Genomic DNA, 56,357 nt, shown 5'->3' on the forward strand with positions numbered 1-56,357 from the left:
CGTGAAGTACGATCACGGCAAGCATTTCTCGTCGGTGCTGCAGCGGTTCGGCCTGCCGGCCGAGCGGATCGTGATCGAGTTGCCGGCGGCCGCGGTCGCGCACAAGACCTTCCTCGGCTACCTGACGCGCAGTTATCAGCATCACGGTTTCAAGGTCGCGGACAAGCTGCCCGACCCGGGCCGGATCCTCGCGGTCGAATCGGAGATGGCGCGGCCCGATTACATCAAGATGGATGCGGGCATCGCGCTGCGCGACGGGATGGTGAAGGCGCTGGTCGCGTATGCGCAGCGCGTGCGGATTCCGCTGATATTCGATGGCGTGGTCGACGAGACGCAGTGCGAGCTGCTGCGTCAGCACGACGTGCGCTTCATGCAGGGGCCGGTGTTCGCGAAGGTCGTGACGGCCTGAGGGGCGCTGCGCGTGTGGGTGCGGTCAGCGCTGTGCTGGGGGCTGGGGGTCTTGGGGCGGGTGGGACGTGCTGCCGTCGTGCCGCGTCGTATGCGTCCGTCGTCAAACGGCGGGCGGCAGGCGGTCGGTCGATGCAGGGCTAGCGGCTTGCGGCATCGCGCCGTGCTTATGCAGTCGGTGCGAGTGCGCTGGGTCGACGCCTAATCCGGCCCGCCGTCGTCGTATTTCGGCAGATCGTCGGCACAGTCGATTTCCGAGAAACGATCCGCGCACCGCACGCGCCATGTCGGCCAGCTCGCGCCGCGCTCATGCAGCCGAGTCGAACGCGCGTGCTGGCTCGCTGACGCACTCGTCGCCGGCATCGCGACGCCCATCCCGGTCCGCCGTCGCCGTATTTCGGCAGATCGTCGACGCACCAGTTGCCTGCGCAACGATCCACGTGTCGCGACGGCCGACTCTTGCCGCGTTCACGCCGCCTGATCGAACACGCGTGCTGGCGCGCTCGTCGCCGTCACCCCTACGCCTAGTCCGACCGCCGTCGTCGTATTTCGGTAGTTGCCTGAGCAACGATCCACGTGCCGCGCCGGCCGACTCTCGCCGCGTTCGCGCAACCCGATCGAACACGCGTGCTGGCGCGCTCGTCGCCGCCACCTCGACGCCTACTGCGGTCCGTCGTCGTCGTATTTCGGCAGATCCTCGGCACAGTCGATCCCCGGAAAACGATCCGCATACCACACGTGCCACACCGGACGCAGCCGCGCCGGCTCGTCGAGCGTCGCGTAGTTGATTTCGACGGTGGTCGGCGCGTCGCGCAGCCGATATTCGAGCTGCGCGCCGCAACGGCCGCAAAAGCGCCGCTCACCCCACGCGCTCGACGCATAGACCGTCGGCTCGCCCTGCAGATACTCGAACGCGCCGATCGGCACCGATGCCGCTGCCACGACCGCCGCACCGGTCGTGCGCTGACAGAGCCGGCAATGGCAAAAGCCCGCGTCGGTCGGAATGCCGGCGATCCGGTAACGGATCGCTCCGCATGCGCAACCGCCTTCCATCGTCTCGGGGACAGACATCGCGAACCTCGTCATCGTCGGAAAGTCAGGGAACGATGATGAGCGTGGCGCCCGCGCGTTGCAACAGGCACGGCATCCGCGGCTGCGCCCGCGGCAACGCCGGCGACGCGCCCCAAGCGCCACCCATTTCAGACCGTCTGGCCGAGCCGCTGCGCGAGCGCCTTCAGTTTCGGCCCGACGTCGGTACGGAACGCCTGTTCGTCCATCGACGATGCCGGCCCGCTGCAGCTGAGGATCAGCCAGCGTCCGTCGCGCGGCTCGCGAAACGGCACGGCGGCCGCGTTCACGTCCGTGTGCCACGCGCGGAACGAATAACAGCAGCCGCCCGTCGAGAATTCGGCTACCGCCTGCTGCGCGGCCGCGACGAGCGCATCGGCGTCGGCGCCGCCGCCCGCCGCACGATGCAGGTCGGCATAGAGCGCGCGGCGCACGTCCTCCGGCTGCACGGCCAGATACGCACGCCCCATCGAACTCGTCAGCATCGACAGGCGCGAGCCGGGAGCGAGCCCGAGCGTCAGCGCCGTTTCGCTGCGGATCGTCTCCAGATAAATCATATCGAGCCCGTCGCGGCAGCCGAGCGACACGGCCGCGCCGATCTCGCGCGCGAGCGCCTGCATGTGCGGCCGCGCAAGATCGAGCGTCCCCGACCCGGACAGCAGCGCGTAGCCGAGCGACAGCACCGCGGCATCCAGCGCGTATTTCCCGAGCGTCTCGTCGTAGCGCAGGTAGCCGAGCACGGTCAGCGTGTAAGCGAGCCGGTTCACGGTCGCCTTCGGCAGCCCGGTGCGCTCCGCGAAATCGCGATTGCCGAGCATCGTTTCGCCGGGCCGGAACGCGCGCAGCAGGTCGAGCCCGCGCGCAAGCGCAACGACGAACTTGCGTTCGTCGATCGCGGTTTCGTCGATGGTTGAAAGTGTCATCTGGTGCTACACTGGGTTCGTTTTGCAAAACATTGTTCCGCACAGCGGAACGCAAGTCAAGCAGACCATAGATATCGGAACAGGTAGCGAAGCGCCGCCGACGACCGACAGGAGATGACACGATGAGCGTTGCAACTTTTCATTGGGACGATCCGCTGTTGCTCGACCAGCAACTGACCGAAGAGGAGCGGATGGTGCGCGATGCCGCGCGCGCGTACGCGCAGGACAAGCTCGCGCCGCGCGTCACGGAGGCGTTCCGCCACGAGCGCACCGACGCGGCGATATTCCGCGAAATGGGCGAACTGGGCCTGCTCGGCCCGACGATCCCTGACGAATACGGCGGCCCCGGCCTCAACTACGTCAGCTACGGCCTGATCGCGCGCGAAGTCGAGCGCGTCGACTCCGGCTACCGGTCGATGATGTCCGTGCAGTCGTCGCTCGTGATGGTGCCGATCTTCGAATTCGGCTCGGACGCGCAGAAGCAGAAATATCTGCCGAAGCTCGCGACCGGCGAATGGATCGGCTGCTTCGGGCTGACCGAACCGAACCACGGCTCGGACCCGGGCAGCATGGTCACGCGCGCGAAGAAAGTGCCGGGCGGCTATTCGCTGTCCGGCTCGAAGATGTGGATCACCAACTCGCCGATCGCCGACGTGTTCGTCGTGTGGGCGAAGCTCGAAGAAAACGGCGCGGACGCGATCCGCGGCTTCATCCTCGAGAAGGGCTGGAAGGGGCTGTCGGCGCCGGCCATCCACGGCAAGGTCGGGCTGCGCGCGTCGATCACCGGCGAGATCGTGCTCGACGAGGTGTTCGTGCCCGACGAAAACCTGATGCCGAACGTGAGCGGCCTGCGCGGCCCGTTCACGTGCCTGAACTCGGCCCGCTACGGGATCGCGTGGGGCGCGCTGGGCGCGGCCGAATCGTGCTGGCACACCGCGCGCCAGTACGTGCTCGACCGCAAGCAGTTCGGCCGGCCGCTCGCCGCGAACCAGCTGATCCAGAAAAAGCTCGCCGACATGCAGACCGAAATCACGCTCGGCCTGCAAGGCGTGCTGCGGCTGGGCCGGATGAAGGACGAAGGCACGGCGGCCGTCGAGATCACGTCGATCATGAAGCGCAACTCGTGCGGCAAGGCGCTCGACATCGCGCGGCTCGCGCGCGACATGCTGGGCGGCAACGGCATCTCGGACGAATTCGGCGTCGCGCGCCACCTCGTGAACCTCGAAGTGGTCAATACGTACGAAGGAACGCACGACATCCATGCGCTGATCCTCGGCCGCGCACAGACGGGCATCCAGGCATTCTTCTGACCGTTTGCGCAGGCGACGCGGCGCCGGTCGCGCTGCGTCGTGCGCTGAAACGACACGGCCCGCCCGGCATCGCTGCCGGGCGGGCCGTTTTCATGGGCGCGCGGCGATCGCGCGCAGCCGCTGCTTACTTGTTCGGCTGCGGCGTCAGACGCAGATACGGACGCACCGCGTTGAAGCCCTTCGGGAAGCGCTTCTTCAACTCATCGGGATCCTGCAGCGACGGTACGATCACGACGTCGTCGCCGTCCTTCCAGTTCCCCGGCGTCGCGACTTTGTAATTATCGGTCAGTTGCAGCGAATCGATCACGCGCAGCACTTCGTCGAAATTGCGGCCGGTGCTGGCCGGATAGGTGATGATGAGACGCACCTTCTTGTTCGGATCGATCACGAACAGCGAGCGCACCGTCAGCGTTTCGTTCGCGTTCGGGTGGATCATGTCGTACAGCTGCGAGACCTTGCGATCGGCGTCGGCGATGATCGGGAAGCCGACGACCGTCGACTGCGTTTCGTTGATGTCGTTGATCCAGCCCTTGTGCGATTCGACGCCATCGACCGACAGCGCGATCACCTTCACGTTGCGTTTGTCGAATTCGCCCTTCAGCTTCGCGGTGAGCCCGAGCTCCGTCGTGCATACCGGCGTGTAGTCGGCCGGATGGGAGAACAGGATGCCCCAGCTGTTGCCAAGCCACTCATGAAACTTGATCGTGCCCAGGCTCGATTCCTGCTCGAAATCCGGTGCGATGTCACCAAGACGCAGACCCATGATGTTCCCTCCTCGAACGATGCTGGTTGAAACCGCGCGCTGTCGGCGCGGGATAGTCACTCAGCTTACGGGAAGCAATGGGCCATGCGAACGATTATTACGTTTGATATTCATACTTTTTTGTCATTTTTGCCCAGGCGCAGAGCGCGGTGGACAGCGGCGAAAGGCACTTTTCACGCCGTCGGCGGCTCTGTTTTTGTTTACGTTTCGTTTACCATGCGGTCTTGCAATGTCGCCGTGCGTCTTCCCGGCTCGCCAGCAGGCAGGCGTTTCGCTACGATGTGAACCTGCAGCATGACAGCATGAAGGGAGTTGCAATGTCGGAAATCAACAAGGAGAAACTGATGTCGGATATCAAAACCGTTCTGGCGGACGCCGAGGACCTGCTGAAGCAGGCTGCGAGCAGCACGGGCGACCGGGCTACCGAGCTGCGCGAAAAGGCCATGTCGCGCCTGAAGCAGGCCAAGGAAAAGGCAACCGACGTCCAGGTCGTGGTGGTCGAGAAAGGCAAGAAGGCCGCGCGCGCAACCGACGACTACGTGCACGAGCATCCGTGGACGTCGATCGGCGTCGCTGCCGGCGTCGGCGTGCTGATCGGCCTGCTGATCAACCGCAAGTAACGCGCGCTGCGCCGTTTCGCCCCGCGCGCCGCTCGCTGCGGCACGCGGGAGTCGCGGCAGGCCGGCGGCTCGCCGCCGGCCTGGCTTGACCTTGCTGCTCACTGCGCGTGCAAGCGCCTCATCCATGACGACAGACACCCACCCGCAGCCATCCGGCCCAGGGCCGCTGCGCCGCCTCGTCGGTTCCGCGATCGGCCTACTGCAAACGCGTCTCGAACTCGTTGGCATCGAACTGGCCGAGGAGAAGGAACGCCTGATGGGCGTGCTGTTTCTCGGCCTCGCCGCGATGATGCTCGCGACGATGGCGCTCATCAGTCTGACCGTCCTGATCGCGATCGCGTTCTGGGACACCTATCGCTGGCAGTCGCTCGCGGTGGTCACCGCGTTGTACGCGGTCGCCGGCATCGTGTGCGTGCTGAAGGCGCGCGCGGGCCTGCGCAACGCGCCGACCGTGTTCGAGGCGACGCTCGCCGAGCTCGAAAAGGACCGCGAGATGTTCCGCGGCAAGCCGTGAACGCCGTCGCGTTCACCCGTTCCACCCATTTCGCCGACGCGCCATGAGCCAGAACGTCACGGGCCATTCGCCCAGTCACCATTCGTCGCGCTCGAACTGGAGCGCGTCGCAGCATCGCGCACTCCGCAAGGAGTTGCTGATCCTGCGATCCGAAGTCGAGCGGCTCGAGCTCGCCGAAGCCGCCGCCGACATGCGTCACGCCGTCACGCGCTTCAGCTGGCTGAAGGTGTTCATCCCCGGCCTGTCGACCTCGAAATTCGGTCAATCCGCGAAAAGCCTGAACGCGAGCATCGGCCAGATCGTGAACCAGTATCCGATGCTGAGCTCGCTTGCGTCGCTCGTGCTCGCGAAACCCGTTCGCTCGCTGTTGCGTGCAACCGGCGGGCCGGCGCTGAAGTGGGGAACGCTGGGCTTCGCCGCATGGGAGATCTACCAGATCTGGAAGCAATCGCGCGACGAGCGCGACAGCACCGCGAGCAACGACTGACGCTCCACGGGGCGCGCGCGATGCGGTTGAGCCGCGCGCGTCACGCGCGGGCTCAATGCACGCCCCAGCACACGCGAGACGGTTCGTCCATCTGGCCGGTATCCGCCATTGCATTGCCCTTCGTCCCGTCCGAACGCAGCGTGAATGCACCGCATGGGTCGTCACGCATCGGCCCGGCGTCGAGCGGGCTGGCAACGAGTTCGTATGCCACCGGCGCATCGCCGTCGGCCGGTCGCCGCAGCGTAAGCCGATAGACCGGCTGCCCGTCCGGTGGTGCCTGTGTGTACGCATCCGGCAACGTCTGCGACGGCGGGCCATCGAGCGTTTCGAGATACTGGGCGGCCCGGTACAGCGCACTTACCGCAGCGGTGCGATGCATGCGCGCGACGTGCGCGCGATATGACGGGACACCCCAGCTCGCCAACGCAGCGACGATTGCGAGCACGATCATCAATTCGATCAACGTGAAGGCCGCCAGCCGGCGCATCGCAGCAGCGGCTCGCATCATTGCACCGTCACGACACGACGCCAGCGCTGCGCCACGATGCGCCCGTCGCGCAACGCGAGCTGGCTCTGCAGCCAGACCACGCTCGAGGCATCGCCGCCGACGCCGCGAGCGGTGACGAGGTACGCGCGGCTGCCGGCCGGACCGGCACCTCGCCACGCTTCGATCAGACAACGCGGCGGCTGCGCCGCCAGCGGCCACGATGCAAACGGCTCGAACGCGTCGGCGACGCGCAGCGCGGGCGTCCGCCGCCACGCGCGTGGTTCACCATGCGATGCCGGTTCGTCGAGGTATGGCGCTGCGCCGCCGCGCAAACGCACGATGCATGCGGCCAACGCCGCATCGGCGGCATGAAACGCGATCATCCGATCGGACAACGCGCGCGTGCGACGCGATTCCGTCAACGCCGACTCGAACCATGTGCCTGCCAGCGCCACGACCGCCGCGGCAACGGCCATCACGGCAGGCAGCGCAAGGCCGGCATTGCGAAGCCGACGCCGAAGCCGAGGCCGACGTGCGGGCGCAACGCGTAATGTCGCGCGGTTCGGCAACGCGGGGCCGTCACCTGCGCCGCGCCGGCCCGCAGCACGGCGCGCCGACGCATCGGCTGTCGCGATCCGCGTCGCACAACGTCGGACGGACCGGGTCGCGCGGATCATCGGAATGCCTCACCGTCACGCACACCGCCCACGACACGATCGGCCAACGCGATCGATGAATTCCGCAACGCGACGATGCGATGCAGCGTGAGGCGCGCGCGGCCATCGTCGGATACGGCTACGCGACCATCGCAATCGACATGACGCGTCGGCGCGCGCATCGGTTCACCGCGCGCCCGCACACACAGATGTACCGCGACGATGTCGCGCCACCCGTCAGCGCCGATCGCCGCCGCGTCGGCGAATCGCACGGTTCCGCGACGCAAATAGCGCACACGCAACTGGTCGATGCCGGACACCACCGGCTGCGGCGTGCCGGGGCGACCGCTGCCTTCGCAGTACAGCTCGGGCTCACCGGTCGACGGGCTGACATGCGCATCGAAGTGGTTTTCCACCAGCGGCCGCTCGCCGGGGGCACCGATACCCTGCCCGAGACAGTCGGATACCTGGTCGCCAATGGTTGGCCAGGTCGACACACCGTCGCCGACATAACGGACCAGCACGGCATCGGATGCGTCGCGGGCAGCTTCGCAGCGCACCTGTGCGCCATCGCCGCGCACCCGCGCCGCGGAGCAACCGAACAACGGCGGCAGCGGCAACGCGTCGTCGTCGTCGAGCGAACGAAATCCGGCCATCTGAATCTGCTGTCCGATCAGCATCAGGGCCGTCGTGGCCGCATCGCGCATCGCGAACGCGTCCTCGGCCCGCCCGTGCGCGACACGCTTTGCGTGGTAAAGCGCGCCGGCGGCCGCGAGCACGAGCAGACCGACGACCATCGCAATCAGGACTTCCAGCAGCGTATGTGCGCGGCTGCGGCGATCAGCGTTCATCGGCGTCGAACTCCCGAAACGGAATGCGCACACACGACGGCGGCTTCGTCATCGTCCGCGCCGCATCGCACCGCGCGGACGCCGAGGCCGACTGCGCAGTGTCGGCGTCGCGCCAGCCGACGATCGCATAGCTGACACCGGCCGCCCCACGGTCGAGCATCATTGCGCCGTCGGGCAACGATGCCGCCGCAAGCGCCGCGAGGCCGCCGTCATCGCCTGGTGCCGCATGACGGCGCTCGATGCGTGCGTCGGCCAGCCAGAGCGCACGTTCGCGCCAGATCGTCGCCCGCTGCATGCGGGTCATCGCGAACTGGCTGCCGACCACCGTCAGCATCACGGCCGCGAGCAGCGCAACGGCCAGCACCGCTTCGAGCAGCGACGTGCCGTGCGTTCGTCGGCGCGAGCACTTCATGCCGCGTCACACCGGCCGGCCACGATGCGCGCGCGACCGCCCGCCGAAATCCGGATACAACGCGACGTGCGCGCCTCGTCGCCAGGCCGCTCGCGCTGCGCACGCAATTCGAAGCGCCGGATCCCGCCGATCACCTGTCCGGCCGGCGGCGCGAACGCCAGATCGTGCGTGGCGCCCGTCACGGCAATGTCGGGATCGCGCGGATAACGCCTCAACACCCGCGACTGCCCGTCGAACTGCCCGCTGACGATCCAGCCGCACGACCATGCGGCCGGATCGCATGGTTCGTCGGCGCGCACGCAATCGCCGGCGGGCCCGGCGCGGCACAGCGTGACGCGCACGCCGAGCCGAGCCGCCTCGGTGCGGGCGAACGACACCGCACCGAGCAGTGTGCGCGAGCGCGCATCGACGCGTTCGCGCATGCGCCACTGATCGAATGCCGGAGCGGCGTAGAGCGCCGTCGCGGCCGCCAGCGCGATTGCGACCATCAGCTCGACGAGCGTGAATCCGTCGCAGCGCCGCAGGTGCGCGCCGACAATCTTTCGGTGCAGTCCCATCGCCATTGCCCTCCGTCAACGTGATGCAACGACTGTAGCGACGCGAGCGAACCCGCGCCATTGGCCAAACGGCCAACTGGCGACATGCGGCCGAGACCGACACAATCGGGACGAACTGGATCACTCGGCCCAATCGGGCCTGCGGAGAAGACGATGAACGAACGCGGCGCGTCAGCGCTTACGCGGAGGCTTGGAGGGGGACGCGCGACGGAACTCTTCGATCACGTCGGCAAATTCGGAAACGTCCTCGAACCGGCGGTAAACCGATGCGAAACGGACATAGGCGATCGTATCGAGGCCGCGCAACTCGTTCATCACGAGTTCGCCGAGCTTCTCGCTACGCACTTCCCGCTCGCCCGTGGCGAGCAGCTGATATTCGATACGGGCGACCGCCGCGTCGATCGCATCGGCTGCAACCGGCCGCTTGCGCAGCGCGAGTTGCATGCTGGCGACGATCTTGCGACGGTCGAATTCCGTGCGGCTGCCGTCCTTCTTCACGACGGCCGGCAGGTTCAGCTCGACCCGCTCGTACGTCGTGAAGCGCTTGTCGCAAGCCGAGCAGCGACGGCGCCGGCGAATCGCGGCGCCATCTTCGGACACGCGCGAGTCGACGACCTGCGTGTCTTCATGCCGGCAGAACGGGCAGCGCATGCCGGATCAGCGATAGACCGGGAAACGCTTGGTCAGCTCGGCCACTTGCGCGCGCACGCGCTCGAGCGTCGCCGCATCTTCCGGGTTCTCCAGCACGTCCGCGATCAGGTTGCCCACCTGCTCCGCTTCCGCCGGCCCGAAGCCGCGCGTCGTCATCGCCGGCGAGCCCAGCCGCACGCCGCTCGTCACGAACGGCTTTTCCGGATCGTTCGGAATCGCGTTCTTGTTCACCGTGATGTGCGCCGCACCCAGCGCCGCTTCCGCCGCCTTGCCCGTGATGTGCTTCGCTCGCAGGTCCACCAGCATCACGTGGCTTTCCGTGCGGCCCGACACGATCCGCAGCCCGCGCTTCACCAGCGTCTCGGCCAGCACCCGCGCGTTCTCCACCACCTTTTGCTGATACGCCTTGAACTCCGGCGACAGCGCTTCCTTGAACGCCACCGCCTTCGCCGCGATCACGTGCATCAGCGGGCCGCCCTGGATGCCCGGGAAGATCGCCGAGTTGATCTGCTTCTCGTACTCCGCCTTCATCAGGATCACGCCGCCGCGCGGGCCGCGCAGGCTCTTGTGCGTGGTCGTCGTCACGAAGTCAGCGTGCGGCACCGGGTTCGGATACACGCCCGCCGCGATCAGCCCAGCGTAGTGCGCCATGTCCACCATCAGGTACGCGCCGACCGACTTCGCGATCTGCGCCATACGCGCGAAGTCGATCTTCAGCGCGAACGCCGAGGCGCCCGCGACGATCAGCTTCGGCTTGTGCTCCTGCGCGAGCTTTTCCGCCGCGTCGTAATCGATGTCTTCGTTTTCGTTCAGCCCGTAGCTCACCACGTTGAACCACTTGCCCGACATGTTCACCGGCGAGCCGTGCGTCAGGTGCCCGCCGTGCGCGAGGCTCATCCCCATGATCGTGTCGCCCGGCTTGAGCATCGCGAAGAACACGCCCTGGTTCGCCTGCGAGCCCGAGTTCGGCTGCACGTTCGCCGCTTCCGCGCCGAACAGCTGCTTCACGCGATCGATCGCCAGCTGCTCGACCACGTCGACGTACTCGCAGCCGCCGTAGTAGCGCTTGCCCGGATAACCTTCCGCGTACTTGTTCGTGAGCTGCGAGCCCTGCGCGGCCATCACGGCCGGGCTCGTGTAGTTTTCCGAGGCGATCAGCTCGATGTGGTCTTCCTGGCGGCGGTTTTCCTGCTCGATCGCAGCAAAGATCTCGGGATCGACGTTCGCGATGGTGCTTTGGGCTCTGTCAAACATACGGTTTCCGTTAAGTGTGTACAGGTTGACCGGTGCGGCCGAGTACATTGCGTTGCTGGTGGAACCAGCTCGACGTGGCGGAAGAATCCGTATGACGCGAGACAGGACAGCCACCGGCGATGCACGCGACGGCGCACAACGGCTGCCCAGGCGAACGGCAAAAACGGCGCCCCGCGCTTCACGGTGGGATGCTCCACCTTGAACCCGAAGGGTTCTATCGCCAGTCACGCAGGGGTGATGAGCGCGTTAGTTTATTGGATGCGTCATGAATAGGCAACCGCGCCTCCCCCGCCGAATCAATGAGGGCCGGATTCCGCGCGCCGGGCCCGCGCGCTTCCGCGCCTTGCCGCGGTGCGGCAATCTCAGTAGGCTTGCGCGATACTATTGGCCACTTCGTCATCGACCAGGAGCAGCAGCAATGATCGTGTTCGTCACAGGCGCGTCCGCCGGCTTCGGCGCAGCCATCTCCCGTGCCTTCGTCAAGGGCGGCCACCGCGTCGTCGCCACCGCGCGCCGCAAGGATCGCCTCGATGCGCTCGCCGCGGAACTGGGCGACGCGCTGCTGCCGTTCGAACTCGACGTGCGCGACCGCGCCGCCGTCGAAGCGGTGCCGGCCGCCCTTCCCGCCGAATTCGCGGCGCTCGACGTGCTGGTCAACAACGCCGGCCTCGCGCTCGGTGTCGAGCCGGCCCAGAACGCCAGCCTCGACGAATGGCACACGATGATCGACACGAACTGCACCGGTCTCGTGACGGTCACGCACACGCTGCTGCCCGGGATGATCGCGCGCGGCCGCGGCCACATCTTCAACCTCGGTTCGGTCGCCGGCACCTACCCGTATCCCGGCGGAAACGTATACGGCGCAACCAAGGCTTTCGTCAGACAATTCAGCCTGAATCTGCGCGCCGACCTCGTCGGCACGCCGCTGCGCGTCACCGACATCGAGCCCGGCCTCTGCGGCGGCACGGAGTTCTCGAACGTGCGCTACCGCGGCGACGACGCGAAAGCAGCGAACGTCTATCAAAACGTCCAGCCGCTCACAGCCGAGGATATTGCCGACACCATCTACTGGATCGCGACGCGCCCCGCGCACGTCAACATCAATACGATCGAGATGATGCCGGTCGCGCAAGCGCCGGCCGGTCTGACGGTCCATCGCGGCTGACGCCTGGCACCGCGCGCCGCGGGCCCGCCACGGGCGACCCGCGTCGTGCCGTGCGGCACTACATTCCGTTACCAAACCGTAACGAATCGGGCCCCGGCCTTCCGGTAGAATGCGCGCCATGACTCAGCCTACCCGCTCTCCGGACACCTTGCGCGGCTTCATCTGGCCGGTGCGCGTGTACTACGAGGATACCGATGCAGGCGGCATCGTCTTCTATGCCAACTACCTGAAGTTCTTCGAGCGCGCCCGCACCGAGTGGCTGCGCGCGTGCGGCATCGATCAGCGCCAGATCGCCGACGACACGGGCGCGATCTTCATCGTTCGCAGCACGTCGGTCGACTACCGCGCGCCGGCGCGACTCGACGACGCACTCGCGATCACGAGCCGCCCGGCACGCATCGGCCGCGCGTCGGTGGAGTTCACGCAGGAAGCGTGGCGTGGCGACACGCTGCTGGTCGCCGGGCATATCCGCCTCGGCTGCGTCGACCGTTCCGGCATCCGTCCCGCGGCGATCCCGCCGGTCGTCCTCGATGCACTGCAACGCGGGCCCGTCATCGACGCCGGGCACACTGTCCCGTCAACGAAGCTCGAATGAGCCCCGTTTAGACAAAGGCCATGAACTTGCCTTCCTGAATCGATACTAAGCAAGGTTCCGCGCCAGGGCTGCGTCGGCGCGCCGTACCGCACGCACCCGTGCGCCCTTGCCGGGCACCCCCGAAGGGACGTTACTCAAATCTCTATGAACACATCTCAAGACCTGTCGATCATTTCCCTCGTCCTCAACGCGAGCGTGCTCGCCCAGGCCGTGATGGGGCTGCTGTTGCTGCTGTCGCTGATGTCGTGGACCTTCATCTTCCGCAAGTGGTTCGCGATCCGCCGCGCACGCGCGCAGACCGAGCGCTTCGAAAAGGATTTCTGGTCGGGCGGCGACCTGCAGGCGCTGTACCAGAGCGCAGCCAATAACCGCCACACGATCGGCGCGCTCGAGCGCATCTTCGAAGCCGGCATGCGTGAATTCCTGAAGGCGAAGGAAAAGCGCCTGAGCGATCCGGGGCTCGTGCTCGACGGCGCACGCCGCGCGATGCGCGCGGCGTTCCAGCGCGAAATGGACGTGCTCGAAGCGAATCTCGCGTTCCTCGCGTCGGTCGGCTCGGTCAGCCCGTACATCGGTCTGTTCGGCACCGTGTGGGGCATCATGAATTCGTTCCGCGGCCTCGCGAATGTGCAGCAGGCCACCCTCGCGAACGTCGCGCCGGGCATCGCCGAGGCGCTCGTCGCCACGGCGATCGGCCTGTTCGCCGCGATTCCGGCCGTGGTCGCGTACAACCGCTACGCGCACGACATCGACCGCCTCGCGATCCGCTTCGAGACCTTCATCGAAGAATTCTCGAACATCCTGCAGCGTCAGGCCCAGTAAGGAGCTCGCCATGGCAGGAAGTCCCATTCGATCCAGCATGCGCGGCGGCCGCTCGCGCCGCGCGATGGCCGACATCAACGTCGTGCCGTATATCGACGTGATGCTCGTGCTGCTGGTGATCTTCATGGTGACGGCGCCGCTCGTCGCCCCGTCGATCATCAATCTGCCGACCGTCGGCAATGCCGCGCCGCAGGAGCAGACGCCGCCCGTCGTCGTCAACATCAACGCCGACCGCACGATGAGCGTCAAGTACAAGGGCGACTCCGGCGCGACGCAGGAAGACACGATGACCAAGGCCGAGCTCGACAGCTTCATCGTGGCCCGGCAGGCCGACCATCCGGACCAGCCGGTGGTGATCGCGGCCGACAAGACCGTGCAGTACGATGCGGTCATGACCGTGATGTCGGATCTGAAGGCGCGCGGCGTCAAGCGCGTCGGCCTCCTCGTCAAATCGCAATGAACCGGCAGCAACCCACGCGCGGCAACACCTACCCGTCGCAACCGCCGCGCGAGCGCGGCACCTGGCGCGCGTTCGCGCTCGCCGCGCTGATGCACGTCCTGCTTGCGCTGTTCCTGTACCACGGCGTGCAGTGGCAGAACAGCACGCCGGCCGGCGCCGAAGCCGAACTGTGGACCGAGGTCCCCGACGTTCCCGCACCGCGGCCCGTCGTCGCACCGACGCCGCCCGTGAAGGTCGCGCCGCCCCCTCCCCCGGTGAGAGACGAACAGGCGGACATCGCGTTGCAGCAGAAGAAGCGCCAGCAACAAGAGGCGGCCGCACGCGAAGCGCAGCTCGAGCAGCAGCGCCGCGAGCAGCAGCTGAAGCAGCAGGAAGAGGAAGCGCGGCGCGCCCAGCTGGCGGCCCGGCAAGCGGCGGCGCTCGCCGCGGAAAAGGCCGCCGAACGCGAAAAGCAGAAGCAGAAGCAGGCGGCGAAGCTCAAGCAGCAACTCGCCGAGCAGCAAAAGCTCGAACAGCAGAAACTGGAGCAGCAAAAGCTCCAGCAGCAGAAGCAGGCGCAGCTCGAGGCCCAGCAGGCAGCCAAGGCGAAGGCCGACGCAGCCGCAAAGGAAAAGGCGGACGCGCAGGCCAAGGCAAAGGCCGAAGCGGCCGCGCGCGCGAAGGCCGACGCGGCGGCCAAGGCCAAGCTCGACCGGGAACGAAATGCGCGCCTCGCGCAGTTGCAGGGTCTCGCGGGCGCGGGCGACGGCGGCGGCCAGGGGCTCGCGAAAAGCGGCACCGGCACGGGCTCCGGCGGCAACGCGGCCTCGCCCGGCTATGCGGACAAGGTGCGCCGTCGCGTGAAGCCGAACATCGTCTGGGGCGGCGAGCGCGCCGGATTGACGACCGTCGTGAAGATTCGCTGCACGCCGTCGGGCGACCTGCTGAGCGTATCGGTCGCGCGGCCGAGCGGCAATTCGGGGTGGGATCAGGCGGTGGTCAGCGCGATCCAGGCGTCGGTGCCGTTGCCGCCCGATACTGACGGTCGTACCCCATCGAGCATTACGATTACCTTCAAGGCGGCGGAGTGAACGGAAATGCGCTTACACTCCGGGCTTCGCTGCGAAACGGGAACGAACAGGGTATTTTTACTGTCTCTGCGCTTGCGCAGCGATCCAAGTCACATGGGAAGCAAGAAGCATGAGTTTGATGACGAAACTAGGTTTCAGGGCACTCGTGGCATCGTGTCTGATTGCGGCCGGCGGCGCCGCTAACGCGCAGGTCAACGTGCTGATCACCGGCGTCGGATCGACCCAGTTCCCCATCGCGACCGCGAATTTCGCGAACGAGGCGGGCCTGCCGCAGCAGGTCACGTCGATCGTGCGCGCCGACCTCGCCCGCAGCGGCAAATTCACCAACATCGACGCCGGCAGCACGCCCGTGCCCGAGACCGCCTCGGTCGATCTCGGCGCCTGGAAGGCCAAGGGCGCGAACGCGTTCGTCGCCGGCAGCGTGAACCGCGAAGCGAACGGTCAGTACAAGGTGAACTTCATCCTGTACGACACCGTCAAGCAGCAGAGCCTCGGCGGCCTGTCGCTGACCGCGAACGACACCACGCTGCGCACCGCCGGCCACAAGATCGCCGACTACATCTACCAGAAACTGCTCGGCGTGCGCGGCGTATTCGCCACGCGTCTGTCGTACGTGATCAAGACGGGCAACCGCTACCAGCTGCAGATCTCGGATTCGGACGGCCAGAACGCGCGCATCGCGCTGTCGAGCACCGAGCCGATCATCTCGCCGGCGTGGTCGCCGAGCGGCACGAAGGTTGCCTACGTGTCGTTCGAGCGCAAGAAGCCGATCGTCTACATCCACGACCTGCCGACCGGCCGCCGCTATATGGTCTCCGACCAGAAGGGCAACAACAGCGCACCGGCGTGGTCGCCGGACGGCAACACGCTGGCCGTCGCGCTGTCGCTGACGGGCAATACGCAGATCTATACGGTCAACGCCAACGGCGGCGGGCTGCGCCGGCTCACGCAGAGCAGCTCGATCGACACCGAGCCGTTCTATTCGCCGGACGGCCACTGGATCTACTTCACGAGCGACCGCGGCGGCGCGCCGCAGATCTACCGGATGCCCGCGCAAGGCGAAAGCGCCGGCGCGGCCCAGCGCGTGACCTTCACGGGCAGCTACAACACGAGCCCGCGCGTGAGCCCGGACGGCAAGCTGCTCGCCTACATCTCCCGTACCGGCGGGGGGTTCAAGCTGTACGTCCAGGATTTGCAGACCGGCGCGGCGAACGCCATCACGAACACCAATCGCGACGAATCGCCGAGCTTCGCGGCTAACGGCCAGTACATTCTCTACGCGACCCAGTCGGGCGGCCGCAACGTGCTGGCAGCAGTGCCCACCGACGGCAGCGCGCCGCCGCAGATTCTGTCCGTCCAGGGCGGCTCCGTTCGTGAGCCGTCGTGGGGACCCTTCATGCAATGACCACACAAGGAGAGTAACCATGATGTCGAATAAAGCTCGTCTGGCTCTGGCCGTGATGATGATCAGCGCGCTCGCAGCGTGCAAATCGGGCGTGAAGCTCGACGACAAGGCCAACAACGCCGGCGCGGTCAGCACGCAGCCGAGCGCGGACAACGTCGCGCAAGTGAACGTCGATCCGCTGAACGATCCGAACAGCCCGCTCGCGAAGCGCAGCATCTACTTCGACTTCGACAGCTATTCGGTGAAGGACGAGTACCAGCCGCTGCTGCAGCAACACGCTCAGTACCTGAAGAGCCACCCGCAGCGTCACGTGCTGATCCAGGGCAACACCGACGAACGCGGCACCAGCGAGTACAACCTCGCGCTGGGCCAGAAGCGTGCGGAAGCCGTCCGCCGCGCGATGGCGCTGCTCGGCGTGAACGACTCGCAGATGGAAGCCGTGAGCCTCGGCAAGGAAAAGCCGCAGGCAACGGGCCACGACGAAGCATCGTGGGCGCAGAACCGTCGCGCCGACCTCGTCTACCAACAGTAAGTAACGGAAGAATTGCCGTATGACGCACCGTGTATCCTGGCTGCGCGTTGCCGCAGCGTTCTGCGTCGTCGGCGCGGCGTGGTCGGCCGCGCCGGCGCACGCCGGCATGTTCGACGACAACGAGGCGCGCCGCGCCGTGCTCGATCTGCGCAGCAAGAGCGACAACCTGGCCAGCCAGTTGTCGGCAGCCCAGCGTACGATCCTCGATCAATCCGGCCGTATCGACCAGCTGAACCAGCAGGTCGCAACGCTACGCGGCGAGAACGAGGACCTGACGAACCGGCTGACGACGCTCGAACGGCAGCAGAAGGAGTACTACCAGGATCTCGACACGCGGCTCAAGAAGTTCGAGCCGCAACAGGCGACGATCGATGGTGTCGAAGGCACCGTTCAGCCCGGTGAAACGGATGCGCTCAGCGCGGCGCAGCAGCAGTTCCGCAACGGCAATTTCAAGGCTGCCGCGGCGTCGTTCCGCAGCTTCATCGCGAAGTATCCGCAAAGCCCGTACCAGCCGACCGCGCAATACTGGCTCGGCAATGCGCAATACGCGCTGCGCGACTACCGCGGGTCGACGGCGACTTGGCAGGCGATCGTGAGCAAGTATCCGCAGCATCCGCGCGCGGCCGATGCGCTCGTCGCGATCGGCACGAACCAGCTCGAACAAGGCCAGAAGGCGGCCGCGAAGAAGACGTTCGAGCAGGTCGTATCGCAGTACGCCGGGTCGAACGCGGCGCAGACGGCGCAGGGCAAGATCGAGAGCATCAAGTAAATCGTCGTGACGGGTCGTTGACAGGTATACCACCCGCCGCTATAATCTTTTGCTCTTTGGGTCGTTAGCTCAGTTGGTAGAGCAGCGGACTTTTAATCCGTTGGTCGCGTGTTCGAGTCACGCACGGCCTACCAAGGATGTAAAAAAGGGGCTTCCGGGAAACCGGAAGCCCCTTTTTCATTGGTGCTCGCCGGTTGAGTCTCCGGGCTGCCGCGGCTGCATCTCCATCGCCCTACCCGTTCTCCGACATCCTCGCCGCGACGATCACGCGCGTTCGCGTCATCCCCACGCTGCGTGCGCAGCCACCGCCGCAGCGTCGCACCGAGCACCGCACGGAACGCCTGCTCCGAGTGCGAGCCGAGCGCTAACCCGATCGCCGCTTCGCCCGCGCCGCGTCTGCTGCAGCAACGCGCACGCCCGCATCGCCCGGCTCCGCACGACGAACAAACCAATATCCCTTCACTGAAATGTCGCGCCCCGATCGACAGGCAACAGATGAAACGCGACCATGCGGCATCGCGAGCGAGCCGTCGACGCCGGGCCATGCAAGGCGCCGCACGCGCCCGTCACCGCGCCGCGAATTCCTGCCCGACGACAACCATCGACGCCACGCGTCCATGAGACGTTTACGCCAAAAATGTCGCTATCGGCTATCGAAACCCTCATCCGTAACGCCCAGAATAGCCATGCATCGCCCGAGATCGCGGCACCAGCCGCTCAACCCACCAAAGGACGCATCATGCTGAACTGGAACGAATACCGGAAGGAACTGACGACTCGCATCGGCGACATCGCGAAGCTCTCGCCCGACACGTTGGCCGGCTACAAGGCGCTGTCGGGCGCCGGCGCGAAGACGGGCCATCTCGACGCGAAGACGCGCGAGCTGATCGCCCTCGCGGTGGCCGTCACGACACGCTGCGACGGCTGTATCGCGGTGCACACTGCCGAAGCCGCGAAGCACGGCGCGACCAAGGAGGAAGTGGCCGAGGCGCTCGGCGTCGCGATCGCGCTGAATGCGGGCGCGGCGCTCGTCTACTCGGCACGCGTGATGGACGCGCTCGGCGACTGACGCGCGCGCCGCGTAGCCGCCGAATCGTCACCCGACGATCGCGGCGGCCAGTCCAGCGGGCCGGCCGCCGCGAACTCCGCTACCATGCGCGACAGTTCATCGCGAAGGAGCGCTCCATGTGCCGCTGGCTCGCCTACACCGGCAATCCGATCCCGCTCGAGACCGTGCTGTTTCGCGCGAAGCATTCGCTGATCGACCAGAGCCTGCATTCGGAACTCGGCGTGACGACGACCAACGGCGACGGCTTCGGGATCGGCTGGTACGGCCATCCCGATGAACTGCCGTTCCGCTACCGCTCCGTGCATCCCGCCTGGAACGACCGCAATCTGCGCGAAGCGGCCCGCGCGATCCACTCGCGCATGTTCGTCGCGCATATCCGCGCGGCGACCGATGCGCCCGTGCAGGAAACCAACTGCCATCCGTTCCGCCACGGCCGCTGGCTGTTCGCGCACAATGGGCTGATCCGCGATTTCCACAAGCTGCGCCGCGACCTGACGATGAAGGTCGACCCCGCGCTGTTCTCGACGCTGGAAGGCTCGACCGACTCCGAATTGATGTTTCGTCTCGCGCTGACCTACGGCCTGGAGCAAGCCCCGCTGCCCGCGCTCGAGCGCATGGTCGGCGTGATCGAGGAAACCGCGGCGCGGTATCGCGTCGCCGAGCCGCTCAACATGACGGTCTGCGCGACCGACGGCGAGCGGATCGTCGCGGCGCGCTATTCGAGCGAACGGCAATCGCGATCGCTGTTCCACAGCACGTCGTTCAGGCATTTGCACGAACTGTATCCGCACAATCCGCGTATCGCGGAAGTGGGCAACGATGCGTTCATGGTCGTATCCGAGCCGCTCGTCGACCTGCGCGGCGCATGGGAAGAAGTGCCCGAAAGCACGGCAATCGTCGCGCATGGGGCCGATGTACAGCAGCGGCCATTCAATCCAAGGCACAAGTGACGCGCTTTTCCCGGAATATCAGTCACTTGCCGAGGGCGCGGCATTGCGCCCGGGGATATTTATCCGCGGAAATTCGCGGCGTAAAACCTCGCGCAAAAAATATGATTCTAAAATCCTCTAGATTGACAGCCGATTAACGAACCATCTTGCGGCCCCATTTTAATCTGGCAATTCTATTTAAAACGGAAATACTCGCCACCGCATTATCCGTGCCGAAATGGAAAGTCACGCCATCACGCGCGCGATACGCTGATGCGATGTCAGGCCATACCGAGCAAGGCGGCGGCAATAATGCCTGGGTTCGTTTCAATTCGATTACCACCCTTATTTCAAATTGTTACGCAGTCCGTGGAAATTGCCAGTCGCGCACTCTCCGCTGCAATATTTCGTAATAAGATAGGAAATTTACGAGACATCGAAAAGCACGTTACAATCGGCCGACATTGCGATCGACAGATCGACTCAAAACAAAATTGCCCCTCGATTTTCGGCATATCGGCTCTGAAATGAATCATCCTGCCAATCCTTCTCCGCCCGATCCACTGTCAGGCGGCCGCAGCGCATTTTCGGGCGCGAACCCGCGCCCGTTCGTCGTGTGGCTGACGGGCGTGTCGGGCGCCGGCAAGTCCACGCTCGCCAGCTTGCTGAAGCTGCAGCTGGACGCGCTCGGGCATCGAACTTATCTGCTCGACGGCGACACGCTGCGCGAAGGGTTGAACCGGGATCTCGGCTTCAGCGATGCCGACCGGCGCGAGAACATCCGACGCACGGCCGAAGTGGCGCGGCTGATGACGGATGCGGGCTTCATCGTGATCGCCGCGCTGATCTCGCCGTTCGCGGACGCACGCGCCCAAGCGCGTGCGCGCTTCGCGCCCGGCACGTTCGTCGAGGTATTCGTCGACGTGGCGCTGGAGGTTGCCGAGGCACGCGATCCGAAGGGGCTGTACGTGTTGGCGCGACGCGGAACCATCCAGCAATTCACCGGCATCGGCTCGCCGTACGAGCAACCGGAGTCGCCCGAAGTACACGTGAGGACGGCGGAGGCGAGCCCCGACGCCTGCGTGGCCGAGATCATGCGGCAATTGCCGTTGTAGGCCGCGCTCGCACGGCAAACATCGACTCACCACCATTGCGGCGAGCACGCACAACACATCGACTGCGGCGCGACCCGCATCCGGGTCGTCCGTCATCCACGGCAGCCGCTACACGCCGATTCCTTCGTCGAGCGCCGCATGCGCCGCCTGCGCACCCGCAACGCAACCAACGCACAAAAAAGCGGGGCAACTCACATCGAGCTGCCCCGCTTTTTACTGCAACCGACAGAAACCGCGCCGGCTCAGCGTCCGCCCGTCTTCTGCGTGCTGCCCGACTGCCGCCCGCGCACCAGCTTCCACAGCGCACCGAGCGCAACCGGCACGACGGCAGCGCCGATCCCCGCCAGCACGATCACGTTCAGGTACTGCCGGATGAACGGAATATTGCCGAAGAAGTAACCGAGCAGCACCAGCAGCAGCACCCACAGGAGCGCCCCGATCACGTTGAACAACTGGAAGCGCGTGAAGCTCATCGCCGATGCACCGGCGACGAACGGCGCGAACGTGCGCACCACCGGGATGAACCGCGCGAGCACGATCGTCTTGCCGCCATGCTTGTCGTAGAACGAATGCGTCTTCTGCAGCGCCGCGCGATCGAGGAAGCGCTCGAGCACCGGGATATGCGTATTGAACACCTTCGGCCCGATCCAGCGGCCGATCAGGTAGTTGACGGTATTGCCGGCCGTCGCCGCGACGAGCAGCAGCGCGATCAACGCGCCGACGTTCATGTCGCCGGTTGCCGCGAACGCACCGCCGATGAACAGCAGCGAATCGCCGGGCAGGAACGGCAGCACGACGAGCCCCGTCTCGCAGAACACGATCAGGAACAACACCAGATACACCCATGCGCCGTACTGCCGGATGAAGTCGCCGAGGAACGCGTCGATGTGCAGGACCAGGTTGACGAAATGAAGCAGCGTATCCAAATGCGATTCCTCGAAGGCGAAGGGCCGGACCGGCCGGAACAAGCGTGAACGCCCGCCGGACAAGGCGGCGCGCGCAACGGAGCCCCATGATACCGAAACTACCTCAAGGCTCCGTGAAAAAACGTAACGGCCGGCGGCTCCGGCACGCCGCCGCCGCGTCGCTATAATTCGGCCATGTCCGAAATCACCCAAACGGTCGCGGGCGACGCGTCCGCCCCTGCCCCGCGCCGCCTGCGCGCGATCCTGCCGCTGCCCGACCAACTGATCAGCCAGATCGCGGCCGGCGAGGTCGTTGAGCGCCCGGCGTCGGTCGTCAAGGAATTGCTCGAGAACGCGATGGATGCCGGCGCGCGCTCGCTGCGCATCGTGCTCGAGGAAGGCGGCGTCAAGCGCATCTCGATCACCGACGACGGCTGCGGCATTCCGCCCGACGAGCTGCCGCTCGCGCTGATGCGCCACGCGACCAGCAAGATCCGCTCGCTCGAAGAGCTCGAGGCCGTGGCGACGCTCGGTTTTCGCGGCGAAGCGCTGGCGTCGATCGCGTCGGTCGCCGAGCTGGCGATCACCAGCCGCACGGCCGACGTCGCGCATGCGACGAAGATCGACGCGACGACCGGCGCGCTGTCGCCGGCCGCCGGCGCGGTCGGCACGACGATCGAGGTGCGCGAGCTGTACTTCAACACGCCCGCGCGCCGCAAATTCCTGAAAAGCGAGCAGACCGAGTTCGGCCACTGCATCGAAATGATCCGCCGCGCGGCGCTCGCACGCCCGGACGTCGCGATCTCGGTGCTGCACAACGGCAAGGCCGTCGAGCACTGGAACGCGAGCGAACCGGCGCAGCGCGTCGCGAAGATCCTCGGCGACGGCTTCGCGACCGCCCATCTGCCGCTCGACGAACGGGCCGGGCCGCTGGCCGTATACGGCTGCGCCGGCCTGCCGACCGCGAGCCGCGGCCGCGCGGACCAGCAATACTTCTTCGTGAACGGCCGCTTCGTGCGCGACAAGCTGCTCACGCACGCGGTGCGCGCCGCGTATGAGGACGTGCTGCACGGCGACCGCTATCCGTCCTACGTGCTGTTCCTCGACCTGCCGCCGGAAGCCGTCGACGTGAACGTGCATCCGTCGAAGATCGAAGTGCGCTTCCGCGATTCGCGCTCGATCCACCAATACGTGTTCCACGCGGTGCAGCGCGCGCTCGCGCGCCATGCGGGCGCGTCGCCGGACACGACCGCCGGCGGCCACGCCGCGCACCTCGAAGCCCCGCCACGCGAGCCCGCCTCGTTCGGCGATACGCCGCTCGGTCAGCGCAGCGCGGCGGGCACGGGCGCGACGGGCTTTTCGCCGGCGGCTTCGTTCGGTGCTTCGTCGAGCTCCTCGTCCACTTCGTCCGCCTCGTCGCCCGGCAGCACGTGGATGCGTCAGGCGCGCATGACGCAGGGCACGCTGCCGGTCGCACAGCCGCTCGCGCTCTACGACGCGCTGTTCGGCCGCAAGGACACGGCCGACGGCACGCCGCTCGTCGCACGCGATTCCGCCGATCCAGCCGACCCGTCGCGCACTCCGCTGCCCGGCTTCGCCGCCATGCCGCTCGCGGCCGCCGCGCACGACGAGCAGCCGCTCGGCTTCGCACTCGGCCAGATCCACGGGATCTATGTGCTCGCTCAAAACGCGCACGGCCTCGTGATCGTCGACATGCACGCGGCCCACGAACGAATTCTCTACGAGCAGTTCAAGAACGCGCTCGCCGATCGCACGGTCGCCGTGCAGTCGCTGCTGCTGCCGATATCGATGACGGCGACGCCGGTCGAGATCGGCACCGTCGAGGAAGAGCGCGACACGCTCGAATCGCTCGGCTTCGATCTCGCGGTGCTGTCGCCGACGACGCTCGCGATCCGCGCGGTGCCCGCGCTGCTGAAGGATGCCGACCTGCAGTCGCTCGCCCGCGCGGTGCTGGCCGATCTGCATGCGTTCGGCGGCTCGCGCGTGCTCACCGAGCGCCAGCACGAGCTGCTCGGCACGCTCGCGTGTCACCACGCGGTGCGCGCGAACCGGCGCCTGACGCTCGACGAGATGAACGCGCTGCTGCGGCAGATGGAAGCGACCGAGCGCGCCGATCAATGCAATCACGGCCGACCGACGTGGTATCAGCTGACGCTGAACGACCTCGACCGCCTGTTCATGCGCGGCCAATGAGCGTTTCGTTGCAGTCCCGTCCGACGACGATCGCATGCCTGCTCGGCCCCACCGCGTCCGGCAAGACGGCCGCCGCGCTCGCGCTGGCCGCGCGCCGGCCGATCGAGATCGTCAGCGTCGATTCGGCGCTGGTGTACCGCGACATGGATATCGGCACCGCGAAACCGACGCGCGACGAACGCGCGCGCGTGCCGCACCATCTGATCGACATCATCGACCCGGCCGATTCGTACTCGGCCGCGAGCTTTCGCGCGGACACGCTGCGGCTGATCGCCGAGATCGCCGCGCGCGGCAACACGCCGCTGCTCGCCGGCGGCACGATGCTGTACTACAAGGCGCTGACGCAGGGGCTCAACGACCTGCCGGGCGCCGACCCGGCGCTACGCGCGGAACTCGATGCCGACGCCGCACGCGACGGCTGGCCCGCGCTTCATGCGCGGCTGGCGCGGATCGATCCGGCGACCGCCGCGCGGCTCGCGCCGAACGATGCGCAGCGCATCCAGCGCGCGCTCGAGGTGTGCATGCTGAGCGGGCAACCGATGTCCGCGCTGCTCGCCGCGCCGCGCGCCGCGGACGATGCGGCCGCCGCCTACCGCTTCGTGCCGGTCGCGCTCGAGCCGTCGGACCGCGCGGTGCTGCATGCGCGCATCGCGCAGCGCTTCGACGCGATGCTCGAGGCGGGCTTCATCGACGAAGTCGAACGACTGCGCCGCCGCGAGGATCTTCATCTGGGGCTGCCGTCGATGCGCTGCGTCGGCTACCGGCAGGCGTGGGAGTACCTCGACGGCGCCATCGACTACCGGACGATGCGCGACAAGGGCATCTTCGCGACGCGCCAGCTGTGCAAACGGCAGATCACGTGGCTACGCGCGATGCCCGAACGGATCGTGGTCGACTGCATCGCACGCGATTCGACCGCGCAGGCGCTCGATGCGCTCGAGCGCGTGCTCGACGGCCGCGCCGCGCGCTGACGCGCCCGCGTCGCGAGCCGCCGCACTTACTGCGCGAGCGTCACGAGATTGGCGTCGCGCACCAGCTGCCAGCGGCCGTCGCGCTTGCGGAAGATCGTCAGCGTGTGGCCCGAGCGCCGCACGGTGTCGCCGCCCGGCGGCGTCGCGTCGATCTCGATGAAATTGCGCAGATACGCCCAGTCGCCCATCACGCGCAGCTCGTCGATCCGGTAACGGCCGTCGACGGCCGCCGCGTGCGCGCCGCGCGATGCGGCTGCGAACGCCGCCTTGTCGAACGGCGGCTGGCCGGCGACCATGAAGATCGCATCGTCGGCGATCAGGTCGAGCACGGTCGCCAGATCGCCGCGGCGGCTCGACACGAACCAGGTTTCCACCAGCGTGCGAATCGCGTGTTCGTCTTCGGTCATCGTCGTCCCTCCTTCAATGCCGCATCGGCACGCCCGCGCCGAGCGCGAAAAAAAACCGCCCGGATCGTCTCCGGGCGGCTTTCGTCACTGCATGCTGCGGCGGCGCGTCAGACCACGACCGTCTGCGCCTCGCCTTCGCGGCTCGCACGCACGGTGCCGATCTTCCACACCTGCTCGCCGGCGGCCGTCAGGTCGGCGATCGCCGCGTCCGCATCGGCTGCCGCGACGATCACGGCCATCCCGATCCCGCAGTTGAACACGCGGTGCATTTCGGCGTCCGCAACGCCGCCGTGCTCCTGCAGCCACTTGAACAGCGGCGGCAGCGGCCAGGCGTTCTGGTCGAGCTCGGCGGTGAGGCCTTCGCGCAGCACGCGCGGAATGTTCTCGACGAGACCGCCGCCGGTGATGTGCGCCATGCCCTTCACCGTCAGCTTCTGCATCAGCGCGAGCAACGGCTTCACGTAGATGCGGGTGGGCGCCATCAGCGTGTCCGCCAGCGAGCGGCCGTGGAAATCGGCCGACAGGTCGGGGTTCGCGCGCTCGATGATCTTGCGCACCAGCGAGAAGCCGTTCGAATGGATGCCGCTCGATGCGAGGCCGAGCACCACGTCGCCCGCGCCGATCGTGCTGCCGTCGATGATCTTGCTCTTCTCGACCGCGCCGACCGCAAAACCGGCCAGGTCGTATTCGCCGTCCGGGTACATGCCCGGCATCTCGGCCGTTTCGCCGCCGATCAGCGCGCAGCCCGACAGCTCGCAGCCATGGGCGATGCCCTTGACGACGGTCGCGGCCGTGTCGACGTCGAGCTTGCCGCAGGCGAAGTAGTCGAGGAAGAACAGCGGCTCGGCGCCTTGCACGAGGATGTCGTTCACGCTCATCGCGACCAGATCCTGGCCGACCGTGTCGTGTTTGTTCAGATGAAATGCGAGCTTCAGCTTGGTGCCCACGCCGTCGGTGCCCGACACGAGCACGGGCTCCCGGTACTTCTTCGGCACTTCGAACAGCGCGCCGAAGCCGCCGATGCCGCCGAGCACGCCGTCGCGCAGCGTTTTCTTCGCAAAAGGCTTGATCTTGTCGATGAGCGCGTCGCCCGCGTCGATGTCGACGCCTGCGTCGCGGTAGGACAGACCCTGAGCGTCGGGAGCGGATTTCGGAGGATTCATGGGGGAATGCGAGAAGGTCGGTAAAATGCGATTTTACCCGAAGCCGGCCCGTTGGCCGGAATTCCCAGCACCGATTCGTCAGGGATTGCATCTTGGTCGACACGTCCCCGTTTTTCCCGCTCCGCGAGCCGTGCGCCACGCTGCGCACGCGGATGCGCGCGGCCACGCGGGCGGCCGGTGTCGGCGCGATCCCCGGTGCGTGCCCCGCGTACGGCACGCGTTTCGTCAACCGCCTCGCATTGTGACCGTCGTGACCCGTCAACTGACGCTCGATCTCGGCACGCCGCCGCCCGCCACGTTCGACAACTTCATCATGAACGAGGAGAACGACGAGCTCGTGTCGCGGCTCCAGAAGCTCGACCTCGCGCTCGCGGCGGGCCCCGTGCCGGACCGGTCGTTCTACATCTGGGGCGAGCCGGGCAGCGGCCGCACCCACCTGCTGCAGGCGCTCGTGAGCGACGCGTCGTACGGCTATGCGCGCTACCTGACGCCGCAGAGCCCGCTCGGCGCGTTCACGTTCGACCCGCGCATCGGCATCTACGCGATCGACGACTGCGACAAGATGAGCGACACGCAGCAGGTCGCGCTGTTCAACCTGTTCAACGAAGTCCGTGCGCATCCGTCGAGCGCGTTCGTGGCCGCGGGCCCCGCGGCGCCGCTCGCGCTCGACGTGCGCGAAGATCTGCGCACGCGGCTCGGCTGGGGGCTGGTGTTCCACCTGTCGCCGCCGTCCGACGCCGGCAAGATCGCCGTGCTGAAGCTCGCGGCGAAGGAGCGCGGCATCGCGCTCACCGATGACATCGCCGCGTACCTGCTGACCCATTTCCGCCGTGACATGCCGAGCCTGATGGCGCTGCTCGACGCGCTCGACCGCTTCTCGCTCGAGCAGAAGCGCGCGGTCACGCTGCCGCTGCTGCGCCGGATGCTGGCGCGCCCGGGCGACGACATCGCGCCGCCCGGCACAGGCCCGAACCGCTTCGAGTAAAATGCCCTTCCATGACTAATCTGGCACTCTTTGACCTCGATCACACGCTGATCCCGACCGATAGCGACCACGAATGGGGTCGCTTCATGGTGAAGCTCGGCATCGTCGACGCGGAAAGCTTCTCGCGTCAGAACGATCAGTTCTTCGCCGACTACAAGGCCGGCAAGCTCGACATCCACGCGTACCTGTGCGCGATGCTCACGCCGCTCGCGAAGTATTCGCGCGCGCAGCTGGCCGAATGGCACGAGCAGTACATGCACGAGGTGATCCGCCCCGCGATGACGCCCGCCGCGCTCGAGCTGGTGCGCAAGCACCTCGACGCCGGCGACCTGTGCTGCGTCGTGACGGCGACCAACGAATTCATCACGCGCCCGATTGCGACCGCGTTCGGCGTCGAGACGCTGATCGCGTGCGAAGTCGAAACGACCGACGGGCATCCCGACTCGCCGTACACGGGCCGGCCGACCGGCACGCCGAGCTATCGCGAAGGCAAGATCGTGCGCACCGAAGCATGGCTCGCGTCGCTCGGCAAGCACTGGGACGACTTCGAGCACAGCTACTTCTACAGCGACTCGCACAACGACATCCCGTTGCTCGAGAAAGTCACCGACCCGATCGCGACCAACCCCGACGACACGCTGCGCGCGCATGCAAGCAACCGCGGCTGGCGCATCCTGGACCTCTTCTGAACGTCGTGATCAAAAAATTCATTCGCAAGCTGCTCGGCCAGGACGGCACCGAGCAAGCGGCCCCGGCCGCAGCAGCCTCAGCTTCGGCCTCTGCCTCGGCCGAACCGCCCGCCACTTCGCCGCGCGCCGCCAAGGGCAGCCGCAGCACCGCCGCGGCGAAGAAGCCGCGCAGCAACCACGAACCGACCGTCGTGCCGGCCAGCGTGCACCGGATCGATCCGTCGCTGATCTCGAAGAACGCGGTGCGCGTGACCGACACGCTGCAGCAGGCGGGCTTCCGTGCGTTCATCGTCGGCGGCGCGGTGCGCGACCTGCTGTTCGGGATCGCGCCGAAGGACTTCGACGTCGCGACCGACGCGACGCCGACCGAGGTGCAGCGCCTGTTCCGCCGCGCCCGCCTGATCGGCCGCCGCTTCCAGATCGTGCACGTGCAGTTCGGTCAGGAGCTGATCGAGGTGTCGACGTTCCGCGCGCTGGTCGATGCGCCGCCCGAGGCCGCGCCGGCCGAGCCGCCGAAGCGCCTGAAGCGCGACGAGCTCGATCGCCGTACGCATGCGGTCGACGCGAGCGGCCGCGTGCTGCGCGACAACGTCTGGGGCGAGCAGCACGAAGACGCGGCGCGCCGCGACTTCACGATCAACGCGATGTACTACGACCCGTCGACGCAGACGGTGCTCGATTACCACGACGGGATGGCCGACATGCGCGCCCGTCTGCTGCGGATGATCGGCGATCCGGCCACCCGCTATCGCGAGGATCCGGTGCGGATGCTGCGCGTGGTGCGCTTCGCGGCGAAGCTCGGCTTCGAGATCGAGCCGCACACGCGCGAGCCGATCAAGCCGCTGGCCGACCTGATCAACAACGTGCCGGCCGCGCGCCTGTTCGACGAGATGCTGAAGCTGCTGCTGTCGGGCCACGCGCTCGCGTGCCTGAAGCAGCTGCGCGAGCAGGGGCTGCACCACGGGCTGCTGCCGCTGCTCGACGTCGTGCTCGAACAGCCGCAGGGCGAGAAGTTCATCACGCTCGCGCTGAACAACACCGACGCGCGCGTGCGCGCCGGCAAGCCGGTGTCGCCCGGCTTCCTGTTTGCGACGCTGCTGTGGCACGACATGCGCCAGCGCTTCGAGCAATACTCGGCCGACGGCGAATTCCCGGTGCCGGCCCTCCATCGCGCGATGGACGACGTGCTCGACATGCAGACCGAGAAGCTCGCGATCCACAAGCGCTACTCGGCCGACATGCGCGAGATCTGGGGCCTGCAGCTGCGCCTCGAGAAGCGCTCGGGCCGCAGCGCGATGCGGCTGCTGGAACACCAAAGATTTAGAGCGGGGTATGATTTCCTCCTGTTACGCTGCGAATCCGGCGAGCTCGATGCAGAGGTCGGCCAGTGGTGGACGGATTTCATCGAAGGCGATGCAGCCGCGCGTGAGGCCCTCCTCACGCAGGGCGGCTCGAAGGAAAAATCGCCGCGCAAGCGGCGCCGCCGCGGCGGCGCGCGAAACCGCCAGCCGGGCGAAGGTGCAGCCGAGCAGTCGCGGGACACCAAGGGCGGTTCGGGCGACTGACGCTCGCTGGCGAACGACGTAGGAAGTGATGCCATGACGGTTGCATATATCGGACTGGGGGCGAATCTCGGCGATGCGCGCCAGACTCTGAAGGACGCGGTGGTGTGCCTGGCACAGCAGCGCGCCATCTCGGTCCTCGGCAAATCGAGCCTGTATCGCACGGCGCCGTTCGAAGCGAGCGGCGACGATTACTACAACTGCGTCGTCAAGCTCGACACGACGCTGTCGGCCCGCGAGCTGCTCGCGCTCTGCCAGAAGATCGAACATCACTTCGGGCGCGAGCGCCCGTATCGCAACGCACCGCGCACGCTCGACCTCGACATCCTGCTGTTCGGCACCGATGCGATCGACGAGCCCGACCTGATCGTCCCGCATCCCCGCCTCACCGATCGTGCCTTCGCGCTCGTGCCGCTCATCGAAATCGACCCGGCGCTCGACATCCCGCTGCGCGGCCGCGCCGACGCATTTCTCGCGGCCGTCGCCGATCAGCGCGTCGAGAAGGTGCAGACCTGCCAATGCCTGATGCAGAAGGCCCTCGCCGCCGGCGCAGACGCCGACAAGAACCGCTGCCGATGAACAATGCTCCGCTGACCGTCACCGCGCCCGATCTGCGCGCCCCGCACCGCTACCTGGTGATCGAAGGCCCGATCGGCGTCGGCAAGACGACGCTCGCGCGCCTGCTCGCCGAACGCTGGTCGATGCAGGCGCTGCTCGAGCGCCCGCAGGACAACCCGTTTCTCGAACGCTTCTACCGCGACACCGCGCGCTACGCGCTGCCCGCGCAGCTCGCGTTCGCGCTGCAGCGCGCGCAGCAGGCGCGCGAGCTGCTCGGCGCGCTCGACACCGGCCGGCCGGTGGTCGCCGATTTCATGCCGCAGAAGAACGACATCTTCGCGCGGCTGAACCTGCCGGAAGACGAATGGCAGCTGTACCGCGCGATCGCCGCGCACGTCGACGTACCGCAGGCGCCCGCGCCCGATCTGGTCGTCTATCTGCAGGCGAGCCCCGAGGTGCTGTTCTCGCGCATCCAGAAGCGCGGGCTGCCGATGGAGCTGCAGATCAGCGACGCGTACCTGCGCGCGCTGGTCGACGCCTACAACGAATTCTTCTATCACTACGACCGCACGCCGGTACTGACGGTCGCGGCCGAACATCTGAACCCGCTGGATTCCCCCGAAGACCTCGCGCTGCTGATCGAGCGCATCGACACGATGCGCGGCCGCAAGGAATTCTTCGTCAAGGGCGAGACGACGCGCTGACGCGCGCACCGCCCGCCGTTCCTCCCCCATTCGAACCGGATTTCCCCATGACCTATCTCCAGGAATCGAGCCGGCCTGCGATCACTGTGCCGAAGCTGCAGGCAATGCGCGAAGCCGGCGAGAAGATCGCGATGCTGACCTGCTACGACGCGAGCTTCGCCGCGCTGCTCGATCGCGCCGGCACCGACGTGCTGCTGATCGGCGACTCGCTCGGCAACGTGCTGCAAGGCCACACGACCACGCTGCCCGTGTCGCTCGACGACATCGCGTACCACACCGCGTGCGTCGCGCGCGTGCAGCCGCGCGCGCTGGTCGTCGCCGATCTGCCGTTCGGCACCTACGGCACGCCCGCAGAAGCGTTCGCCCATTCGGTCGCGCTGATGCGCGCGGGCGCGCAGATGGTCAAGCTCGAAGGCGGCGAATGGCTCGCCGACACGATCCGCTTTCTCGTCGAACGCTCGGTGCCGGTGTGCGCGCATCTCGGCCTCACGCCGCAGTCGGTGCATGCGTTCGGCGGCTTCAAGGTTCAGGGCCGCACCGAAGCCGGCGCCGCGCAGTTGCTGCGCGACGCGCGCGCGATCGAGGACGCCGGCGCGCAGCTCGTCGTGCTCGAAGCGGTGCCGACGCTCGTCGCCGCCGAAGTCACGCACATGCTGAAGATCCCGACGATCGGGATCGGCGCGGGGCTCGATTGCTCGGGCCAGGTGCTGGTGCTGCACGACATGCTGGGCATCTTCCCCGGCAAGCGGCCGCGCTTCGTGAAGGATTTCATGCAAGGCCAGCCGAGCATCCAGGCCGCCGTCGAAGCGTACGTCAGCGCGGTGAAGGAGCGCACGTTCCCCGGCCCCGAGCATTCGTTCTGATACACGGGCCGGCCGCTCGCTCGCCGGGCGCGCGGCCCGGACAAAAGAAGCGCGGCGTCCTGTACGGGACGCCGCGCGGGCCGTCAGTGCATCATTTCAACACGGCGTCGAGCGCGCCGCGCAGCGCGTTGGTCAGCAGCAGCGCATCCGCGCGCGCGACGTCGTCGCGCGTGACGATCCGCTCGAGCGCGTCGAACGCCGGATCGTCGAGCAGCACGCCGCGCATCACGCCCGGCAGCACGCCGCTCGCCAGCGGCGGCGTGACCCAGCGCCCGTCGAGCTTCACGAACAGGTTCGAGCGACCGCCTTCGGTCACCTCGCCGCGCTCGTTGACGAACAGCATGTCGAAGCCGCCGAGCGCCTCGGCCGCCTGCCATGCGCGGTCGTATTCGGCACGGTGGGTCGTCTTGTGCAGCAGCAGCGCGTCGTCGCTGCGCGTCGGCGCGAAGCCGTGCGCAGACGCAAGCATCACACCGACCGGCCCCGCCGGCAGCGGCTGCAGCGCCGCGACGGTGATCTCGAGCGTTCCGTCCTTCGCGAGCGCGAGCTTCATCCGGTACGGGCCGTCGCCGTCGAGCGCCGCGCAGCGCGCGTCGATCGCGCGGCGCAACGCGGCGGCGTCGAAGCGAAAGCCGAACGCGTCGGCGCTGCGTTGCAGCCGGGCGAGATGGCGCTCGACGTGGCGGATGCCGGCCGCGCGCGTCGCGGCGGTGGTTTCGAACAAGCGGAAGCCGGGATCGGCGTCGGTCAGGAAACGCGCTTTCAATTCGCACTCCGCGTATTCGTCGGCGGCCACGCTGTCGAGGACGATGCCCGCGCCCACGCCCATCGTGCCGCGCCAACGGCCGGTAGAGGCGGCGGCGCGCGCTCCGTGCGGCGCGGCGGCGGCTGTGGCAGGAGAACCCACCGGGGGGATCGCGGTGGGTGCTTCGGGTGCTTCGGGTGCTTCGGGTGCTTCGGGTGCTTCGGGTGCTTCGGGTGCTTGAGGTGCTTGAGGTGCTTGAGGTGCTTGGGATGCTCTGTGTGCTTCAGGTACTTCCAACGCCGCGACTGCTTCAGCCGCCTCGATCATCAGCGTCCGGATCGCGACCGACAGGCAGAAGTCGCCGCAACCGGCCGCGCCGCTCGACGCCCCGTGCGGCGCATCGAGCCAGCCGATCGCACCCGTGTAGAGCCCGCGCGGCGTCGCCTCGATCGCATCGATCAGCTCCATCGTCTTGTGCTTCGGCGCGCCGGTGATCGACCCGCACGGAAACAGCGCGCGCAGCATCTGCGCGAACGTGGTGCCGTCGCGCCAGCCGGCCTCGACGGTCGACGTCATCTGCCACACCGACGCATACGGCTCGACCGAGAACAGCGCCGGCACCTTCACCGAGCCCGTGCGGGCGATGCGCGACACGTCGTTGCGCAGCAGGTCGACGATCATCACGTTTTCGGCGCGGTTCTTCGGATCGTTCGCGAGGAACGCGGCCGCCGCGGCATCTTCGTGCGGATCGGCCGAGCGCGGCGCGGTGCCCTTCATCGGCCGCGCGCGCAGCACGTCGCCGTGCTTCTCGACGAACAGCTCCGGCGAACACGATACGACCCACGCGCCGTCGGGCAGCGCGATCAGTGCGCCGTACCGCACCGGCTGACGCGCGCGCAGCCGCCGGTACAGCGCGAGCGGCGTGCCGAACATGTCGAAATTCAGCCGATACGTGTAGTTGATCTGGTACGAATCGCCCGCGCGCAGCGCGTCGTGCACGGCCGCTATCGCCGCGTCGAATGCGTCGCGCGACACGCTCTTGGCGACATGCGCGACGCCCGCGATCGACGGCGGGCCGCCGCCGTCCTGCTGCGCGAGCCATGCGTCGGCTTCGTCGCGCGACAGGCGCTCGCAGCGCGCATACAGCAAAAAGCGCAGCGGGGCGTCGCCCGGCTGCGCTCGTTGCAGATTGCGCCCGAATTCGTAATCGCCGACGACGACCGCATGTAGCCCGTCGCGCAGATCCTGCGCGAGCGCCGCGTCGACCTCGTCGAGCCGTGCCGGATCCGTGCAGACGCGTTCGTGCACGAAACCGGAATACAAACGACTCGACCGTGCGGACGCGGTCGAGTCGCAATCGTCCAAGAGCGCGAACGACGCGCTCTCGCAGCCTTCAGTCATGCGTTCACTCGAAGAAGCTCTTCATGCGGTCGAACCAGCTCTTGCTCTGCGGGCTGTGACGCGCACCGCCCTCGGCCAGCGACTTCTCGAACTGCTTGAGCAGGTCGCGCTGCTGGTCGGTCAGCTTCACCGGCGTCTCGACCTGCACGTGCACGTACAGATCGCCGGCGATGCTCGAGCGCAGCCCCTTGATACCCTTGCCGCGCAGCCGGAACGTCTTGCCGGACTGCGTGCCTTCCGGCACCGGGAACGACGCGCGGCCGGCCAGCGTCGGCACCTCGATCTCGCCGCCGAGCGCGGCGGTCGTGAACGGGATCGGCATCTGGCAGTGCAGATCGTCGCCGTCGCGCTCGAACACTGCGTGCGGCTTGATGTGGATCTCGACGTACAGGTCGCCCGGCGGCCCGCCGTTGATGCCCGGCTCGCCGTTGCCGGCCGAGCGGATCCGCATCCCGTCGTCGATGCCGGCCGGGATCTTCACCTCGAGCGTCTTGGTTTCCTTCACCTTGCCCGAGCCATGGCAGTGCGCGCACGGTTCGGGGATGTAGGTGCCGGTGCCGTGACACTTCGGGCAGGTCTGCTGGATGCTGAAGAAGCCCTGCGACATGCGCACCGTGCCCTGGCCGTGACAGGTCGGGCAGGTTTCCGGCTTCGTGCCGGGCTTCGCGCCCGAGCCGTGACAGACTTCGCACGACACCCAGCTCGGCACGCGGATCTGCGTATCGTAGCCGTGCGCGGCCTGCTCCAGCGTGATCTCCATGCTGTAGCGCAGGTCCGCGCCGCGATACACCTGCGGGCCGCCGCGGCCGCCGCGGGCGGCGCCGCCCGCGGCCTGACCGAAGATGTCGCCGAAGATGTCGCCGAACGCATCCGCGAAGCCGCCGAAGCCCTGACCGCCCGCGCCGGCCATGTTCGGATCGACGCCCGCGTGGCCGTACTGGTCGTACGCTGCACGCTTCTGGCCGTCCGACAGCATTTCATAGGCTTCCTTCGCCTCCTTGAAATGCTCTTCCGCATCCTTGTTGTCCGGATTGCGGTCGGGGTGGTACTTCATCGCAAGCTTGCGATATGCCTTCTTGATTTCGTCGTCGCTCGCATTCTTCGCGACGCCCAGAACCTCGTAGTAATCCCGTTTCGCCATATCGATTCACTGTGCCGCCACGCATCGCGCACGCGGCGGCTCCTTTCGCCCGCAGTAAAGTCTCTCGACTCGTCTGGCGCTGCACCGTCCGCGGACGGCTCACGCAGCACCCGCCAAAAAACAAATGTGCCCGGAGGGCCGCGAGGCCCGCCAGGCGTGGAGTCGATCCGGCCATCCGGAAGGAAAGACAGACCGCTGTTCAGCCGCACCGCACACCGCGCGTCGCGCGCGGCGTGCGGTGCCATGGCAACCCGGCTTAGTCCTTCTTCACTTCCTTGAACTCGGCGTCGACGACGTCGTCAGCTGCCTGCTGCGCGCCGCCCGCGTGGGCCGCACCTTCCGCTGCACCTGCCGCGCCCGCCGCACCGGCCTGCTGCGCCTGCATGTCGGCGTACATCTTTTCGCCGAGCTTCTGCGAAGCCTTGCCGAGCTCCTCGACCTTCGCGTCGATCGCCGCCTTGTCGGCCGACGTATCCTTCAGGACGTCCTCGAGCGACTTCAGCGCCGCTTCGATCTTTTCCTTCTCGCCCGCGTCCAGCTTGTCGCCGTACTCGGTGAGCGCCTTCTTCGTGCTGTGGACGAGCGCGTCGCCCTGGTTGCGCGAATCGGCCAGCTCACGCAGCTTGTGGTCTTCCGCCGCGTTCGCTTCCGCGTCCTTGATCATCTGGTCGATTTCGGCGTCGGACAGGCCCGAGTTCGCCTTGATCGTGATCTTGTTTTCCTTGCCGGTCGCCTTGTCCTTCGCGCCGACGTGCAGGATGCCGTTCGCGTCGATGTCGAAGGTCACTTCGATCTGCGGCACGCCGCGCGGTGCGGGCGGGATGCCTTCGAGGTTGAACTCGCCGAGCAGCTTGTTGCCCGCGGCCATCTCGCGTTCGCCCTGGAACACCTTGATCGTCACGGCCGACTGGTTGTCGTCCGCCGTCGAATACACCTGCGAGTGCTTCGTCGGGATCGTCGTGTTCTTGGTGATCATCTTCGTCATCACGCCGCCGAGCGTCTCGATGCCGAGCGACAGCGGGGTCACGTCGAGCAGCAGCACGTCCTTGCGGTCGCCCGACAGAACCTGGCCCTGGATCGCCGCGCCAACCGCGACGGCTTCGTCCGGGTTCACGTCACGGCGCGGTTCCTTGCCGAAGAACTCCTTCACCTTCTCCTGCACCTTCGGCATGCGGGTCTGGCCGCCGACCAGGATCACGTCGTCGATGTCCGACACCTTGACGCCGGCGTCCTTGATCGCGATACGGCACGGTTCGATCGTGCGCTCGACGAGGTCTTCCACCAGCGCTTCCAGCTTCGCGCGGGTGATCTTCAGGTTCAAGTGCTTCGGACCCGATGCGTCCGCCGTGATGTACGGCAGGTTGATTTCGGTCTGCTGGCTCGACGACAGCTCGATCTTCGCCTTTTCGGCCGCTTCCTTCAGGCGCTGCAGCGCGAGCACGTCCTTCGACAGGTCGACGCCCTGCTCCTTCTTGAACTCGCCGATGATGTAATCGATGATGCGCTGGTCGAAGTCTTCGCCGCCGAGGAACGTGTCGCCGTTGGTCGACAGCACTTCGAACTGCATTTCGCCGTCGACGTCCGCGATTTCGATGATCGACACGTCGAACGTACCGCCGCCGAGGTCGTACACGGCGATCTTGCGGTCACCCTTCTCTGCCTTGTCGAGGCCGAACGCGAGCGCCGCGGCGGTCGGCTCGTTGATGATCCGCTTGACTTCGAGGCCCGCGATGCGGCCGGCGTCCTTGGTCGCCTGACGCTGGCTGTCGTTGAAGTACGCCGGCACCGTGATCACGGCTTCCGTGACCGGCTCGCCGAGGTAGTCTTCGGCCGTCTTCTTCATCTTGCGCAGCACTTCAGCCGAAATCTGCGGCGGCGCGAGCTTCTCGCCGTGCGCTTCGACCCATGCGTCGCCGTTGTCGGCCTTGATGATCGCGTACGGCATCAGGCCGATGTCCTTCTGGACTTCCTTCTCTTCGAAGCGACGGCCGATCAGGCGCTTCACCGCGAACAGCGTGTTCTTCGGGTTGGTCACGGACTGACGCTTGGCCGGTGCGCCGACGAGCACTTCGTTATCGTCCATGTAGGCGATGATCGACGGCGTCGTGCGCGCGCCTTCCGAGTTCTCGATGACCTTGACCTGATTGCCTTCCATGATGGCGACGCACGAGTTCGTGGTGCCGAGGTCAATACCGATGATCTTTCCCATTTTTCCTAATCTCCAGAAATGCCTGTTTGCTGCGCGAAACCCCGCGTTTTTGGGCGGTTTCGCACGCCAGAATTCAACTCTGTTCCCGAAATGCGTCCGGCCGATCCGTTTTCAAGACCCGCCAAGCGATGCGGATATTAAATTTTTTCAATCGCCGCCGGTAGCCGGATCGTGCGGGGTGCCGCGGCCGTCGCCGGACGCCGCGGCGATCTTCGCGCGCGCCGCGGCCACCGCCGCCTCGAACTGCGCGAGCCCATGCCAGCCGGTCGCGCGGCCGAGCCGCTTGCCGCCGTGGAAGAAGAACCACGTCGGCACGCCGTGCAGGCCGAAGCGGCGCCCCAGCTCATGATGTTCGTAGACGTTGCAATGGAACCACTTCAGGCCCAGCGCGCGGATCGCGTCGGGTTGCGCGAGCATCGCCTTCTTCGCGATCTCGCAGTTGAAGCAGTCGACGCCCCAGAAGAACACGACGGCCAGCGCGTCGCCGGCGCCGGCGAGTTCGGCATCGAACGTGTCGGCCGCCAGCGCCTGCATGTCGAACGCCTCGAACGCAGCCGGATCGACGCCGGCGGGAAGCATCGCGGCCGCCTTACTTCGGCTGCGCGACGGTGACGAGCGCCGGGCGCAGCACGCGGTCGGCGATCATGTAGCCTTTTTGCAGCACGGCCACGACGGTGTTCGGCTCCTGCTCGGCCGGGACCATCGAAATCGCCTGGTGCTGGTGCGGGTCGAACTTCTCGCCGACCGGGTTGATCGCGACGACGCGGCCCTTCTCGAGCGCGCTCGTCAACTGGCGCAGCGTCAGCTCGACGCCTTCGCGCACCTTCGCGATGTCGCCGGAGGTATCGACGGCAGCCGCCTCGAGGCTGTCGAGCACCGGCAGCAGGTGCTCGGCGAAGCTCTCGATCGCGAACTTGTGCGCCTTCGACACGTCGTCCTGCGCGCGGCGACGGACGTTTTCGGTCTCGGCCTTCGCCCGCAGGTAGCTCTCCTGCAGCTCGGCGACCTTGGCTTGAGCCTCCGCGAGCGCCGCGTCGGCGGCTTCGGCGGCGGGAGCGGCGCCTTGTGCCGCTTGCTTCGCGCTGCCGATGTCTTCGGCCGATTGGGTAGCCGGGTTCTCTTGCGTGTTTTCCATGTCGCTGAAAGTCGATTAGAGGTTGAAGCCAAACCGGCAACCGCCGGGCCGTATGCCCGCGGCGCCGCACATTGCTGCTGCAAATAAGGCCGGAAACTGCGATTTCAAGAGGGTTATCCGCGCCGATTCGTGAAGACCGCGAAACAACCGCGCGCGCGGCGCGCGATTGCACGCATTTGCCGCCAGATTGGACGAAACGACCGGTAACACCGCTTACCAGGCAAGTACTAGCTCGGCATCGGGGCCTGCACTACACTCCATTCAAGCGTCGGAAAGCGCGTTAACCCTAGCTTGCCGCCGCCCGACATCCACCATGAGGCGAGTACCGTGAAACTGACCTTTGCGATATCGGTGGTCGCGCTGGTACTCATTGCCGGCACCACCACCATCTGCCTGTCCGGCGCCGTCACCGACCGCACCACCGAATACGGCAGCGCCCGCGCGACGTTCGACCAGATGTTCAGCGTTCACCCGAAAATCTGTCGATGATGCGCCTGTCGCGCTTGGTCGGCCGGCCGTGCAGCTCGGCCGCCGGCTCCCGGTAGGTACGGCGCCGTTCGAGTTCGGCGAGCCGCGCGGCGCGCCCGGCCTCGGTTTCCGCGTAGAGCGTCTGCGCGACGCTCGCCGGCCCGCGCACGTCGCAGATGCCCAGCACGGCAATGTGCCAGACCACTCCGTCGATCGCAATCTCGACCTCGTCGCCGACGCGCACGTCCTTCGACGGCTTGACGGCCGCGCCGCCGATCTTCACGTGGCCCTTGTCGACCGCGTCCGATGCAAGCGAACGCGTCTTGAAGAACCGCGCCGCCCACAGCCACTTGTCGATGCGCAGTTTCGCGCCCGGTTCGGTCGAAATCCTGTAGTTCATCGCGTTCAACTCACCGTTTCGGGCTGCGCCGCCTTGGCCGGCCAGCCCTGCAGATTCTCGGCGACGATCTCGCCGAGCGCGCCGATCCACGCGGACGCCCCGTTCAGGCACGGTATCCGGTGGAACGCCTGGCCGCCGCCCGCGAGAAACTCGTCGCGCACTTCCATGCCGATTTCCTCGATCGTCTCCAGGCAATCGGCCGTGAAGCCCGGACAGAACACGTCGGCGCGCCGCACGCCGGCCTCGCCGAGCTCGCGCAGCGTCGGCGCCGTGTACGGCTGCAGCCACTCGGCCTTGCCGAAGCGCGACTGGAACGTCACGCGGCATTCGAGCGTGGACAGCCCGAGCGCGGCCATCAGCAGTGCGCCCGTCTGCTGGCACTGGTCGTGATAGGGGTCGCCCAGGTCGAGCGTGCGCTTCGGCACGCCGTGGAAGCTCAGTACGAGCTTGTCGCCGGCCGCGAAGTCGGGCCGGCCGTGCTGCGCCCAGTAGTGACGCACCTGCTCGGCGAGTGCATGGATATAGGCCGGATGGTCGGCATAGTGCCGCACCGTGCGCACTTCCGGCTGGTTGCGCATCCGCGTGAGCGCGGCGAACGCGGCATCGAACGCGGTTGCGGTGGTGGACGCCGAGTATTGCGGATACATCGGCATCAACAGCACGCGTTCGACGCCCGCGCGCTTGAACTGCGCGAGCGCCTGCGCGATGTTCGGGCTGCCGTAGCGCATCGCGTAATCGACCTGCACCTGATAATCGTTCGCTGCGAGCAAATGCCGCACGCCTTCGGTCTGGCGTTCGGTGTACACCCGCAACGGCGAGCCTTCAGGCATCCAGACCGCCGCGTATTTCTTCGCCGACGCGCGGCCGCGCAACGGCAGGATCACCGTGCGCAGCAGCACCTGCCAGATGGCCTGCGGAATTTCGACGACGCGCGGATCGGACAGGAATTCGGCGAGATAGCGGCGCACCGCGCGCGGGGTCGGGGCGTCGGGCGTGCCGAGATTGATCAGCAGCACACCGATGCGATGGGCAGCCGCGACGCTCGAAGGCGGCTCAAGGTCAAAGCGCATGGGCAGGATCGTGCTCGCGGCACGCAGTCGAACGGCTCTCAATTATAGCGGGCCGCCTCGATCGGGGCGGCTGGCCGTTCGGCCGACTGGCGGCGCACACGGCGCCGCGGCACGATGGCGGGACGATGACAGAACGATGACGGTGCGCAAGCGGCCGGCTTATTGCTGGCTCAGCGCGAGCGACAGCAGCCGCGCCGTGATGTCGACGATCGGGATCACGCGGTTGTACGCCATGCGGGTCGGGCCGATCACGCCGAGCGTGCCGACGATCTTGCCGTTCACCTCGTACGGCGCGGTGACGACGCTCATTTCCTCGATCGGCACGAGCGTCGATTCGCCGCCGATGAATATCTGCACGCCCTGGGCGTGGCTCGACACGTCGAGCAGTTGCAGGAGGCCCGTCTTTTGGTCGAACACGTCGAACAGCTTGCGCAGCCGCGCCATGTCGGACGACAGGTCAGCCACTTCGAGCAGGTTGCGCTCGCCGGAAATCAGCACGGTGTCCTCGGTGTCGGGCACCTCGGTGCTGGCCGTCACGGCCGCGTGCATCAGCGTGGTCATGTCGCCGCGCAGCTGGTCGATCTCGTCGCGCAGGCGGCGGCGCACCTCGTCGAACGACAGGCCGGCAAAGTGCGCGTTGATGTAGTTCGACGCCTCGGTCAGCTGCGACGGCGTGTAGTCGCGCGGCGTTGCGAGCATCCGGTTCTGCACGTCGCCTTCGGGCGTGACGATGATCAGCAGGATCCGCTTGTCCGACAGCCGCATGAATTCGATCTGCTTGAACACGTGGCTGCGCCGCGGCGTCAGCACGACGCCGGCGAACTGCGACAGGTTCGACAGCACGCTCGCCGCCGCCGCCACCACGCGCTGCTGCGGCTCGCCGGCCTGCAGCGTGTTCTGCACCTGCCGCGCGACGGCCTCGGCGTCGATCGGCGCCTCGACCGTCAACATCGTGTCGACGAACAGCCGGTAGCCGCGCGGCGTCGGGACGCGCCCGGCGGAGGTATGCGGGCTGGACACGAGGCCGAGCTCCTCCAGGTCGGACATCACGTTGCGGATCGTCGCCGGGCTCAGCTCGAGCCCGGAGTAACGGGACAACGTGCGCGAGCCGACCGGCTGACCGTCGGCGATATACCGTTCGATCAGGGTTTTGAGGAGGGTTCGTGCGCGAGGATCTAGCATGGTGGAAAATTTTAGCGCAACCGGGCGGGCGCGGCGAGTGGCCGCAGCGTTCATCGCGCCGGCCGGCCGATCCGGCCCCGTGCGCGCGCAGCCGGTTCTTTTCGTCAACGAGCTATGGTGTAATGCCGGCATGAAAACCGGTAATCAGTTCAATACTGTTGCGCTCGTCGGCCGGAGCAACACGCCCGGCATCGCCGAGCCGCTCGCCACGCTCGCTGGCTGCATCGCGAAACTCGGCTTCGACGTCGTGTTCGAGGCCGATACCGCGCGCGAGATCGGCATCTCGGGCTATCCGGCGCTCACGCCGGCGGAAATCGGCGCGCGCGCGGACGTCGCGGTGGTGCTCGGCGGCGACGGCACGATGCTCGGCATCGGCCGCCAGCTCGCGCCGTACAAAACGCCGTTGATCGGCATCAACCACGGGCGGCTCGGCTTCATCACCGACATCGCCGCAGCCGACATGCAGGCGCTCGTGCCGGTGATCCTGTCGGGCAAGTTCGAGCGCGAGGAGCGCTCGCTGCTCGAGGCGCGGATCGTGCGCAACGGCGAACCGATCTACCACGCGCTCGCCTTCAACGACGTCGTCGTGAACCGCAGCGGCTTTTCCGGGATGGTCGAGCTGCGCGCGTCGGTCGACGGCCGCTATATGTACAACCAGCGTTCGGACGGCCTGATCGTCGCGACGCCCACCGGCTCGACCGCGTACGCGCTGTCGTCGGCCGGCCCGATCCTGCATCCGCAACTGCAGGGCGTCGTGCTCGTGCCGATCGCGCCGCACGCGCTGTCGAACCGGCCGATCGTGCTGCCGGACGATTCGAAGATCGCCATCCAGATCGTCGCCGGTCGCGACGTCAACGTGAACTTCGACATGCAGTCCTTCACGGCGCTCGAGCTGAACGACACGATCGAAGTGCGCCGCTCGAAGCACACGGTGCCGTTCCTGCACCCGATCGGCTACAGCTATTACGCGACGCTGCGCAAGAAGCTGCACTGGAACGAACACGCATCGAACGAAGACGACAAGGCGTCCTGACGCAAGCGAGCCCGACACCATGCTGCGCCACCTCTCGATACGCGACTTCGTCATCGTCGCCGCGCTCGATCTCGAATTCGACGGCGGCTTCACCGTCTTTTCCGGCGAAACCGGCGCCGGCAAGTCGATCCTGATCGACGCGCTGGCGCTCGCCCTCGGCGAGCGCGCCGACGCGAGCGTCGTGCGCGCCGGCTGCGGCCGCGCCGACATCACCGCCGAGTTCACGCCGCACGACCGCGTCGCGCGCTGGCTCGACGAGCACGCGTTCGATGCCGAGGACACCGTGATGCTGCGTCGCGTGATCGACGCGAACGGCCGCTCGCGCGCGTTCATCAACGGCACCAGCGCCACGCTTGCCCAACTGCGCGAGCTCGGCGAGATGCTGGTCGACATCCACGGCCAGCATGCGCACCAGTTGCTGATGCGGCCCGACGCGCAACGCGAGCTGTTCGACACGCACGCGGGCTTGGCCGCCGATGCCGCCAACGTCGCGCGCGCATGGCGCGTGTGGCGCGACGCGACACAGGCGATCGACGCGGCAAAGGCGCACGAGCGCGAGCTTCAGCTCGAACGCGAAAAGCTCGCATGGCAGCTCGCCGAGCTCGACAAGCTCGCGCCGCAACCGGGCGAATGGGATGAAGTGGGCCACGAGCACAAGCGCCTGTCGCATTCGGCGAACCTGATCGCCGGCGTGCAGGGCGCGCTCAACGCGCTGTCGGAGGCCGACGGCGCGATGCTGCCCCAACTCGGCGCGATCGTGTCGAAGCTGCGCGGCCTGGCCGACTACGACAGCGGGCTCGCCGACGCGCTCGCGTCACTCGAACCGGCCGAGATCCAGCTGCAGGAAGCCGTCTATTCGCTGTCGCACTACGCGCAGCGCCTCGATCTCGATCCGGCCCGGCTCGCGCAGGTCGAAGCGCGCCTCGACGCGCTGCACTCGACCGCCCGGAAGTTCCGGCTGCCGCCCGACACGCTGCACGAGGAGCATGCGGCGCGCCGCGCGCAGCTCGCGGCGCTCGATGCGGCCGCCGACCTCGGCGCGCTCGAAGCCGCGCAGTCAAAGGCGTGGGATGCCTATCTCGCCGACGCGAAACGGCTGTCGAAGGCGCGCGCGCAGGCGGCGAAGGCGCTCGGCGCCGCGGTCACGGCCGGCATGCAGGAATTGTCGATGGCGGGCGGCAGCTTCGAAGTCGCGCTCGTGCCGCTGGCCGACGGCGGCCCGCACGGGCTCGAACAGGTCGAATTCCGCGTCGCCGGCCATCCCGGCGTGCCGCTGCGGCCGCTCGCGAAAGTCGCGTCGGGCGGCGAACTCGCGCGGATCAGTCTCGCGCTCGCGGTGATCGCCAGCGCGGCCAGCCCCACGCCCACGCTGATCTTCGACGAGGTCGACACCGGGATCGGCGGCGGCGTCGCCGAAGTGGTCGGGCGCCTGCTGCACCAGCTGGGGCGCAACCGCCAGGTGCTGTGCGTGACGCACCTGCCGCAGGTCGCGGCGCGCGGCGACCATCACTTCCAGGTCGCGAAGGGCGCGGACGAGCGCGGCGGCACCGTATCGTCGGTCATCGCGCTCGACAAGGCGAGCCGTGTGGAGGAAGTCGCGCGGATGCTCGGCGGGCTGGAGATCACCGCGACCACGCGCAAGCACGCGAAGGAAATGCTCGCGGCCTGAGCGGCCCGGCCGACGGCCGGGTCGGATGGAGGCGGACCACCCCGGGCCGGATCGGGGCATGCCGGGCTATATCGGCCCGCGCCGGATCACACGGAGCCGTGCTGGGCCACTGCGAGCCGTGCTGGGCCGCACCGAGTCGTGCCGCGCCGTGCCGAGCCACACCGAGCCGCGCCGTGCCGAGCCACACCGAGTCGCGCCGGCCTACACCACACCGAGCCGCGCCGGTCCACACCACGAAGCACCGGACTACACCGGGCCGCACTCCGACCTCACCCGCCCGAATCCCCGCAAGCAACCGCGGAACGGACGCGCCGGCCATCACCGGCGGCCCGACTGCGCGATACGACGCGCCCGCCCCACCTCATCATCGCCTCAAACACCCACCCCACCCGCCGCTCTCAAACACCCGTTCGAACCGCCCCGAACACCCGCGCCCACAGCGCCGTAACAGCCGCCCGCTCCTCGGCCACGACCGCCGGGTCGACGCGCGCCTTCTCCATCCCGTCGAGCCGCAGCTTGTGCTGCAGCTTCCGGTACTTGCGGTACGCGGCGCCGACGCACTCCGCCTCGTCCGCCTCCATCAGCCCGAAGCGCGCGACTTCGCGCAGCAGCGCGATGTTGCCGGTGTTGCGGATCAGCTCGGCATCGCTCGACGCATGCAGCAGCACCCAGTACTGGACGATGAACTCGATGTCGACCATCCCGCCCCGATCGTGCTTCAGGTCGAACAGCTCGCTGTGGTTCGGGTGACCGGCGAACACCTTGTCGCGCATGTCGACGATTTCCCGCGCGAGCACGGCCGCATCGCGCGGCGTCGTCAGCACCTGTCGGCGGATCGCCTCGAAGGCCGCGCCGATCTGCGCGTCGCCGGCGCTGTACCGCGCGCGCGTCAGCGCCTGGTGCTCCCAGACCCACGCGGTATTCGCCGCATCACCTTCGCGCAGCTGGTAACGGCGGAACGCATCGAGATCGGTGACGAGCAGCCCGGCCTCGCCGTTCGGCCGCAGCCGCAGGTCGATGTCGAACAGCGCGCCCGCGCCGGTCGCGGTGGTGAGCCACGTGATGAGCCGCCGCGTAAACGTCGTATAGACGTCCGCCGAGCGCTCGTCCGGGTCGTCGTACAGGAAGATCAGATCGAGATCCGACGCATAGCCGAGCTCCTTGCCGCCGAGCTTGCCGTATGCGATCACCGCGAACTTCGGCACGTCGCGATGGCGTTTCGCGAGCTGCCACCAGACGACCTCGATCGTCACGTCGAGCACTGCATCGGCGAGCTCGGACAGCCGGTCGCTCACGTGCTCGACCGACAGCTGGCCGGCCAGGTCGATCAGCAGGATGCGGAACACCTCCGCATGCTGTGCGTGCCGCAGCAGGTCCATCTGCTGCTCGGGGCCGTCGGCGGCGGCGAGCCGCGCGCGCAGCGCGTCCTTGAACGCGGGCCAGTCGAACGGGCTCGCGATCGCCTCGTCGTCGAGCAGCTCGTCGAGCAATTGCGGATGCCGAATCAGATAGCCGCCGCCCCAGCGCGTCGTGCCGAGCACCGACAGCACGCGATCGAGCGCGGCCGGGTACTCGGTGAGCAGCGCGAGATAAACGCCGCGCCGGCTGACCGTCTCCAGCAGATCGAACAATCGCACGACCGTCTCGTCGCGGCGCGCGGCGTCGATCCGCGGCGCGGCCTCGAGCGCGCGCTGCGCGACGCTGTCGAAGCGCTGCCGGCTCTTTTCCGGCAGACCGGCATAGCGCGACGACTGCCAGATCGCGCGCAGCCGGGCGAGCACCGCGGCCGGATCGGCGAAGCCGAGGCCGTCGAGGCGCGCGAGCAGCGTCTCGTCGTCGCCGTCGTCCGCGAGCGCGCCGCTCCATATCCAGGCGGCGGCAGCGTCTTCGCCCGACGCGCACGCGCCGCCATTGCCCTTGTCGGCGAAGATCTGGTCGAACTGCGCCTCGACGAAGGTCCGGTGCGCATCGAGCGCGGCGGTGAGCGCCGCGTAGTCGGCAAAACCGAGCGACGCGGCAAGCACCGCCCGTTCGCCCGGATCGACCGGCATCGCGTGGGTCTGCGCGTCGTCGCGATACTGCAGCCGATGCTCGAGCGTGCGCAGGAAGTTGTACGCGTCGGTCAGCCGCTCGCGCACGTCCTCGCCGATCAGCCCGCGCGCCTGCGCATGGCGCAGCACCGCGAGCGTCGGCCGCACGCGGAACTCCGCGTCCTGGCCGCCGCGGATCAGCTGGAACACCTGCGCGCTGAATTCGATCTCGCGGATGCCGCCGCGCCCGAGCTTGATGTCGTCGGCCTTGTCGGGCCGCATCGACGCGCGGCGCGCGGCCTCGTGCCGGATCTGCTGATGCAGCGAACGGATCGCGCCGATCACGCCGAAATCGAGATAGCGGCGGTAGACGAACGGCTTGACGATTGCTTCGAGCTGCGATGCGAGCCGCCGCGCCGCGTCGCTGTCGCCTTCCGACACGAGCCGCCCCTTGATCCATGCATAGCGCTCCCATTCGCGCCCCTGCACGTAGAAGTATTCCTCGAGCATCCCGAGGCTGCATACGAGCGGCCCGGAATCGCCGTTGGGACGCAGCCGCATGTCGACGCGAAACACGTAGCCGTCGGCGGTGACCTCGGACAGCACGCCGATCAGGCGCCGGCCGAGCCGCGTGAAGTACTCCTGCGTGGACAGCGGCGCGCGCGTGCCGCCGGCCGTCTCGCCGTCGTCCTCGTAGACGAAGATCAGGTCGATGTCCGACGACACGTTCAGCTCGCGGCCGCCGAGCTTGCCCATCCCGACCACGCCGAGCACGACGCGCTGGCCGTCGGCGCCGCGCGGCTCGCCGTAGGTGGCCTCGAGCTCCGCGGACAGCAGCGCGAGCGAGCGCTGCACGGCCACTTCGGCGAGATCGGTCATCGCGGACGTGACCTCGGCGACGTCCGCGACGCCGCGCAGGTCGCGCTCCGCCACCGCGCCGAACACCTCGACGCGCAACTGCCGCAGCGCGCGCTTCAATTCGTCGTCGCCCGGCGCGGCCGCGCCGGAACTCGCCGCGAGCAACTCGGTGAGGCGCGCGTCGAGCCGCGCGCGCGTGAGCGGCGCGTCGGCCCACGCGGCGATCAGCTCGGCCAGCGCGGGGCGCGCGGCGACCGCGCGGGCGAGATAGCGGGAATAGGACGTGCTGATCAGGGCGGAAGCGTCGGTCATCGTCATCGAAAAGCGGGCGTGGCGGTAAGGCCCGTTGCCGCGGGTCGCGCGTGCGCGCGCCGCTGCCGACAGACCGTTGGACTCGGCGCGGTGTGAGCGGCCGCGCGTGCGCCGCCGCCCACACCGCGCGCCGGAAAGCCCGTGCCGCATGCGCGCAACGGCCGCCGGCACGAACCCCTGTGATACATTTCAACGTCAATCTGCAAAACTACCATATCGCCGCCCCTCCGCCGCATGTCCGACCGTCAGGAATCCGCCGTAGCTGCGCCCGAAGCGGGACCTCCGAAGCACGATCATCCGGTCCTGCGCCGCGTGTTCAGGGTGACGCTGGCAGTCGGCATCGGCGTGTACTTCGTCGCGTCCGGCGCATTCCTCGGGCTGCGCTACGTGGTGCTGCCGCGCATCGACGAATTCCGGCCGCGCATCGAGCGCGCCGTGTCCGACAAGCTCCACGCGCAGCTTTCGATCGGCAGGCTGTCCCCGCACTGGTCGGGCATGCAGCCGGGCGTCGAAGTGACGAACCTCACCGTTCGCGGCCGTGACGGCCGCATCGCGCTGTCGGTGCCGCATGCGACGGCCGCGCTGTCGTGGATCTCGCTGCTGCGGCTGTCGCCCGCGCTGTCCAGCCTGATCGTCGACCATCCGGATCTCGTCGTCGCGCGCGCGGCCGACGGTTCGCTGAGCGTCGCGGGCATCGGCGTCGCGACCACCCACGGCGGCAACGACACGTTCGGCACCTGGCTGCTGAAGCAGGAAGCGATCGTGCTGCGCAACGGCACGCTGCGCTGGCGCGACGCCCAGCACGACGCACCGGAGCTCGCGCTGTCGGGCATCCGCCTCGCCGTGCTGAACCACGGCCGCGAGCACAAGGTCGCGCTGCAGGCGCCGGCCAACGGCACGCTGCTGCTCGGCCCGCTCGACTTCCGCGCGCGCTTCACGCACAAGCCGCTCGCGCCGATCGGCAAGCCGACCAACTGGACCGGCAACGCGTACCTGTCCACCGGCCCGGTCGACCTGCAGACGCTCGGCCGCTACCTCGACCTGCCGTTCACGGCCCACGCGGGCCGGATCGACAACGCGATCTGGGCGACCTTTCAGGACGGCCACCTGCGCTCCGCGGGCGGCGACCTGCAGGGCGCCGACGTCGTGCTGCGCGTGCGGCCGACCCAGCCGCGCCTGGAAGTGCCGACGGTCGGATTCGGCTGGGACATCGCGCTCGACGCCGGCCGCGACTACACGCTGCACCTGACGCGCTTCAACGCCGAGCTCGGCCAGCCGCCGCTGCCCGACGGCACGCCGCTCGCGCGCTCGCTCGCGCTGTCGACGCTGACCGCCCGCTACCGCGTGCCGACCGCCGATCAGGGGCAGTTGCTGAGCGTCGCCGGCGACCGCGTCGATCTGGGCATCCTCAGCGAATTCATCCGCGGACTCCCGCTGCCGGCGCGGCTGCGCAACGAGCTGATCAAGCTCGACCCGCACGGCATGGTGTCGAACTATCACATCGAGGTCGAACGCGCGAAGCCCGCGCGGGCCGAGCTCGCCGACGAGGAACGCCGCACCGGCGCCGCGCCGATCGTCCGCTACCGCTTCCTCGGCGATCTGCAAGGCATCAGCTTCGCCGCGCAGGAGCCGCCGCCCGGGCTGTCGCCGCGCGGCCATCCGCGCGCCGGCTGGCCGGGCGTCGAGAACCTGTGGGGCAGCGTCGACGCGACCGAGACGGGCGGCGCCGCGCACTTCGACACGGTGAACGCGGCGGTCACGGTGCCCGGCGAGTTCGACGAACCGCGCCTGACCTTCGACCGGCTGCGCGGCAACGCCAAATGGGTGATCACGCCGGCGCCGGGCGAGAAACACGCGCGCGTCGACGTGACGTTGCCCGACCTGTACGTCGCGAATCCCGATGCCGAGATCGACGTATCGGGCACGTACACGAACCCCGGCCACGGCCGCGGCTCGCTCGACCTGCGCGCCGAGTTCGCCCGCGCGGCGGTGGCGCGCATCCCGCGCTACCTGCCGACCGGCATGTCGGAGCGGCTGCGCGCGTATCTCGGGCATGCGCTGCAGGACGGTCGCGTGACCAAGGGCGCGTCGATCGTCGCGCGCGGCCCGCTCGAAAAATTCCCGTTCGAACACGAGCCGGATGCCGGCGTGTTCCACATCGTCGCGCCGTTCACCGGCGGGCGCTTCGAGCCGACGCCCTACCCGCCGCGCAAGCTCGCGAACGGCACGCCGAGCGTGTGGCCGGCGCTCGACGGGATCGACGGCGTGTTCGAGCTCGCGCAGAACAAGCTGCGCTTCGACATCGCACGCGCGCGCTACAAGCGCGTCGCGCTGACGAACGTCAACGGCCGGATCGACGACCTCGGCAATCCGTCGAAGTCGCCGCTCGTGATCGACGGCCACGCGCACGGGCCGCTCGCCGACCTGATCGACTACGCGGACAACAGCTCGCTCGGCACGATGAGCGGCCACATCGGCCAGCGCATCGACGCGCAGGGCCCGGCGTCGCTCGCGCTGAAGATCACGATTCCGCAGCACGTGCCGCATCCGCACACGCACGTCGAAGGCGCGCTCGCGTTCGGCGGCAACACGCTGTCGACCGACGGCGTGCCGCCGCTGTCCGCGCTGCGCGGCAGCGTGCGTTTCACGGAGGCCGGCGCGTCGCTGCACGACCTGGCCGGGCGCTTCCTCGGCGGGCCGGTGCACGCGAACGGCAGCTTCCAGTCGCACGGCCCGTACACGGTCGACGTCGACGGCAAGCTCGCGCTCGACGCCGCCCGCGGACTGAACCTGCGCGGCACGGCCGCGGCGCTGCTCGAACACGTGGTCGGCGACGCGCCGTACGAGGTCGCCGTGCGCGGCGCGCCGGGCGGCCTGCCGCAGATCACCGCGCGCTCCGACCTGACGGGCGTCGCGCTGAACTTCCCGGCGCCGTTCGCGAAACCGGCCGGCGAGCCGATGCCGTTTCGCTTCACGCTGCAGCCGGCCACGCCGGCCGGCGGCAAGCGCATCGAGCACGCGGACCTGACGCTCGGCCCGGTGTCGGCCACCTATCTGCTCGACGCGACGCGCGGCCAGCCGCTGCGCGCATTGCGCGGCGCGATGGGCATCCACCGGATGCCCGACCTGCCGCAGGACGGCGTGAGCGCGGCGGTCGATGTCGACGAGCTGGATGCCGACGCGTGGCTCGCGCTCGCGCACACGCTGAAGCCCGACACGCCGCGCACGCCGGAGCCGCCGCCGGAGGCGCCGGCGCGGTCGCGCATCGACGTCGCCAGCTTCACGCCGAAACGTTTCGCGCTGCACTTCGGCACGCTGAAGCTGCTCAAGCGCAACTGGGAAAACGTGATCGTCGGCGCGTCGCACGTCGACGAGCTGTGGCAGGCGAACATCGCGTCGAACCAGGTCTCGGGCTACCTGTCGTGGGCGCCGGGCGGCGGGCACAACGGCGCGGGCGTGCTCAATGCACGGCTCGCGAAGCTGGTGATTCCCGACAGCGCCGAGCACGACCTCGTCGGCCGCGCGATGAACCTGCCGACGCCGACCGACCGGCCGATACCGTCGGTGGACCTGATCGTCGACCAGGTCGTCGCGCGCAATCACGACATCGGCCGGCTGGTCGTCAACGCGCGCAACATCGACGAGGACGGCGTACCGGTGTGGCAGCTCGACCGGCTCGAGCTCGCCAATCCGGCCGCGAAACTGACGGCCACCGGCAACTGGCGCACGTCGCGCCGCGCGCTGGCCCGCGGCGTGGACGACAACGACGCGCCGCGGCGCAGCGTGTTCGACTTCAAGCTCGACGTCGGCAACGCGGGCGCGCTGCTCGACCTCGTCGGCCTGCCGCGCACGCTCGAGAACGGCCACGGCACGGTGACCGGCAAGGTCGGCTGGCGCGGCGGCCCGACGGCGGTCGAGGTGCCGTCGCTCGGCGGCCAGGTCGCGCTCGACTTCGAGCACGGCCAGATCCTGAAGGTCGATCCGGGCGCCGCGAAACTGCTCGGCGTGCTGAGCCTGCAGAGCCTCGCGCGGTTCCTGACGCTGAACTTCCGCGACGTGATCGGCAAGGGGCTGCCGTTCGACAAGATCACCGGCACCAGCCGGATCTCGAACGGGATCGCCCGCACCGACGACTTCTCGATGACGACGGCGCCCGCGAACGTGACCGTGCGCGGCGCGGTCGATCTGGCCACCGAGACGCAGGACCTGCACGCGCACGTCGCGCCGAAGATCGGCGCCGGCACCGCGGCGATCGCGGCCGCGATCGTCAATCCGCTGCTCGGCGTCGGCGTGCTGGCGGCGAACTACGCGCTGTCGCAGACGCTGTCGCACGCGTTCGCGCTCGACTATGCGATCACCGGCTCGTGGGCGCATCCGCATATCGAGCGGGTGCGGGGCGATCAGGGTAAGATGGATCACGGTCCGGCCGATGCGGCAAGCCACTGACGCGTGCAGGCCGCCGGACCGCACCCCTTTTACGAAGCCAGCGATCCTGCGATGACCGATCCGACCCGTTCCGCCACGCCCTTCCGGGTTGCCGCGCTGCAGATGGTGAGCACGCCGGACGTCGCGCGCAATCTCGCCGACGCCGGTCACCTGATCGAGCAGGCGGCGGCAGACGGCGCGCAACTGGTGCTGCTGCCCGAGTATTTCTGCTTCATGGGCCACCGCGACACCGACAAGCTCGCGCTCGCCGAACCCTATCGCGACGGGCCGATCCAGCAGTTCCTCGCGCAGGCCGCGCAGCGGCACCGCGTCTGGGTGATCGGCGGCACGCTGCCGCTGCAGGCGCCGGAGCCCGACCGCGTGCTGAACACGACGCTCGTGTTCGACCCGAGCGGCCGCGAGGCCGCCCGCTACGACAAGATCCACCTGTTCAACTTCGAGAAAGGCGACGAATCGTTCGACGAGGCGCGCACGATCCGCGCGGGCGACACGGTCGTCGCGTTCGACGCGCCGTTCGGGCGGGTCGGCCTGTCGGTCTGCTACGATCTGCGCTTTCCCGAGCTGTACCGCCGGATGGGCGATTGCGCACTGCTCGTCGTGCCGTCGGCGTTTACGTATACGACGGGCCGCGCGCACTGGGAAACGCTGCTGCGCGCGCGGGCCGTCGAGAACCAGTGCTACGTGCTGGCCGCCGCGCAGGGCGGCAAGCACGAGAACGGCCGGCGCACGTGGGGCCACAGCATGCTGATCGATCCGTGGGGCGAAATCGTCGCGGTCCGCGACGAAGGCGCAGGCGTCGTGGCCGGCGCGCTCGACTCTCAGCGCATCGCCGACGTGCGCCAGAGCCTGCCCGCGTGGCGGCATCGCGTGCTGGCCTGAAGCGCCGCCGCCGCTTGAAACGCCGCCCGGCCAACCCATCTGTCCAGAACGCACCCGACAACTTTTTGAGAAACCTCGATACCCGCATGAACATCATCGAACCCGGCATCCGCAATCTTGCGCTGGCGAAGGACATCCTCCTCACGCCGTACGGCCTCGACGAGAGCCTGCTCACGCGCACGATCGCCGACATCTTCACGCATCGCGTCGACTACGCGGACCTGTACTTCCAGGCCACCCGCAGCGAAGCGTGGAGCCTCGAGGAAGGCATCGTGAAGTCGGGCAGCTTCAGCATCGACCAGGGCGTCGGCGTGCGCGCGGTGGCGGGCGACCGCACCGCGTTCGCCTATTCGGACGACCTGTCGCCGGAAGCCATCGCCCAGGCGGCCGCGGCCACCAAGGCGATCGCGGCGGCGGGCGGCGGCCGCCAGAAGATCAAGGCGGCGACGTCGCTGAAAGGCATCACCGGCCGCGACCTGTACCTGCCGTCCGACCCGCTCGCGTCGCTCGACGCGACCGCCAAGGTCAAGCTGCTCGAGCGCATCGAGCAGATGGCGCGCGGGCGCGACCCGCGCGTCACGCAGGTGATGGCGGGCCTCGCCGGCGAATACGACGTCGTGCTGGTCGCGCGCAGCGACGGCGCGCTCGCGGCCGACATCCGGCCGCTCGTGCGCGTGTCCGTCACGGTGATCGCCGAGCAGAACGGCCGCCGCGAGATCGGCTCGGGCGGCGGCGGCGGGCGCTTCGACTACGCCTATTTCACCGACGACGTGCTGTCGCGCTACGTCGACGACGCGGTGCACGCCGCGCTGGTGAACCTCGACGCGCGCCCGGCGCCGGCCGGCGCGATGACCGTCGTGCTCGGGCCGGGCTGGCCGGGCGTGCTGCTGCACGAGGCGATCGGCCACGGCCTCGAGGGCGACTTCAACCGCAAGGGCTCGTCGGCATTCGCGGGCCGGATCGGCGAGCAGGTTGCCGCGAAGGGCGTGACGGTGGTCGACGACGGCACGCTGCCGAACCGCCGCGGCTCGCTGAACATCGACGACGAAGGCAACCCGACGCAGTGCACGACGCTGATCGAGGACGGCATCCTCAAGGGTTACATCCAGGACACGCTGAACGCGCGCCTGATGAAGATGCCCGTGACCGGCAACGCGCGCCGCGAGTCGTACGCCGCGCTGCCGATGCCGCGCATGACCAACACGTACATGCTCAACGGCGACAAGGATCCGCAGGAAATCATCGCGTCGGTGAAGAACGGCCTGTACGCGGTGAACTTCGGCGGCGGCCAGGTCGACATCACGAACGGCAAGTTCGTGTTCTCGGCGTCCGAGGCGTACATGATCGAGAACGGCAAGGTCACCTACCCGGTGAAGGGCGCGACGCTGATCGGCAGCGGCCCGGAATCGCTGAAGTACGTGAGCATGATCGGCAACGACATGTCGCTCGATTCGGGCGTCGGCGTCTGCGGCAAGGAAGGCCAGAGCGTGCCGGTCGGCGTCGGCCAGCCGACGCTGCGGATCGACAAGATGACCGTCGGCGGTACGGCATAACCGCATCGCCGCGCAGACAATCCGCGCATTTTGACGAAACCACGCGGATTGCCCGCATTTTTGACTGCCCCCGGTTGCCAGCTGCGCGGCGACCGGGTATAAATTGCGAATCGACTTTTTCGACGAACCGAATCTCCGTCATGTCCGCCAAGTTTTATTTTTACTTTTTTTGGCATCTCAGACCGCTGGCGGATCGAGAGGGTTGATGGCGCGTAAAGCGCAACCGAAATTCCCGAAAAACCGCCGGCGAACCCGGCGGTTTTTTTTCGCCCTTCGCCAACCGGCCGTCGCAGCGGATCCCGCCGCACCGGCCGGCGCCGACCGAATCACCCGAATCGATGAATCTGCCGCACGCGCTCTGACCGAACGGCGCCCGTAAAACCAGGAGAACCAGCATGCCCCCGCACAACACCGACGACGTCCGCATCCGCGAACTCAAGGAACTGACGCCGCCCGCCCACCTGATCCGCGAATTCGCATGCTCCGAGGCCGCGTCCGAGCTGATCTACGAGTCGCGCCGTTCGATGCACCGGATCCTGCACGGGATGGACGACCGGCTGATCGTCGTGATCGGGCCGTGCTCGATCCACGACACGAAGGCGGCGCTCGAATACGCGGGGCGGCTCGTGAAGGAGCGCGAGCGCTTCAAGGGCGAGCTGGAAATCGTGATGCGCGTGTACTTCGAAAAGCCGCGCACGACGGTCGGCTGGAAGGGGCTGATCAACGATCCGCATCTCGACAACAGCTTCAAGATCAACGAAGGGCTGCGCACCGCGCGCGAGCTGCTGCTGCAGATCAACGAGATGGGGCTGCCGGCCGCGACCGAATACCTCGACATGATCAGCCCGCAGTACATCGCCGACCTGATCTCGTGGGGCGCGATCGGCGCGCGCACGACCGAGTCGCAGGTGCATCGCGAGCTCGCGTCGGGGCTGTCGTGCCCGGTCGGCTTCAAGAACGGCACCGACGGCAACGTGAAGATCGCCGTCGACGCGATCAAGGCCGCGTCGCAGCCGCACCATTTCCTGTCGGTGACCAAGGGCGGCCATTCGGCGATCGTGTCGACGGCCGGCAACGAAGACTGTCACGTGATCCTGCGCGGCGGCAAGACGCCGAACTACGACGCGGACAGCGTGAACGCCGCCTGCGCGGACATCGGCAAGGCCGGTCTCGCCGCGCGCCTGATGATCGACGCGAGCCATGCGAACAGCTCGAAGAAGCACGAGAACCAGATCCCGGTGTGCGCGGACATCGGCCGCCAGGTCGCCGCCGGCGACGAGCGGATCGTCGGCGTGATGATCGAGTCGCACCTCGTCGAGGGGCGCCAGGACCTGAAGGAAGGCTGCGCGCTGACCTACGGCCAGAGCATCACCGACGCATGCATCGCGTGGGACGACAGCGTGAAGGTGCTCGAAGGGCTCGCGGAAGCGGTGAAGGCGCGCCGCGTCGCACGCGGCAGCGGCAACTGACGGCCGGCCGGCGGGCCGCGGGCCGGCGCATGCCGCCCGCGGCCCGATCGATGCCCCAATAAGACAAGCCCGGCTCGCGCCGGGCTTTGTCGTTGTGTCGCTGCGTCGGCCGACACCGGCCGGGCGGGCGTTACTCGAGCGCGCCCGAGCCGAAGATCTCGGTGTTGATGCGTTCCGGCGCGACGCCGAGCGCGACCAGCGCGTCGCGTTGCGCCTTCATGAACGCGATCGGGCCGCAGATGTAGTAGTCGGCATCCGGCACCAGCGCATACTGCTGCACGCGCTCCGGCGTCAGGCGCCCTTCGAGGTCGTGATCGACGCCCGCGCGGTCGTTCGGGCCGACCAGCTCGTACAGCACCGTGCGCTTGAAATTCGCGTGTTCGCGCACCGTATCGTTCAGCCAGTCGCGGAACGCGTGCACCGCGCCCGAGCGGCAGGCGTGGA

Annotated in this window: 55 protein-coding genes, 1 tRNA gene and 1 riboswitch (2 of these 57 cut by a window edge); of the genes, 33 read left to right on the forward strand and 23 right to left on the reverse strand. The window is 67.8% G+C overall.

Features of this window, described 5'->3' with window-relative positions:
• Positions 1-409: the 3' portion of an EAL domain-containing protein gene (locus tag AK36_RS10220; RefSeq protein WP_045578508.1), read on the forward strand. 395 nt of this gene lie to the left of the window's left edge; 409 of the gene's 804 nt are visible here — the last part of the coding sequence; its start codon lies beyond the left edge, outside the window; the stop codon is at positions 407-409.
• Positions 410-1,068: 659 nt separating this feature from the next.
• Here the strand turns inward: AK36_RS10220 and AK36_RS10225 are convergent.
• A complete protein-coding gene (locus AK36_RS10225) occupies positions 1,069-1,479 on the reverse strand; it encodes a GFA family protein (RefSeq protein WP_045579403.1) in 411 nt (136 codons plus the stop codon).
• Between the two features lie 128 nt (positions 1,480-1,607).
• Positions 1,608-2,399 carry an IclR family transcriptional regulator gene (locus AK36_RS10230; protein WP_011883421.1) on the reverse strand — a complete coding sequence of 264 codons (792 nt, stop codon included), beginning with the start codon at positions 2,397-2,399 and terminating at the stop codon, positions 1,608-1,610.
• A gap of 122 nt (positions 2,400-2,521) precedes the next feature.
• Between AK36_RS10230 and AK36_RS10235 the strand changes: the two genes are divergently transcribed.
• Positions 2,522-3,709 (forward strand): acyl-CoA dehydrogenase, encoded by a 1,188-nt coding sequence (locus AK36_RS10235; protein ID WP_011883419.1) that lies wholly within the window; start codon positions 2,522-2,524, stop codon positions 3,707-3,709.
• 124 nt (positions 3,710-3,833) lie between these two features.
• Here AK36_RS10235 and AK36_RS10240 read toward each other — a convergent pair whose 3' ends face one another.
• On the reverse strand, positions 3,834-4,472 hold the full coding sequence (locus tag AK36_RS10240; protein ID WP_014722511.1) for a peroxiredoxin: 639 nt from the start codon (positions 4,470-4,472) through the stop codon (positions 3,834-3,836).
• 317 nt (positions 4,473-4,789) lie between these two features.
• Here AK36_RS10240 and AK36_RS10245 point away from each other — a divergent pair, with 317 nt between their 5' ends.
• The 3 genes from AK36_RS10245 (at position 4,790) to AK36_RS10255 (ending at position 6,093) form a co-directional block, all read left to right on the forward strand.
• A complete protein-coding gene (locus AK36_RS10245) occupies positions 4,790-5,092 on the forward strand; it encodes an ElaB/YgaM/YqjD family protein (protein ID WP_011883416.1) in 303 nt (100 codons plus the stop codon).
• A gap of 124 nt (positions 5,093-5,216) precedes the next feature.
• Positions 5,217-5,606, forward strand: coding sequence for a phage holin family protein (locus tag AK36_RS10250; RefSeq protein ID WP_011883414.1), 390 nt, complete (start codon positions 5,217-5,219; stop codon positions 5,604-5,606).
• Positions 5,607-5,649: 43 nt separating this feature from the next.
• Complete coding sequence (locus AK36_RS10255; RefSeq protein ID WP_011883413.1) at positions 5,650-6,093, forward strand: DUF3318 domain-containing protein; 444 nt, start codon at positions 5,650-5,652, stop codon at positions 6,091-6,093.
• 52 nt (positions 6,094-6,145) lie between these two features.
• On the opposite strand, the gene AK36_RS10260 is transcribed toward AK36_RS10255, so the two are convergent.
• From AK36_RS10260 to glyA, 7 genes are all read right to left on the reverse strand, one after another.
• The gene (locus AK36_RS10260) at positions 6,146-6,598 is read right to left on the reverse strand and encodes a type IV pilin protein (protein ID WP_045579404.1); all 453 of its coding nucleotides are present in this window, start codon (positions 6,596-6,598) and stop codon (positions 6,146-6,148) included.
• Positions 6,598-7,056, reverse strand: a complete 459-nt coding sequence (locus AK36_RS10265; RefSeq protein WP_011883410.1) for a pilus assembly PilX family protein — start codon at positions 7,054-7,056, stop codon at positions 6,598-6,600. Before AK36_RS10265 ends, AK36_RS10260 begins: the two co-directional genes overlap by 1 nt.
• 197 nt (positions 7,057-7,253) lie before the next feature.
• Positions 7,254-8,087, reverse strand: a complete 834-nt coding sequence (locus AK36_RS10270) for a PilW family protein (RefSeq protein WP_045578509.1) — start codon at positions 8,085-8,087, stop codon at positions 7,254-7,256.
• On the reverse strand, positions 8,077-8,499 hold the full coding sequence (locus AK36_RS10275) for a hypothetical protein (protein WP_045578510.1): 423 nt from the start codon (positions 8,497-8,499) through the stop codon (positions 8,077-8,079). The genes AK36_RS10270 and AK36_RS10275 overlap by 11 nt, the downstream gene beginning before the upstream one ends.
• On the reverse strand, positions 8,496-9,056 hold the full coding sequence (locus AK36_RS10280) for a GspH/FimT family pseudopilin (protein WP_011883405.1): 561 nt from the start codon (positions 9,054-9,056) through the stop codon (positions 8,496-8,498). The genes AK36_RS10275 and AK36_RS10280 overlap by 4 nt, the downstream gene beginning before the upstream one ends.
• 171 nt (positions 9,057-9,227) lie before the next feature.
• Positions 9,228-9,707 carry a transcriptional regulator NrdR gene (gene nrdR, locus AK36_RS10285; protein ID WP_006760615.1) on the reverse strand — a complete coding sequence of 160 codons (480 nt, stop codon included), beginning with the start codon at positions 9,705-9,707 and terminating at the stop codon, positions 9,228-9,230.
• 6 nt (positions 9,708-9,713) lie between these two features.
• Positions 9,714-10,961 carry a serine hydroxymethyltransferase gene (gene glyA / locus AK36_RS10290; protein WP_014722503.1) on the reverse strand — a complete coding sequence of 416 codons (1,248 nt, stop codon included), beginning with the start codon at positions 10,959-10,961 and terminating at the stop codon, positions 9,714-9,716.
• 137 nt (positions 10,962-11,098) lie between these two features.
• Positions 11,099-11,199: riboswitch (ZMP/ZTP riboswitch) on the reverse strand.
• 180 nt (positions 11,200-11,379) lie between these two features.
• Here glyA and AK36_RS10295 point away from each other — a divergent pair.
• The 12 genes from AK36_RS10295 (at position 11,380) to cysC (ending at position 20,892) form a co-directional block, all read left to right on the forward strand.
• A complete protein-coding gene (locus AK36_RS10295) occupies positions 11,380-12,126 on the forward strand; it encodes an SDR family oxidoreductase (RefSeq protein ID WP_011883400.1) in 747 nt (248 codons plus the stop codon).
• Positions 12,127-12,235: 109 nt separating this feature from the next.
• Positions 12,236-12,721 (forward strand): tol-pal system-associated acyl-CoA thioesterase, encoded by a 486-nt coding sequence (ybgC, locus tag AK36_RS10300; protein WP_045578511.1) that lies wholly within the window; start codon positions 12,236-12,238, stop codon positions 12,719-12,721.
• Between the two features lie 144 nt (positions 12,722-12,865).
• Positions 12,866-13,543: a protein TolQ gene (gene tolQ / locus AK36_RS10305; protein ID WP_011883396.1), complete on the forward strand. Its 678-nt coding sequence runs from the start codon at positions 12,866-12,868 to the stop codon at positions 13,541-13,543.
• Between the two features lie 10 nt (positions 13,544-13,553).
• A complete protein-coding gene (gene tolR, locus AK36_RS10310; RefSeq protein ID WP_011883394.1) occupies positions 13,554-14,003 on the forward strand; it encodes a protein TolR in 450 nt (149 codons plus the stop codon).
• Entirely contained in the window at positions 14,000-15,073 is a 1,074-nt protein-coding gene (gene tolA / locus AK36_RS10315; protein WP_045578512.1) for a cell envelope integrity protein TolA, read from the forward strand. Before tolR ends, tolA begins: the two co-directional genes overlap by 4 nt.
• A 109-nt stretch (positions 15,074-15,182) precedes the next feature.
• Positions 15,183-16,478: a Tol-Pal system beta propeller repeat protein TolB gene (gene tolB, locus AK36_RS10320; RefSeq protein ID WP_011883392.1), complete on the forward strand. Its 1,296-nt coding sequence runs from the start codon at positions 15,183-15,185 to the stop codon at positions 16,476-16,478.
• Positions 16,479-16,497: 19 nt separating this feature from the next.
• Positions 16,498-17,010, forward strand: a complete 513-nt coding sequence (gene pal, locus AK36_RS10325; protein ID WP_011883386.1) for a peptidoglycan-associated lipoprotein Pal — start codon at positions 16,498-16,500, stop codon at positions 17,008-17,010.
• Between the two features lie 19 nt (positions 17,011-17,029).
• Complete coding sequence (ybgF, locus tag AK36_RS10330; protein WP_011883385.1) at positions 17,030-17,779, forward strand: tol-pal system protein YbgF; 750 nt, start codon at positions 17,030-17,032, stop codon at positions 17,777-17,779.
• A gap of 58 nt (positions 17,780-17,837) precedes the next feature.
• A tRNA-Lys gene (locus tag AK36_RS10335) sits at positions 17,838-17,913 on the forward strand.
• Positions 17,914-18,518: 605 nt separating this feature from the next.
• Positions 18,519-18,848, forward strand: a complete 330-nt coding sequence (locus tag AK36_RS10340; protein ID WP_011883382.1) for a carboxymuconolactone decarboxylase family protein — start codon at positions 18,519-18,521, stop codon at positions 18,846-18,848.
• A gap of 116 nt (positions 18,849-18,964) precedes the next feature.
• On the forward strand, positions 18,965-19,798 hold the full coding sequence (locus AK36_RS10345; protein WP_045578513.1) for a class II glutamine amidotransferase: 834 nt from the start codon (positions 18,965-18,967) through the stop codon (positions 19,796-19,798).
• Positions 19,799-20,304: 506 nt separating this feature from the next.
• Complete coding sequence (gene cysC, locus AK36_RS10350) at positions 20,305-20,892, forward strand: adenylyl-sulfate kinase (RefSeq protein ID WP_011883378.1); 588 nt, start codon at positions 20,305-20,307, stop codon at positions 20,890-20,892.
• Between the two features lie 242 nt (positions 20,893-21,134).
• Here the strand turns inward: cysC and AK36_RS10355 are convergent, their stop codons facing one another.
• Positions 21,135-21,818 (reverse strand): DedA family protein, encoded by a 684-nt coding sequence (locus AK36_RS10355; protein ID WP_014722494.1) that lies wholly within the window; start codon positions 21,816-21,818, stop codon positions 21,135-21,137.
• A 174-nt stretch (positions 21,819-21,992) separates the two neighbouring features.
• On the opposite strand from AK36_RS10355, the gene mutL reads away from it, so the two are divergent.
• Together mutL and miaA are read left to right on the forward strand one after the other, a co-directional pair.
• Positions 21,993-24,011 (forward strand): DNA mismatch repair endonuclease MutL, encoded by a 2,019-nt coding sequence (gene mutL, locus AK36_RS10360; RefSeq protein WP_045578514.1) that lies wholly within the window; start codon positions 21,993-21,995, stop codon positions 24,009-24,011.
• Positions 24,008-24,982, forward strand: coding sequence for a tRNA (adenosine(37)-N6)-dimethylallyltransferase MiaA (miaA, locus tag AK36_RS10365; RefSeq protein ID WP_045578515.1), 975 nt, complete (start codon positions 24,008-24,010; stop codon positions 24,980-24,982). Before mutL ends, miaA begins: the two co-directional genes overlap by 4 nt.
• Positions 24,983-25,008: 26 nt before the next feature.
• Here miaA and AK36_RS10370 read toward each other — a convergent pair whose 3' ends face one another.
• The gene (locus tag AK36_RS10370) at positions 25,009-25,389 is read right to left on the reverse strand and encodes a YybH family protein (RefSeq protein WP_011883373.1); all 381 of its coding nucleotides are present in this window, start codon (positions 25,387-25,389) and stop codon (positions 25,009-25,011) included.
• 107 nt (positions 25,390-25,496) lie between these two features.
• Positions 25,497-26,552 (reverse strand): phosphoribosylformylglycinamidine cyclo-ligase, encoded by a 1,056-nt coding sequence (gene purM, locus AK36_RS10375; RefSeq protein WP_011883372.1) that lies wholly within the window; start codon positions 26,550-26,552, stop codon positions 25,497-25,499.
• A 92-nt stretch (positions 26,553-26,644) separates the two neighbouring features.
• On the opposite strand from purM, the gene AK36_RS33815 reads away from it, so the two are divergent.
• From AK36_RS33815 to panB, 7 genes are read left to right on the forward strand one after another with little or no spacing between them, the layout of a single operon-like run.
• Entirely contained in the window at positions 26,645-26,797 is a 153-nt protein-coding gene (locus AK36_RS33815; RefSeq protein WP_162471374.1) for a hypothetical protein, read from the forward strand.
• A gap of 5 nt (positions 26,798-26,802) precedes the next feature.
• On the forward strand, positions 26,803-27,537 hold the full coding sequence (gene hda / locus AK36_RS10380; RefSeq protein ID WP_011883371.1) for a DnaA regulatory inactivator Hda: 735 nt from the start codon (positions 26,803-26,805) through the stop codon (positions 27,535-27,537).
• 11 nt (positions 27,538-27,548) lie between these two features.
• Entirely contained in the window at positions 27,549-28,226 is a 678-nt protein-coding gene (locus AK36_RS10385; protein ID WP_011883370.1) for a histidinol-phosphatase, read from the forward strand.
• 5 nt (positions 28,227-28,231) lie between these two features.
• Positions 28,232-29,791 carry a polynucleotide adenylyltransferase PcnB gene (gene pcnB, locus AK36_RS10390; RefSeq protein ID WP_045578516.1) on the forward strand — a complete coding sequence of 520 codons (1,560 nt, stop codon included), beginning with the start codon at positions 28,232-28,234 and terminating at the stop codon, positions 29,789-29,791.
• A gap of 33 nt (positions 29,792-29,824) precedes the next feature.
• The gene (gene folK / locus AK36_RS10395; protein ID WP_034194455.1) at positions 29,825-30,367 is read left to right on the forward strand and encodes a 2-amino-4-hydroxy-6-hydroxymethyldihydropteridine diphosphokinase; all 543 of its coding nucleotides are present in this window, start codon (positions 29,825-29,827) and stop codon (positions 30,365-30,367) included.
• Positions 30,364-31,050 carry a deoxynucleoside kinase gene (locus AK36_RS10400; protein ID WP_014722489.1) on the forward strand — a complete coding sequence of 229 codons (687 nt, stop codon included), beginning with the start codon at positions 30,364-30,366 and terminating at the stop codon, positions 31,048-31,050. The genes folK and AK36_RS10400 overlap by 4 nt, the downstream gene beginning before the upstream one ends.
• 47 nt (positions 31,051-31,097) lie before the next feature.
• Positions 31,098-31,913 (forward strand): 3-methyl-2-oxobutanoate hydroxymethyltransferase, encoded by an 816-nt coding sequence (gene panB, locus AK36_RS10405; protein WP_014722488.1) that lies wholly within the window; start codon positions 31,098-31,100, stop codon positions 31,911-31,913.
• Positions 31,914-32,004: 91 nt separating this feature from the next.
• Here the strand turns inward: panB and AK36_RS10410 are convergent, their stop codons facing one another.
• The 5 genes from AK36_RS10410 to grpE all read right to left on the reverse strand — a co-directional run bounded on the left by AK36_RS10410 (position 32,005) and on the right by grpE (position 38,544).
• Complete coding sequence (locus AK36_RS10410) at positions 32,005-34,059, reverse strand: chorismate-binding protein (RefSeq protein ID WP_045578517.1); 2,055 nt, start codon at positions 34,057-34,059, stop codon at positions 32,005-32,007.
• 4 nt (positions 34,060-34,063) lie between these two features.
• A complete protein-coding gene (gene dnaJ / locus AK36_RS10415) occupies positions 34,064-35,200 on the reverse strand; it encodes a molecular chaperone DnaJ (protein WP_011883359.1) in 1,137 nt (378 codons plus the stop codon).
• Between the two features lie 256 nt (positions 35,201-35,456).
• Entirely contained in the window at positions 35,457-37,409 is a 1,953-nt protein-coding gene (gene dnaK / locus AK36_RS10420; protein ID WP_011883357.1) for a molecular chaperone DnaK, read from the reverse strand.
• Between the two features lie 147 nt (positions 37,410-37,556).
• Positions 37,557-37,988: a thioredoxin family protein gene (locus tag AK36_RS10425; protein WP_014722486.1), complete on the reverse strand. Its 432-nt coding sequence runs from the start codon at positions 37,986-37,988 to the stop codon at positions 37,557-37,559.
• 10 nt (positions 37,989-37,998) lie between these two features.
• Positions 37,999-38,544 carry a nucleotide exchange factor GrpE gene (grpE, locus tag AK36_RS10430; protein WP_011883354.1) on the reverse strand — a complete coding sequence of 182 codons (546 nt, stop codon included), beginning with the start codon at positions 38,542-38,544 and terminating at the stop codon, positions 37,999-38,001.
• A 327-nt stretch (positions 38,545-38,871) separates the two neighbouring features.
• Between grpE and AK36_RS33935 the strand changes: the two genes are divergently transcribed.
• A complete protein-coding gene (locus AK36_RS33935) occupies positions 38,872-39,033 on the forward strand; it encodes a hypothetical protein (protein ID WP_011883353.1) in 162 nt (53 codons plus the stop codon).
• Here AK36_RS33935 and AK36_RS10440 read toward each other — a convergent pair.
• The 3 genes from AK36_RS10440 to hrcA form a co-directional block, all read right to left on the reverse strand.
• Positions 39,005-39,412, reverse strand: coding sequence for an RNA-binding S4 domain-containing protein (locus AK36_RS10440; protein ID WP_045578518.1), 408 nt, complete (start codon positions 39,410-39,412; stop codon positions 39,005-39,007). The genes AK36_RS33935 and AK36_RS10440 overlap by 29 nt on opposite strands.
• A 5-nt stretch (positions 39,413-39,417) precedes the next feature.
• A complete protein-coding gene (hemH, locus tag AK36_RS10445) occupies positions 39,418-40,482 on the reverse strand; it encodes a ferrochelatase (RefSeq protein ID WP_011883349.1) in 1,065 nt (354 codons plus the stop codon).
• Positions 40,483-40,641: 159 nt separating this feature from the next.
• Positions 40,642-41,664, reverse strand: a complete 1,023-nt coding sequence (hrcA, locus tag AK36_RS10450) for a heat-inducible transcriptional repressor HrcA (RefSeq protein WP_011883347.1) — start codon at positions 41,662-41,664, stop codon at positions 40,642-40,644.
• 130 nt (positions 41,665-41,794) lie between these two features.
• On the opposite strand from hrcA, the gene AK36_RS10455 reads away from it, so the two are divergent.
• Positions 41,795-42,697, forward strand: a complete 903-nt coding sequence (locus AK36_RS10455; protein ID WP_011883345.1) for an NAD kinase — start codon at positions 41,795-41,797, stop codon at positions 42,695-42,697.
• A 19-nt stretch (positions 42,698-42,716) separates the two neighbouring features.
• Positions 42,717-44,366, forward strand: a complete 1,650-nt coding sequence (gene recN / locus AK36_RS10460) for a DNA repair protein RecN (protein ID WP_014722483.1) — start codon at positions 42,717-42,719, stop codon at positions 44,364-44,366.
• A gap of 398 nt (positions 44,367-44,764) precedes the next feature.
• Here recN and glnE read toward each other — a convergent pair whose 3' ends face one another.
• Positions 44,765-47,566: a bifunctional [glutamate--ammonia ligase]-adenylyl-L-tyrosine phosphorylase/[glutamate--ammonia-ligase] adenylyltransferase gene (gene glnE / locus AK36_RS10465; protein ID WP_045578519.1), complete on the reverse strand. Its 2,802-nt coding sequence runs from the start codon at positions 47,564-47,566 to the stop codon at positions 44,765-44,767.
• A 234-nt stretch (positions 47,567-47,800) separates the two neighbouring features.
• Here glnE and AK36_RS10470 point away from each other — a divergent pair, with 234 nt between their 5' ends.
• The 4 genes from AK36_RS10470 (at position 47,801) to aroG (ending at position 55,913) form a co-directional block, all read left to right on the forward strand.
• A complete protein-coding gene (locus AK36_RS10470; protein WP_045578520.1) occupies positions 47,801-52,012 on the forward strand; it encodes a YhdP family phospholipid transporter in 4,212 nt (1,403 codons plus the stop codon).
• A 51-nt stretch (positions 52,013-52,063) separates the two neighbouring features.
• A complete protein-coding gene (locus tag AK36_RS10475) occupies positions 52,064-52,891 on the forward strand; it encodes a carbon-nitrogen hydrolase family protein (RefSeq protein ID WP_034194448.1) in 828 nt (275 codons plus the stop codon).
• Positions 52,892-52,977: 86 nt separating this feature from the next.
• Positions 52,978-54,444: a metalloprotease TldD gene (tldD, locus tag AK36_RS10480; protein ID WP_011883338.1), complete on the forward strand. Its 1,467-nt coding sequence runs from the start codon at positions 52,978-52,980 to the stop codon at positions 54,442-54,444.
• Between the two features lie 395 nt (positions 54,445-54,839).
• Entirely contained in the window at positions 54,840-55,913 is a 1,074-nt protein-coding gene (gene aroG / locus AK36_RS10485) for a 3-deoxy-7-phosphoheptulonate synthase AroG (protein WP_011883337.1), read from the forward strand.
• A gap of 130 nt (positions 55,914-56,043) precedes the next feature.
• Here the strand turns inward: aroG and hmpA are convergent, their stop codons facing one another.
• A protein-coding gene (gene hmpA, locus AK36_RS10490; RefSeq protein WP_011883334.1) for an NO-inducible flavohemoprotein crosses the window boundary here: on the reverse strand, positions 56,044-56,357 show its final stretch. Its footprint extends 895 nt past the window's final position; 314 of the gene's 1,209 nt are visible here — the last part of the coding sequence; its start codon lies beyond the right edge, outside the window — the gene reads right to left on this strand; its stop codon occupies positions 56,044-56,046.

The sequence above is a fragment of the Burkholderia vietnamiensis LMG 10929 genome, from assembly GCF_000959445.1.
Lineage (GTDB): Bacteria > Pseudomonadota > Gammaproteobacteria > Burkholderiales > Burkholderiaceae > Burkholderia > Burkholderia vietnamiensis.

Excerpts from the sequence above, each read along its gene's own strand:
- AK36_RS10225 (WP_045579403.1), bottom strand. The coding sequence starts at position 1,479 with ATGTCTGTCCCCGAGACGATGGAAGGCGGTTGCGCATGCGGAGCGATC.
- AK36_RS10230 (WP_011883421.1), bottom strand. The coding sequence starts at position 2,399 with ATGACACTTTCAACCATCGACGAAACCGCGATCGACGAACGCAAGTTC.
- AK36_RS10235 (WP_011883419.1), top strand. The coding sequence starts at position 2,522 with ATGAGCGTTGCAACTTTTCATTGGGACGATCCGCTGTTGCTCGACCAG.
- AK36_RS10240 (WP_014722511.1), bottom strand. The coding sequence starts at position 4,472 with ATGGGTCTGCGTCTTGGTGACATCGCACCGGATTTCGAGCAGGAATCG.
- AK36_RS10245 (WP_011883416.1), top strand. The coding sequence starts at position 4,790 with ATGTCGGAAATCAACAAGGAGAAACTGATGTCGGATATCAAAACCGTT.
- AK36_RS10250 (WP_011883414.1), top strand. The coding sequence starts at position 5,217 with ATGACGACAGACACCCACCCGCAGCCATCCGGCCCAGGGCCGCTGCGC.
- AK36_RS10255 (WP_011883413.1), top strand. The coding sequence starts at position 5,650 with ATGAGCCAGAACGTCACGGGCCATTCGCCCAGTCACCATTCGTCGCGC.
- AK36_RS10260 (WP_045579404.1), bottom strand. The coding sequence starts at position 6,598 with ATGCGAGCCGCTGCTGCGATGCGCCGGCTGGCGGCCTTCACGTTGATC.
- AK36_RS10265 (WP_011883410.1), bottom strand. The coding sequence starts at position 7,056 with ATGGCCGTTGCCGCGGCGGTCGTGGCGCTGGCAGGCACATGGTTCGAG.
- AK36_RS10270 (WP_045578509.1), bottom strand. The coding sequence starts at position 8,087 with ATGAACGCTGATCGCCGCAGCCGCGCACATACGCTGCTGGAAGTCCTG.
- AK36_RS10275 (WP_045578510.1), bottom strand. The coding sequence starts at position 8,499 with ATGAAGTGCTCGCGCCGACGAACGCACGGCACGTCGCTGCTCGAAGCG.
- AK36_RS10280 (WP_011883405.1), bottom strand. The coding sequence starts at position 9,056 with ATGGGACTGCACCGAAAGATTGTCGGCGCGCACCTGCGGCGCTGCGAC.
- nrdR (WP_006760615.1), bottom strand. The coding sequence starts at position 9,707 with ATGCGCTGCCCGTTCTGCCGGCATGAAGACACGCAGGTCGTCGACTCG.
- glyA (WP_014722503.1), bottom strand. The coding sequence starts at position 10,961 with ATGTTTGACAGAGCCCAAAGCACCATCGCGAACGTCGATCCCGAGATC.
- AK36_RS10295 (WP_011883400.1), top strand. The coding sequence starts at position 11,380 with ATGATCGTGTTCGTCACAGGCGCGTCCGCCGGCTTCGGCGCAGCCATC.
- ybgC (WP_045578511.1), top strand. The coding sequence starts at position 12,236 with ATGCGCGCCATGACTCAGCCTACCCGCTCTCCGGACACCTTGCGCGGC.
- tolQ (WP_011883396.1), top strand. The coding sequence starts at position 12,866 with ATGAACACATCTCAAGACCTGTCGATCATTTCCCTCGTCCTCAACGCG.
- tolR (WP_011883394.1), top strand. The coding sequence starts at position 13,554 with ATGGCAGGAAGTCCCATTCGATCCAGCATGCGCGGCGGCCGCTCGCGC.
- tolA (WP_045578512.1), top strand. The coding sequence starts at position 14,000 with ATGAACCGGCAGCAACCCACGCGCGGCAACACCTACCCGTCGCAACCG.
- tolB (WP_011883392.1), top strand. The coding sequence starts at position 15,183 with ATGAGTTTGATGACGAAACTAGGTTTCAGGGCACTCGTGGCATCGTGT.
- pal (WP_011883386.1), top strand. The coding sequence starts at position 16,498 with ATGATGTCGAATAAAGCTCGTCTGGCTCTGGCCGTGATGATGATCAGC.
- ybgF (WP_011883385.1), top strand. The coding sequence starts at position 17,030 with ATGACGCACCGTGTATCCTGGCTGCGCGTTGCCGCAGCGTTCTGCGTC.
- AK36_RS10340 (WP_011883382.1), top strand. The coding sequence starts at position 18,519 with ATGCTGAACTGGAACGAATACCGGAAGGAACTGACGACTCGCATCGGC.
- AK36_RS10345 (WP_045578513.1), top strand. The coding sequence starts at position 18,965 with ATGTGCCGCTGGCTCGCCTACACCGGCAATCCGATCCCGCTCGAGACC.
- cysC (WP_011883378.1), top strand. The coding sequence starts at position 20,305 with ATGAATCATCCTGCCAATCCTTCTCCGCCCGATCCACTGTCAGGCGGC.
- mutL (WP_045578514.1), top strand. The coding sequence starts at position 21,993 with ATGTCCGAAATCACCCAAACGGTCGCGGGCGACGCGTCCGCCCCTGCC.
- miaA (WP_045578515.1), top strand. The coding sequence starts at position 24,008 with ATGAGCGTTTCGTTGCAGTCCCGTCCGACGACGATCGCATGCCTGCTC.
- AK36_RS10370 (WP_011883373.1), bottom strand. The coding sequence starts at position 25,389 with ATGACCGAAGACGAACACGCGATTCGCACGCTGGTGGAAACCTGGTTC.
- purM (WP_011883372.1), bottom strand. The coding sequence starts at position 26,552 with ATGAATCCTCCGAAATCCGCTCCCGACGCTCAGGGTCTGTCCTACCGC.
- AK36_RS10385 (WP_011883370.1), top strand. The coding sequence starts at position 27,549 with ATGACTAATCTGGCACTCTTTGACCTCGATCACACGCTGATCCCGACC.
- folK (WP_034194455.1), top strand. The coding sequence starts at position 29,825 with ATGACGGTTGCATATATCGGACTGGGGGCGAATCTCGGCGATGCGCGC.
- AK36_RS10400 (WP_014722489.1), top strand. The coding sequence starts at position 30,364 with ATGAACAATGCTCCGCTGACCGTCACCGCGCCCGATCTGCGCGCCCCG.
- panB (WP_014722488.1), top strand. The coding sequence starts at position 31,098 with ATGACCTATCTCCAGGAATCGAGCCGGCCTGCGATCACTGTGCCGAAG.
- AK36_RS10410 (WP_045578517.1), bottom strand. The coding sequence starts at position 34,059 with ATGACTGAAGGCTGCGAGAGCGCGTCGTTCGCGCTCTTGGACGATTGC.
- dnaJ (WP_011883359.1), bottom strand. The coding sequence starts at position 35,200 with ATGGCGAAACGGGATTACTACGAGGTTCTGGGCGTCGCGAAGAATGCG.
- dnaK (WP_011883357.1), bottom strand. The coding sequence starts at position 37,409 with ATGGGAAAGATCATCGGTATTGACCTCGGCACCACGAACTCGTGCGTC.
- AK36_RS10425 (WP_014722486.1), bottom strand. The coding sequence starts at position 37,988 with ATGCTTCCCGCCGGCGTCGATCCGGCTGCGTTCGAGGCGTTCGACATG.
- grpE (WP_011883354.1), bottom strand. The coding sequence starts at position 38,544 with ATGGAAAACACGCAAGAGAACCCGGCTACCCAATCGGCCGAAGACATC.
- AK36_RS10440 (WP_045578518.1), bottom strand. The coding sequence starts at position 39,412 with ATGAACTACAGGATTTCGACCGAACCGGGCGCGAAACTGCGCATCGAC.
- hemH (WP_011883349.1), bottom strand. The coding sequence starts at position 40,482 with ATGCGCTTTGACCTTGAGCCGCCTTCGAGCGTCGCGGCTGCCCATCGC.
- hrcA (WP_011883347.1), bottom strand. The coding sequence starts at position 41,664 with ATGCTAGATCCTCGCGCACGAACCCTCCTCAAAACCCTGATCGAACGG.
- AK36_RS10455 (WP_011883345.1), top strand. The coding sequence starts at position 41,795 with ATGAAAACCGGTAATCAGTTCAATACTGTTGCGCTCGTCGGCCGGAGC.
- recN (WP_014722483.1), top strand. The coding sequence starts at position 42,717 with ATGCTGCGCCACCTCTCGATACGCGACTTCGTCATCGTCGCCGCGCTC.
- glnE (WP_045578519.1), bottom strand. The coding sequence starts at position 47,566 with ATGACCGACGCTTCCGCCCTGATCAGCACGTCCTATTCCCGCTATCTC.
- AK36_RS10470 (WP_045578520.1), top strand. The coding sequence starts at position 47,801 with ATGTCCGACCGTCAGGAATCCGCCGTAGCTGCGCCCGAAGCGGGACCT.
- AK36_RS10475 (WP_034194448.1), top strand. The coding sequence starts at position 52,064 with ATGACCGATCCGACCCGTTCCGCCACGCCCTTCCGGGTTGCCGCGCTG.
- tldD (WP_011883338.1), top strand. The coding sequence starts at position 52,978 with ATGAACATCATCGAACCCGGCATCCGCAATCTTGCGCTGGCGAAGGAC.
- aroG (WP_011883337.1), top strand. The coding sequence starts at position 54,840 with ATGCCCCCGCACAACACCGACGACGTCCGCATCCGCGAACTCAAGGAA.